General features: G+C 69.0%; 41 protein-coding genes and 1 pseudogene (1 of these 42 running past the window's edge). 16 read left to right on the top strand and 26 right to left on the bottom strand.

Translation table 11 applies throughout. The annotated features are described in order from the left end of the window. On the top strand, positions 1-808 hold the end of the coding sequence (locus G6O54_RS17915) for a Piwi domain-containing protein (RefSeq protein WP_165227031.1). The gene continues 1,103 nt to the left of window position 1, outside the view; the window shows 808 of its 1,911 coding nt (coding positions 1,104-1,911); the start codon falls outside the window, past its left edge; it ends in the stop codon at positions 806-808. After that, positions 796-2,037, top strand: coding sequence for an SIR2 family protein (locus G6O54_RS17910; RefSeq protein ID WP_165227030.1), 1,242 nt, complete (start codon positions 796-798; stop codon positions 2,035-2,037). The genes G6O54_RS17915 and G6O54_RS17910 overlap by 13 nt, the downstream gene beginning before the upstream one ends. 92 nt (positions 2,038-2,129) lie before the next feature. On the opposite strand, the gene G6O54_RS37960 is transcribed toward G6O54_RS17910, so the two are convergent. The 4 genes and pseudogenes from G6O54_RS37960 to G6O54_RS17890 form a co-directional block, all read right to left on the bottom strand. Then, complete coding sequence (locus G6O54_RS37960; protein ID WP_304511160.1) at positions 2,130-2,483, bottom strand: helix-turn-helix domain-containing protein; 354 nt, start codon at positions 2,481-2,483, stop codon at positions 2,130-2,132. Beyond that, positions 2,470-2,838 (bottom strand): annotated as a pseudogene (locus tag G6O54_RS38650) (type II toxin-antitoxin system RelE/ParE family toxin); the annotation flags it as partial. The gene G6O54_RS37960 and the pseudogene G6O54_RS38650, both read right to left, overlap by 14 nt. Positions 2,839-2,885: 47 nt before the next feature. After that, complete coding sequence (locus tag G6O54_RS17895) at positions 2,886-3,158, bottom strand: CRISPR-associated protein Cas4 (protein WP_256368990.1); 273 nt, start codon at positions 3,156-3,158, stop codon at positions 2,886-2,888. Between the two features lie 48 nt (positions 3,159-3,206). Next, a complete protein-coding gene (locus tag G6O54_RS17890; protein ID WP_165227028.1) occupies positions 3,207-3,344 on the bottom strand; it encodes a hypothetical protein in 138 nt (45 codons plus the stop codon). 347 nt (positions 3,345-3,691) lie between these two features. Here G6O54_RS17890 and G6O54_RS17885 point away from each other — a divergent pair, with 347 nt between their 5' ends. The 5 genes from G6O54_RS17885 (at position 3,692) to G6O54_RS17865 (ending at position 11,848) form a co-directional block, all read left to right on the top strand. After that, the gene (locus G6O54_RS17885; protein ID WP_250846951.1) at positions 3,692-5,230 is read left to right on the top strand and encodes an OprO/OprP family phosphate-selective porin; all 1,539 of its coding nucleotides are present in this window, start codon (positions 3,692-3,694) and stop codon (positions 5,228-5,230) included. 210 nt (positions 5,231-5,440) lie between these two features. After that, positions 5,441-6,646 carry a cupin domain-containing protein gene (locus G6O54_RS17880; protein ID WP_165227026.1) on the top strand — a complete coding sequence of 402 codons (1,206 nt, stop codon included), beginning with the start codon at positions 5,441-5,443 and terminating at the stop codon, positions 6,644-6,646. A gap of 436 nt (positions 6,647-7,082) precedes the next feature. Further along, positions 7,083-7,838 carry a hypothetical protein gene (locus G6O54_RS17875; RefSeq protein ID WP_165227025.1) on the top strand — a complete coding sequence of 252 codons (756 nt, stop codon included), beginning with the start codon at positions 7,083-7,085 and terminating at the stop codon, positions 7,836-7,838. Positions 7,839-8,223: 385 nt separating this feature from the next. Next, positions 8,224-10,005 (top strand): L-fucose isomerase, encoded by a 1,782-nt coding sequence (locus G6O54_RS17870; protein ID WP_205678878.1) that lies wholly within the window; start codon positions 8,224-8,226, stop codon positions 10,003-10,005. A gap of 115 nt (positions 10,006-10,120) precedes the next feature. Next, a complete protein-coding gene (locus tag G6O54_RS17865; RefSeq protein ID WP_165227023.1) occupies positions 10,121-11,848 on the top strand; it encodes an alpha-L-fucosidase in 1,728 nt (575 codons plus the stop codon). A gap of 101 nt (positions 11,849-11,949) precedes the next feature. Here G6O54_RS17865 and G6O54_RS17860 read toward each other — a convergent pair whose 3' ends face one another. The 4 genes from G6O54_RS17860 to G6O54_RS17845 all read right to left on the bottom strand — a co-directional run bounded on the left by G6O54_RS17860 (position 11,950) and on the right by G6O54_RS17845 (position 15,893). Next, positions 11,950-13,965 carry a sulfatase-like hydrolase/transferase gene (locus G6O54_RS17860; protein ID WP_165227022.1) on the bottom strand — a complete coding sequence of 672 codons (2,016 nt, stop codon included), beginning with the start codon at positions 13,963-13,965 and terminating at the stop codon, positions 11,950-11,952. A 39-nt stretch (positions 13,966-14,004) separates the two neighbouring features. Then, complete coding sequence (locus G6O54_RS17855; RefSeq protein WP_165227021.1) at positions 14,005-14,142, bottom strand: hypothetical protein; 138 nt, start codon at positions 14,140-14,142, stop codon at positions 14,005-14,007. Positions 14,143-14,291: 149 nt separating this feature from the next. After that, the gene (locus G6O54_RS17850; protein WP_165227060.1) at positions 14,292-15,470 is read right to left on the bottom strand and encodes an iron-containing alcohol dehydrogenase; all 1,179 of its coding nucleotides are present in this window, start codon (positions 15,468-15,470) and stop codon (positions 14,292-14,294) included. A gap of 45 nt (positions 15,471-15,515) precedes the next feature. Beyond that, entirely contained in the window at positions 15,516-15,893 is a 378-nt protein-coding gene (locus tag G6O54_RS17845; protein ID WP_250846949.1) for a hypothetical protein, read from the bottom strand. 401 nt (positions 15,894-16,294) lie between these two features. On the opposite strand from G6O54_RS17845, the gene G6O54_RS17840 reads away from it, so the two are divergent. Further along, positions 16,295-17,713 (top strand): S1C family serine protease, encoded by a 1,419-nt coding sequence (locus tag G6O54_RS17840; RefSeq protein WP_250846948.1) that lies wholly within the window; start codon positions 16,295-16,297, stop codon positions 17,711-17,713. 163 nt (positions 17,714-17,876) lie between these two features. Here G6O54_RS17840 and G6O54_RS17835 read toward each other — a convergent pair whose 3' ends face one another. The 8 genes from G6O54_RS17835 to G6O54_RS17800 all read right to left on the bottom strand — a co-directional run bounded on the left by G6O54_RS17835 (position 17,877) and on the right by G6O54_RS17800 (position 29,322). Then, complete coding sequence (locus G6O54_RS17835; protein WP_165227019.1) at positions 17,877-20,270, bottom strand: alpha-L-arabinofuranosidase family protein; 2,394 nt, start codon at positions 20,268-20,270, stop codon at positions 17,877-17,879. 363 nt (positions 20,271-20,633) lie between these two features. Then, entirely contained in the window at positions 20,634-20,972 is a 339-nt protein-coding gene (locus G6O54_RS37370) for a hypothetical protein (RefSeq protein WP_205678876.1), read from the bottom strand. Between the two features lie 838 nt (positions 20,973-21,810). Then, a complete protein-coding gene (locus G6O54_RS17825) occupies positions 21,811-24,225 on the bottom strand; it encodes a PPC domain-containing protein (RefSeq protein ID WP_165227018.1) in 2,415 nt (804 codons plus the stop codon). A 167-nt stretch (positions 24,226-24,392) separates the two neighbouring features. Beyond that, positions 24,393-25,787, bottom strand: a complete 1,395-nt coding sequence (locus G6O54_RS17820) for a DUF1501 domain-containing protein (RefSeq protein ID WP_165227017.1) — start codon at positions 25,785-25,787, stop codon at positions 24,393-24,395. A gap of 27 nt (positions 25,788-25,814) precedes the next feature. Next, on the bottom strand, positions 25,815-27,536 hold the full coding sequence (locus G6O54_RS17815; protein WP_165227016.1) for a DUF1553 domain-containing protein: 1,722 nt from the start codon (positions 27,534-27,536) through the stop codon (positions 25,815-25,817). A gap of 268 nt (positions 27,537-27,804) precedes the next feature. Next, a complete protein-coding gene (locus tag G6O54_RS17810; protein WP_165227015.1) occupies positions 27,805-28,218 on the bottom strand; it encodes a type II toxin-antitoxin system VapC family toxin in 414 nt (137 codons plus the stop codon). Then, a complete protein-coding gene (locus G6O54_RS17805; RefSeq protein ID WP_165227014.1) occupies positions 28,215-28,469 on the bottom strand; it encodes a FitA-like ribbon-helix-helix domain-containing protein in 255 nt (84 codons plus the stop codon). Before G6O54_RS17805 ends, G6O54_RS17810 begins: the two co-directional genes overlap by 4 nt. A 55-nt stretch (positions 28,470-28,524) precedes the next feature. After that, a complete protein-coding gene (locus tag G6O54_RS17800) occupies positions 28,525-29,322 on the bottom strand; it encodes a PEP-CTERM sorting domain-containing protein (RefSeq protein ID WP_165227013.1) in 798 nt (265 codons plus the stop codon). Between the two features lie 157 nt (positions 29,323-29,479). Here G6O54_RS17800 and G6O54_RS17795 point away from each other — a divergent pair, with 157 nt between their 5' ends. The 3 genes from G6O54_RS17795 to G6O54_RS17785 all read left to right on the top strand — a co-directional run bounded on the left by G6O54_RS17795 (position 29,480) and on the right by G6O54_RS17785 (position 33,212). After that, positions 29,480-30,103 carry a sigma-70 family RNA polymerase sigma factor gene (locus G6O54_RS17795; protein WP_165227012.1) on the top strand — a complete coding sequence of 208 codons (624 nt, stop codon included), beginning with the start codon at positions 29,480-29,482 and terminating at the stop codon, positions 30,101-30,103. Beyond that, on the top strand, positions 30,100-32,505 hold the full coding sequence (locus G6O54_RS17790; protein ID WP_165227011.1) for a serine/threonine-protein kinase: 2,406 nt from the start codon (positions 30,100-30,102) through the stop codon (positions 32,503-32,505). The genes G6O54_RS17795 and G6O54_RS17790 overlap by 4 nt, the downstream gene beginning before the upstream one ends. A gap of 347 nt (positions 32,506-32,852) precedes the next feature. Next, positions 32,853-33,212, top strand: a complete 360-nt coding sequence (locus G6O54_RS17785) for a type II toxin-antitoxin system PemK/MazF family toxin (RefSeq protein ID WP_165227010.1) — start codon at positions 32,853-32,855, stop codon at positions 33,210-33,212. Positions 33,213-33,252: 40 nt separating this feature from the next. On the opposite strand, the gene G6O54_RS17780 is transcribed toward G6O54_RS17785, so the two are convergent. The 4 genes from G6O54_RS17780 to G6O54_RS17765 are packed head-to-tail and all read right to left on the bottom strand — an operon-like array spanning position 33,253 to position 37,946. Continuing rightward, positions 33,253-34,554: an MFS transporter gene (locus tag G6O54_RS17780; RefSeq protein ID WP_165227009.1), complete on the bottom strand. Its 1,302-nt coding sequence runs from the start codon at positions 34,552-34,554 to the stop codon at positions 33,253-33,255. Positions 34,555-34,561: 7 nt separating this feature from the next. Continuing rightward, a complete protein-coding gene (locus G6O54_RS17775; RefSeq protein WP_250846947.1) occupies positions 34,562-35,806 on the bottom strand; it encodes an anion transporter in 1,245 nt (414 codons plus the stop codon). A 60-nt stretch (positions 35,807-35,866) separates the two neighbouring features. Further along, on the bottom strand, positions 35,867-37,111 hold the full coding sequence (locus G6O54_RS17770; protein ID WP_250846946.1) for an MFS transporter: 1,245 nt from the start codon (positions 37,109-37,111) through the stop codon (positions 35,867-35,869). Positions 37,112-37,148: 37 nt separating this feature from the next. Next, the gene (locus G6O54_RS17765) at positions 37,149-37,946 is read right to left on the bottom strand and encodes a hypothetical protein (protein WP_165227007.1); all 798 of its coding nucleotides are present in this window, start codon (positions 37,944-37,946) and stop codon (positions 37,149-37,151) included. A gap of 283 nt (positions 37,947-38,229) precedes the next feature. Here G6O54_RS17765 and G6O54_RS17760 point away from each other — a divergent pair, with 283 nt between their 5' ends. Both G6O54_RS17760 and G6O54_RS17755 read left to right on the top strand, forming a co-directional pair. Beyond that, positions 38,230-39,657 (top strand): two-component system sensor histidine kinase NtrB, encoded by a 1,428-nt coding sequence (locus G6O54_RS17760; RefSeq protein ID WP_165227006.1) that lies wholly within the window; start codon positions 38,230-38,232, stop codon positions 39,655-39,657. After that, positions 39,657-41,069 carry a sigma-54-dependent transcriptional regulator gene (locus G6O54_RS17755; RefSeq protein ID WP_165227005.1) on the top strand — a complete coding sequence of 471 codons (1,413 nt, stop codon included), beginning with the start codon at positions 39,657-39,659 and terminating at the stop codon, positions 41,067-41,069. The genes G6O54_RS17760 and G6O54_RS17755 overlap by 1 nt, the downstream gene beginning before the upstream one ends. A 20-nt stretch (positions 41,070-41,089) precedes the next feature. Here G6O54_RS17755 and G6O54_RS17750 read toward each other — a convergent pair whose 3' ends face one another. Beyond that, complete coding sequence (locus G6O54_RS17750) at positions 41,090-42,292, bottom strand: hypothetical protein (protein WP_165227004.1); 1,203 nt, start codon at positions 42,290-42,292, stop codon at positions 41,090-41,092. Between the two features lie 237 nt (positions 42,293-42,529). Here G6O54_RS17750 and G6O54_RS17745 point away from each other — a divergent pair, with 237 nt between their 5' ends. Next, positions 42,530-43,285: a PHD finger domain-containing protein gene (locus tag G6O54_RS17745; RefSeq protein ID WP_165227003.1), complete on the top strand. Its 756-nt coding sequence runs from the start codon at positions 42,530-42,532 to the stop codon at positions 43,283-43,285. 76 nt (positions 43,286-43,361) lie between these two features. On the opposite strand, the gene G6O54_RS17740 is transcribed toward G6O54_RS17745, so the two are convergent. After that, positions 43,362-45,896, bottom strand: a complete 2,535-nt coding sequence (locus G6O54_RS17740) for a serine/threonine-protein kinase (protein ID WP_165227002.1) — start codon at positions 45,894-45,896, stop codon at positions 43,362-43,364. Positions 45,897-45,909: 13 nt separating this feature from the next. After that, entirely contained in the window at positions 45,910-46,524 is a 615-nt protein-coding gene (locus G6O54_RS17735) for an RNA polymerase sigma factor (RefSeq protein WP_165227001.1), read from the bottom strand. 355 nt (positions 46,525-46,879) lie between these two features. On the opposite strand from G6O54_RS17735, the gene G6O54_RS17730 reads away from it, so the two are divergent. Continuing rightward, positions 46,880-50,677, top strand: a complete 3,798-nt coding sequence (locus G6O54_RS17730; protein ID WP_165227000.1) for a DUF11 domain-containing protein — start codon at positions 46,880-46,882, stop codon at positions 50,675-50,677. A gap of 107 nt (positions 50,678-50,784) precedes the next feature. On the opposite strand, the gene G6O54_RS17725 is transcribed toward G6O54_RS17730, so the two are convergent. Then, positions 50,785-51,663 (bottom strand): alpha/beta fold hydrolase, encoded by an 879-nt coding sequence (locus G6O54_RS17725; protein WP_165226999.1) that lies wholly within the window; start codon positions 51,661-51,663, stop codon positions 50,785-50,787. A gap of 621 nt (positions 51,664-52,284) precedes the next feature. On the opposite strand from G6O54_RS17725, the gene G6O54_RS17720 reads away from it, so the two are divergent. Further along, positions 52,285-55,650, top strand: a complete 3,366-nt coding sequence (locus tag G6O54_RS17720; protein WP_250846945.1) for a sigma 54-interacting transcriptional regulator — start codon at positions 52,285-52,287, stop codon at positions 55,648-55,650. A 108-nt stretch (positions 55,651-55,758) separates the two neighbouring features. Here G6O54_RS17720 and G6O54_RS17715 read toward each other — a convergent pair whose 3' ends face one another. Beyond that, positions 55,759-56,721, bottom strand: a complete 963-nt coding sequence (locus G6O54_RS17715; protein WP_165226998.1) for a DUF6263 family protein — start codon at positions 56,719-56,721, stop codon at positions 55,759-55,761. 14 nt (positions 56,722-56,735) lie between these two features. Beyond that, positions 56,736-57,506, bottom strand: coding sequence for a CPBP family intramembrane glutamic endopeptidase (locus G6O54_RS17710; protein WP_165226997.1), 771 nt, complete (start codon positions 57,504-57,506; stop codon positions 56,736-56,738). Between the last annotated feature and the right edge of the window lie 165 nt (positions 57,507-57,671).

Genomic DNA, 57,671 nt, shown 5'->3' with positions numbered 1-57,671 from the left:
CGCCCTGAAGTGGTCAGTCTCGAACATCGGGCTTGGCATCTTCTCCAAACTCGGCGGCCAGCCGTGGAAAATCCGGCCTCAAAACAATCGGTGCCTCATCATCGGCGTCGGTCAGGCCCACGAGTTCGACCGCGATCACCGGATAACTCGGCACTTCGCCTATTCGGTGCTGACCGATTCAAGCGGCCTCTATACCGACCTCAAGATCCTAAGTCGCGAACCTTCCGAGCCGACGTACCTCAAGACACTGACCCATCGGCTCATGGACATATTCGCGTCCTATTCAGCCAAGGGCTACGACAAGTTCGCCATCCACGCGACGTTCTCGCTCAGGCAACAAGAGATGGACGCCATCAGAGAATCTATTCGGGCGTACACTCATGACGCGGAGGGCGGCAAGGAATTCGTCGTCCTGAAGTTCGACGACGACAGCAAGTACTTCGGCTACGACGAATCGGCCAACAGCATGGTTCCCTACGAGGGAAGTTACATCAAATTATCCAAGACTGAGTTTCTCATGTGGTTCGAGGGCTTGCAGAAGAACCGGCCTAACGTCCGCGGCAAAATCGGCAGGCCCGTGCACGTCGAGTTCCGCTACCCGGCACGGGATGAATTGAGCGACGACCAGATGAGAGGGCACGTCCAAGACGCCGTCAATCTGTCCGGTGCCAACTGGCGAGGATTCAACGCAAAGTCTCTCCCCATTTCGATCTACTATGCGAAGCTCATCGCAGATTATTTCCGAGAATTCCACCGCCTCGGCTTGGACGAACTCAACCTCGAAAACCTCACCCCATGGTTCCTCTGATGGCCAGTCGAACGAAATTCAAGAGAGACGAAATCATCATCCTTCTCGGGGCAGGTGCCAGCGTCGAAGCTGGTATCCCCGCTTCCCAAGGGATGATTTCGAAGATTGAGGAGTTGCTCAAGAGCGAAGACCAGACCTGGAATCAACATACGCAGCTATATAACTATATCAAGAGTTCTATATACTTTTCTGACGGCATCAAAGGCAAGTTCGATAACGGCAGCAGCTATAACGTCGAGACGCTCGTCAACACGCTCTACGAGCTCCGCCGCTGGGAGGACCATCCGCTCTACCCGTTCGTCGGAGCATGGAATCCGAAGCTCCTCGCCGTAGCCGGCTCCGACCTGAGCAAGATTAACGCGTTCAGACGCAACATCGTCTTCAAGCTTCGTGACGAGTGGGTGCCGCTCCTTTACGACAAGAAGGCGAGCTACTACGAAGGCCTCACGAAGTTTCAGGAGACCTACCAGCACCCGCTCCGAATCTTCACGCTGAACTACGATCTTTGCGTGGAGAAGGGCTGTTCGGCGTGTTCGGTCGAGCGAGGGTTCAACGAGGACCATCAATGGGATTGGAGGCGCTTCTCGAGCAGCGATGGCGAGTTCGACCAGAAACAGATTTACCTCTACAAGATGCATGGCTCTATCGATTGGACCCGCGACAAGAACGGCTTCCTCATCTACTTTGATTCCCCCTCCATGATCGACCCCGACGAGATCGCAATCATCTTCGGGGTCACGTACAAGCTCCAATACCTCGACCCGTTCCTGTTCTTCGCCTACGAGCTCCGGCGATGGACGCTTGACCAGGCACGCCTCATCGTCTCGGTCGGTTACGGCTTTGCCGACGAGCACATCAACGGGATTCTCAAGCAGTCGCTCAACAACAACCCTCAGAGGAAGCTCCTCATCGTCTCGCCCCGCTGGAAGACGAAGGGCGACGAGGAGGACAGGGCTCAGCTCGAGCACTACGTCAACGCCCTGGGCATCAAGGAGCATACGCAGGTCGAATGGCGGCCCTTCAGAGCAGGTGAGTTCTTCCACGATTATTTGAACATGGAGTTTCTCGGTAGTCTTTTTCCGCCGGAGAGCGAAGAACTTTTCAGCGAGATTCCGCCGCCCCCATCCAAGAACGGAGATTCCACAGGATCGCCGTCGGGACTCGACAAGGAGGCCGCTCTCGACGAGCTTGGGGCGGACTTCCCTCAGCCGCCTTCCAACGGGCGTTGATTCTCTCTTGATGCTCTTAAGCGTCCAAGCACGCGGTACGGGGTTAAGCCTACCGACATCCCCGCCCCGCCTCCAAGCTCGAAATGAATTCCTTACGCGGAGACGACCCGCGTGTCGGCCTCCCTGTCCTCCCGTGCGGGGCGGATCACGATTTCCACATCGCTCCCCAGGGCGTTCAAGAACCGGAAGAGCCGGTCGGTCGAGAAGCCCTCGAGCTTGCCCTTGAGCAGGGCCGACACCTTGGGCTGGTCGATCCCCAGGAGCTTCGCCGCCCGGATCTGCGTGAGCTTACGCTCCGCGATGATGTCGGCGATGCGTTGCACGAGATGGGCCTTCGCCAGGAGTTCCTCGGGGTTCTTGAGCCCCAGGTCGGCGAACACGTTCCCGCTCGACTCCCTCATGCTCTCGGGAGCGTCGTCTCTCTTCTTCCGCTCTTCTTTCCTCATGATGTTTCTCCGCCGTCTTCAACCTCCGCCGAATCAGGTCCATCTCGGCCCGCGGCGTCTTGATGCCCTGCTTCGATTTCTTCTGGAAGGCATGGAGCACGTAGATGGCACCGGCGAACTTGACCGTGTAGACCGCCCGGTACGTGGCCCCGTCGTGGTCCTCGACCACCTCGAGCACTCCGGCCCCGCCGAAGCCCTTCAGGACCTTCGCGTCCCGGTGCTTCCTCCCGACCTGGGCCTGCCAGAGGGCGAAGCCCATCATGTCGCAGACCTCGCCGGGGAAATCCCGCAGGTCCTCCAGGCTGGATCCCATCCAGAAGACGGGTTTTGATTCCTCGATCGGTCCGCGACTCATAATATGCCAATTCTGGCATGGACGACGATTGGGGGCAAGTCTTTTCTTTACCCGCGGGCCTGCCCGCAATTCGGCCTCTGGCCGCATGCTCGGCACTTGGCCGCCGGTTGCCGGACCGGGATTTCGCGGCCGATTTCCCGCCGGTGTTCCCTGATCTGGTCGGCGATCGCCAGGACCGTCGAGCGGAGCTTGGCGGTGTTCTCGACCCGGACCCGCGACCCGTCGCCGAGCACGACGAAGCCGTGCGGGGGCCGCACGCCGTATTCCTCCTCGATGAGCAGGACGTGGGCCCCGAGCTGGGCCCGGTGCCCGTCGCTTATCCGCCGCTTGGTGAGGCCTCGTCCCAGGCGCGAGGCTCGGCATCGAGATCAGCCGGCGATCCGCCTTCGACCCCATGGGGCCGGATCGAGGAATGACGAGATCCCGGATGCGTCCGCCGCGTCCAGCAGGGCGAACAGGACGACCTCCAGGGCGCGGCCGGGCTGCGGGACCGACAAAACCGTCAAGGTTGACCCGCTCGTCTTCCGATAACCCATGGGATGCTGCGCGCGATTTCGGCTCGGCGCCCGGACATCCGGGAGCGAGGAAGTGGGAGGATCTTGATGACGAGGAGCGATTGCATCGTCGCTCCCGAGTGGACGACTGCCCGAAGGATCGGATGGGAGACGGGATGTACGGCGTTCGGCAAGGAGGCCATCGCTCCCATCGTGTGTTGATCGGGCTCTGGATTGCGCTCGTCGGCACCGGGCTTGCCTCCGCCCAGGGGCCGCTGGTCCCTCCTCCGGCCGGCCCGGCGTCCCCTCCTCGCGTCACGAACGGGGAAGGAGACTCGCTCTCGGAGCGACTCCGCAGGATGGAGGAGACGAACGCACTTCTCCTCAAGAAATTCGACGACCTGGCGCGTCAGAATGCGGACCTCGCCGGCCAGAACGCGGGGCTCGCTCGCCGCAACGCCGAGCTTTCGAGCCGGCTGGACCGACTGGTCGGCGCCGAGGAGCTATCGGCGACCGACCGCGAGTCGCCGGGAGGGGCCGAGGGCGGCGGGGCCGGAAGCCCGCCGACGGCGGGCGGGGGATCGAAGACCGGCGGCGGCGATCCCACCGCAACCGGAAAGGCCCAGGAGATCGGGAATCGCCATCTCGGCAAGCGGCCGATCACCGGCGTCTATGACTTCGATAACGATGGCTTCCGCTGGTCGACGCACGACGACGAGGCCACGTTGGGCATCCGCGCGATGTCCCAGGTCGAGGCTCGTCTCTACCAGCAGCAGGGCCAGCATCCGGTCAGCAGCGGCATCTACAATCCACGGACCCGTGTCTACTTCGAAGGGCACTTCACCAGGCCGGTCCAGTATGAATTCTCGTTTCAGAACACCTTCGACAGCGTCAACCTGCTCGACGCCTACCTCAACTTCAATTACGACCCACGCTTCCAGGTCCGCATCGGGCGTTACAAGACCCCGTTCACCTACGAGTTCTATCGCATCCACGTCTGGCACCTGCTCGCGCCGGAACGGTCCCTCTTCGCCAACAACTACGAGGGCAATCGCCGATTCGGCGTGATGGGTTGGGGCACGCTCTTCGAGAACCGGATCGAATACGCCGTGGGGACGTTCAACACCCAGAGGAACTCGTTCCGTCCCTTCAACGATCGCCAGGACGTCATGGCGTTCGTCAACTTCAAGCCCTTCTACAACCGCGAGGAAGGACATCCGCTCCGGGACCTCCATTTCGGCGGCTCTGTGGACGGCGGGCTCCAGGACCAGCCCGCCGTGCCGGCCGTCCTGAGGACCAACTCGGCCCCTTCGGCCCAGGGCGTCGACGACGCCGGGGCCGTCAACGCGGCCACGGTCCCGTTCCTGGCCTTCAATCCGGGGGTCATGGAGCGAGGCGGCAGGGTCCTGTGGGAAGGGCACGTCGCGTACTACCACGGCGGGCTGTCGCTCCTGGGGGCGTGGCAAGGGGGCTACGAGAGTTACGCGCCGAGCGCCGCCGGGCCCACAACCCGGATCCCGATCGGCGGCTGGTTCGTGCAGGCCGGCTACCTCGTCACCGGCGAGACGATCCGCGACCGGACCCTCGTCGAGCCGCTCCGCCCGTTCGACCTGAGGCCCGGCCGATTCGGCCTGGGGACCTTCGAACTCTCGGCCCGATACAGCCTGCTCGACCTCGATCCCCGGGTGCTCGACGCGGGGCTCGCCGACCGGACGCTCTGGACCGATCGCGCCGGCATGACCGACCTGGGATTCAACTGGTACATAAACAAGTTCGTCAAGGTCTACTTCGACTGGGAACGCTCCATCTTCGGCCAGCCGGTGCTGGTCAACGACCTCACCGGCGCCCGCCGTTCGACGAATGACCTGTTCTGGCTGCGATTCCAGGTCTACTCCTGAATCGACCGATGCGACCAATCGGGGTATGGTCTGGCGATGGTTCCATGGTGTCCGGGGATCGGCCGTCATCGCCGCACCGGGCGGCGGGGGCGATCCCTGTCCAGTGCCCACGCCCAGTTTGGAAGGGCCGCCCGCGATCGATCGATTTCGGCCGACGCGCGGCGCGGCCCGGCTTGCCGCGGAAATCCAGGATCAGCAGGAGATTCCCCCATGAGCGGCGTACACCGACGAAATTTCCTGACGGCGGCCACGGCCGGGTCGCTGGCCGTCCCCCTGGCGGGCTCGAGGTCGGCCGAGGCCGGCGACGAGAGCTTCTCGAACAACGTGCCCGACCCGCTGCTCGCGGGCAAGGAGTTGCCGACCTTCAAGTTCGAGCTGGAGAAGTCCGAGGGCAAGGTCATCGGCGGCAGCTACGGCAAGGAGGCGACCGTCGAGCAGTTGCCGATCTCGAAGGGGATCGCCGGGGTCTCGATGCGGCTGGAGCCCGGGGCGATGCGCGAGCTCCACTGGCACGCCACCGCCGCCGAGTGGGCTTTCATCGTCGAAGGGCGCGTCCGGACCACGGTCATCGACCCGGACGGCGCGGCCGAGACGAACGACTTCAATCCCGGCGACGTCTGGTACTTCCCCCGCGGCCATGGCCACATGCTGGAATGCCTGGGGGACCGGCCGTGCCATTTCATCCTGATCTTCGACAACGGCTACTTCTCCGAGTTCGGCACGTTCAGCATCAGCGACTGGATCGGCCACGTCCCCAGGCCGCTCCTCGCCAAGAACTTCGGCCTCCCCGAATCGGCCTTCGAGGGCTTCCCGACCGAGGAGGTCTACTTCGCCCGGGGGAAGCTCCCGCCGGCCGAACCGGCCCGGCCGCTCCAGGGGTGGAAGCCGCCGGCGTTGACCCACAAGTACGAGCTGCTCAAGCGGCCGCCGAACGGGGTCTTCAAGGGGGGCCGCGAATGGCGCGTCGACTCCACCACGTTCCCGATCTCGCGGACGATCACCGGCGTCGTCTTCGACCTGGAACCGGGTGGCCTCCGCGAGCTCCACTGGCATCCGACCGCCGACGAGTGGCAGTACGTCATCGAGGGGGAGCTCAGCGTCACCCTGTTCGGCTCGCACGGGCGATACCGGGCCGAGCGGCTCTCGAAGGGTGATGTCGGCTACATCCCCCAGGGGTACGGGCATTCGCTCGAGAACGTGGGGACCAAACCCTGCCGGGTCCTGATCGGGCTCAACGCGGGCGTCTACGCGAAGATCGACCTCTCGGAATGGATCGCGGGGAATCCGCTCGACGTGCTCGCCACCAACTTCGGCAAGCCCGCATCGCTCTTCGAGAGGTTCCCCAGGCGCGACGTGTTCATCGCCCCGAACGACGATGCCGCTCCGGCCAGGCCGGTCGGATCTCCGGATCGATGAACCGATCGCCCGCCCCGGTCGAGCATCCCGATTCGTCGGGGCGAGGCTGGCGCGATGAAAAGTTGGCCTGGACGCCCCGGGCGTTCTGTTCAGGAATTGGTGCGCGGGAACGAGGCCTGTCGGCAAGCCTCGGCCTGCGCCTGGCTCGGCAGGAGCCTCGCCCTCCCGAGTCCGGAGCGGCTCTCGTCCGAATGGGAGGGCGAGGCTCCTGCCGAGCCTGGCACGGGCTGCCGATCGCGCCGGGGCCTGGTTCCCAACCGCATCGCGGGCCGCGTCAGGCGCGACAGAAACCGTCACGTCCAGATCCCGGCCGTGGGGCAGTCCATACTTAACTTTCATCGCGTCGGGGCGAGGCCGCCGCTCGTCGCGGCCGCCCTCGGCGCACGGACCGATCGACCGGCTCACGGGCCGACAGCCCAGCGAGATGGCAACCGCAATGGAAGTCGAAGACCTTGCATACCTCGGGTCGAGACCAGGCGAGAGGCCGAGGCATCGGCTCGACTCGGAGAAGCTGATCGAGACGGCGAGGCATCTCTCGGACGACATCAACGAGCGATTGCCGAGCAGCAGCCTGTCCGAGCTGGCCCGGGAGCTGGTCAAGGTCGCGGTCGCCACCGTCGAGCGAGGCCGGTCCGCCCGCCGGCCGATCCTCGCCGTGAGGGCGTTCTCGGCCGCGGCCGTCTTCTCGGCGCTGATCCTCTTCGGGCTGCTCGCCTCGCACATCCGGGCGCGATGGTCCGTCCAGACCGTCGGCGACCTGTTCGTCGCCTTCAGCGCCGGGACCAATCTCGTGATCCTCTCGGCGGGCGCCCTCTGGTCCTGCGTCACCCTCGAGCTCCGCCTCAAGCGACGACAGGCCCTCGGCTTCATCGAGGAGCTGCGAGAGTTCATCCACGTCATCGACCTGACTCAGCTCTACTACACGCCGGACCTCTACCGGACCCGGCTCGGCGCCGGCCATGCGCGGTTGGCGATCGACGAGACCTACCTCCTCTACTGCACCCAGATGCTCGCCGTCATCGGCAACCTGGTGCCGCTCTACGCGCGGGGCGTGACCGGCGACTCGATCCTGCGGGCGGCTTCGGAGGTCGAGATGCTCGCGATCGCGGTCTCGACCAAGCACATGACCAAGGCCGGGGCCGTCAGCCTGATGAGCAAGGACTTCGGGCGGCCGAACAGGGCGGGCGATTGAACCCGGGCGGGGCTAGTGTTCTGTCACGGCCAAAATGTCGGATTGGCTACGGGACAGGCAGGAATGCCTGTCCTCCGAAATGACCGACTCGCCCGGCTTTAAACCCGGGGGACAGACATTCCTGTCTGTCCTGCAACCCGAATTCCTGGTGTCGACAAAGCACTGGTCCGCCGCTCCTCGGAGGGGCCGGATCCCGCGGGGAAAGTCCATCTCGCCCGAGGTCGAGCCCGGGCTCCCCCGGCCGGTGCTCGCTGGCCTTCGACCCCCGCGCCGGGTAAGACGGAAGGGAGAGCGGATCGGGCGCGGACGTGCGAGGGAGTCCGGCCCGGCGATCGGCCGCGGCCCTCGCGTGGATCGAGCCAGCTTGTAGAGGATGAGGACGACGATGACGACACCCTGGATCGGGACCCTGCCGCGGATCGGCATCCGCCCCGTGATCGACGGCCGCGAGCGAGGCGTCCGCGAGTCGCTCGAAGAGCAGGTCATGGGCATGGCGAGGAACGCGGCCGCGTTCCTCTCCGAGAACCTGAAGTATCCGGACGGCACGCCGGTCCAGTGCGTGGTGGCCGACTCCAACATCGGCGGCGTCGCCGAGGCCGCCGCCTGCGCCGAGAAGTTCGCCCGCGAGCGCGTCGGCGTCTCCCTGACGGTCACCCCCTGCTGGTGCTACGGCAGCGAGACCATGGACATGGACCCGCTCCTGCCCAAGGCCGTCTGGGGCTTCAACGGCACCGAGCGGCCGGGGGCTGTCTACCTCGCGGCGGTGCTCGCGGCCCACAACCAGAAGGGCCTGCCCGCCTTCGGCATCTACGGCCGCGAGGTCCAGGATGCGGGCGACACCCGGATCCCCGACGACGTCCAGGAGAAGCTCCTCCGGTTCGCCAAGGCCGGGCTGGCCGTCGCCACCATGAGAGGGAAGTCCTACCTCTCGCTGGGCGGCGTCTCCATGGGGATCGCCGGGTCGATCGTCGATCAGCCGTTCTTCGAGCAGTACCTCGGCATGCGGGTCGAGTGCGTCGACATGTCGGAGGTCACCCGCCGGATCGAGGAAGAAATCTACGACAAGGACGAGTACGCCCGCGCTCTTGCCTGGACGAAGGAGCACTGCAAGGAGGGGAAGGACTACAACCCGGCGGGGAAGCAAAAGTCGGCCGCGGCCAAGGCGAAGGACTGGGAGACGGTCGTCAAGATGACGCTGATCATCCGCGACCTGATGATCGGCAATCCGAAGCTGGCGAAGCAAGGTTACGGCGAGGAGGCGCTGGGCCACAACGCCATCGCCGGCGGCTTCCAGGGCCAGCGGGCCTGGACCGACCACGCACCCAACGGCGACTTCCCCGAGGCCATCCTCACGTCCTCGTTCGACTGGAACGGCATCCGGATGCCCTACGTGGTGGCCACGGAGAACGACTGCCTCAACGGCGTCGGCATGCTGTTCAACTACCTGCTGACGAACACGGCCCAGATCTTCGCCGACGTCCGGACCTTCTGGAGCCCGGAGGCCGTCAAGCGGGTCACCGGCCATACCCTGGAAGACGCCGCGGCCGGCGGGATCATCCACCTGATCAACTCCGGCGCCGCGACCCTGGACGGCACCGGCGAGCAGTCCCGCGACGGCAAGCCCGCGATGAAGCCGTTCTGGGAGATCACCGAGGCCGAGGCCAAGAAGTGCCTGGCCGCCACGAGCTGGCCGACGGCGATGCTCGAGTACTTCCGCGGCGGCGGCTACTCGTCGTGCTACCTGTCCCGCGGCGGCATGCCGCTGACCATGATGCGGCTCAGCCTGGTGAAGGGCCTGGGACCCGTGATCCAGATCGCCGAGGGCTACTCCGTGGACCTGCCGCCGAAGGTCCACGAGGTCCTCAACGAGCGGACCAACCCGACCTGGCCGACCACCTGGTTCGCCCCCATCGTCACCGGCTCCGGCCCGTTCCGGGACGTCTACACGGTGATGAACCACTGGAGCGCCAACCACGGCGCCATCAGCTACGGCCACATCGGCGCCGACCTCATCGCGCTGGCGTCGCTGCTGCGGATCCCGGTGGCCATGCACAACGTCCCGGAGGAGAAGATCTTCCGCCCCAGCACCTGGGGCCTCTTCGGGGCGCTCGAGCCCCAGGCCGCGGACTACCGGGCCTGCGCCAACTTCGGCCCGCTCTACGGCTGACGCGGAACTTCGCGGCCGGCCCCCTCGGCACCGTCGAAGGGGGCCCGGCCGCTCGCCTCGATCCCGCCCGCGAGATCGCTCCCTCCCTCCCTCCCTCCTTCCTTGAGATCCTACCATGAAACGCGCCTCGCTCTCCCTCCTGCTCGCGCTGGCCGTCGCCGCCCCGGCGGCCGGCCAATCCCCGCTCATCGACGAGACCCCCGCCCAGCATGACGCCCGGATGGCCTGGTTCCGCGACGCCCGCTTCGGCATGTTCATCCACTGGGGCGTCTATGCCGTCCCGGCCGGCGTCTTCAAGGACCAGACCGGGTTCGCCGAGTGGTATCTCGAGGAATCGAAGATGCCCGTCTCGGAATACGAGAAGTTCGCCGGCCAGTTCAACCCGGTGAAGTTCGACGCCCATGCATGGGCCGCCCTGGCGAAGCGGGCCGGGATGAAGTACCTGGTCATCACCTCGAAGCACCACGACGGCTTCGCGATCTATCCCTCCGCCCTGACCGACTGGTCCATCAAGAGCACCCCGTTCGGCAAGTCCGGGCGCGACCCGCTCGCGGAGCTGGCCGCGGCCTGCAAGGACGAGGGGGTCCGCTTCTGCACGTATCACTCGATCATGGACTGGCACCATCCCGACTGGGGGCTCCGCCGCGCCTGGAATGATCGGGCCACCGGCACGCCGGACATGGACCGCTTCAACGACTACCTCACCGGCCAGGTGACCGAGGTCGTCAAGAACTACCACCCCGGCATCATGTGGTTCGACGGCCAGTGGGAGAAGCCGTGGACCGAGGCCCGCGGCAAGGCGATGTACGCCTACCTGAGGAAGCTCGACCCGCAGCTCATCATCAACAACCGGGTCGGCGGCGGCACCGGCGACTACGGCACCCCGGAGCAGACCATCCCGGCCACCGGGTTCGGCCCCGGCGTGGATTGGGAGTCGTGCATGACGCTCAACGACCACTGGGGCTTCAACAAGAATGACCACAACTGGAAGTCGGTGACGACGATCATCCACAACCTGGTCGACTGCGCCAGCAAGGGGGGCAACTACCTCCTCAACGTCGGCCCGACGGCCGAGGGCGTGATCCCGGCGGAGAGCGTCGAGCGGCTGACGAAGGTGGGCGACTGGATGAGGGTGAACGGCGAGTCGATCTACGGGACCTCGGCGAGCCCGTTCCGGTCCACGCCGTGGGGCCGTTGCACCCGCCGTGGCCAGACGCTCTACCTGCACGTCTTCGCCCGGCCGGTCGGCGGCGTGCTGGTCGTGCCGATGTCCAACGAGGTCCGCTCCGCCCGCTTCCTGGCCGAGCCCGCCACCACGCTGAGCGCGGAATCCACCGCCGACGGCCTGAGGATCGCCCTGCCGGCCTCGCTGCCGGACGCGGACGACTCGGTCATCGCCCTCGACGTGCTGGACGGGATCCGGCCGATCGTCGTCCGGTTCCCCCAGGCGGCCGACGGCTCGCTGACCCTGAAGGCGGCCGACGCCGACCTCGTCGGCGGGGTCCAGGTCCAGAACGAACCGCCCGACGTCGGCTACTGGACGGCCGCCGAGGGGACCGTCTCATGGCCGGTCGACATCTCCCGGGCAGGGACCTTCACGGTCAGCCTCGACTACGCGCTGCCGCCGGGCGGCTCGCCGAGCGACTACATCGTGACGGTCGGCGACCAGTGCATCGCCGGCACGCTGGCCCCGACGAAGGGGTGGGGCGACTTCACGCGCGTCCAGGCCGGGACCCTGACGCTGCCCCAGGCGGGTCATGCCGTCGTCGCGGTCAAGCCCGCGAAGGCCGTCCCAAGCGGCCTCATGAACCTCCGCTCGGTGACCCTGACGCCTCGCCCGTGAGCTGGGGCGTGACGCCTCGTCTCTTCCACCACGCCAGCCCGGGGCTCTCCGGCGTCCCGCCTTGGGAACGGGCCGGGGAGTCCCCTATCGGAAGCCGGCCCTCACCGCGCGGCGCCTGAGTCGCCGTCCTCAGCGGCGGGCGGCGGATCGCCCACGGGCCTGGTCCCCTGGACGAGGTTGGCGAGCTCGTCGCGATAGGCGGCCATGTAAGCGTCCTCGACCTCGGTGGAGGCCGGGCTGCCCTTGAGGGCCTCGAGGAGCATCGACCGATGCTGGCTCAGCATCGAGACCTTGTCGGGGAACCCGGCGAGGTTGAACGTGGCCTGGGGGTCTCGCCAGAGATTGAAGATCATCTCCGTCCCGTCGCCGTTGCGGACGTACTGGACCCCGAACGAGGAGACGAGTGAGAACTGCAATCCCTCGCCTCCCGGGCCCTCGCCGTGCGGCGACGGGAAGGCGGTCTGATCGGCCTTCTCCGAGAGGGCGGGACTCGTCGGGCGTGGAGGGGCCTGCCCGGCCGGGGCGTTCCAGTAGGCCGCCAGCGATCGGCCCGGGAACGGCGAGTCCTCGCCGAATCCCAGCAGATCGGTCAGCGTCACGGCGAGGTCGCGCAGGCCCACGGCGGTCAGCTCCCTGCGGCCCCGGGGCAGCCCCGGGGCGATCACCATCAGCGGGACGCCCACCTCCTGGATCTCCACCGAGTACGCGTGCCCGCAGACGCCATGCTCGCCGAACCCCTCCCCGTGGTCCGAGGTCAGGACCACGATCGTGTTCTCGAGCACCCCGCGCTTCTCCAGGTCGTCCATCATCCGCCCGAACTGCTCGTCCAGGTAGGCGATGCAATTCTCGTACGAGTCCCGGACCAGGTCCAAATCCTGGGGCGTCAACCGCCCCTTGTCCACCCCGACGTAATCGATCAGGGCCTGATAGTCCTTCACCCCCTTGGGGGCGACGCCGAAACGGCCGGCGAACTGGTCCGGGGGGATGTACGGCTCGTGGGCGTCGAAGAAGTTGAGGAAGGCGAAGAACGGCCGATCGGTCCGCCGGCCGTCCAGCCATTTCAGGAACGAGGCGTTGATCCCCTCGGCCCCTCGTGCCTGGAGGCCGGCCCACTTCCGCTCGAACGGGTCGACCCGGAGCAGCAGTTGCTCCAGCATCCACTTCCCGGGGACCGTGCGGGTCAGCAGCGATCGGGGCGTCAGCGCGTAATCGTCGTAGTGGATGAAGCCCCGATCCAGCGCCGTCTCGTAGTTGCAGGAGTTGGTGTTCCCCACGAAGCCCGCCGTCTGGTAGCCGCGAGACTTCAGGAACTCCGCGATGGTGGGCCTGGGCGTGTCGAGCGAGAATTTCCACTGGGCGTTGATCTCGAACGGCCAGCTCCCCGTGAAATAGCTGGCGTGCGACGGATAGGTCCAGGGGGAAGGCGAGAGCGCCATGTCGAACACGACCCCGCGTTCCGCCCACCGCTTGAGGTTGGGGGTCGTCTCGCGCCGATACCCATACAGGCTGAGGCTGGAGTTGCGGACCGTGTCCCAGACCAGGAACACCACATTGGGCGCGGAGGCCGGCCGCGGGGGTAGTGCGGCAACCGCCCTCGCCTCGCCGATCATCCGTCGTCCCGTGCTCGCCGCGAAGCAGACGATCAGCAGGCAGGCGAACCCGGCCAGGCTCTTTCGCACCCAGCCCACCCGGAGGCCGAAGCCTCGGTCCGCCACCAGGTCGGCGATCAGCTTCCCGATCCCGAAGGCCAGCACGAGCGAGGCCCCGGGATGGAGCGAGAGGCGCAGCAAGGCCCCCCAGAGCGCGACCGTCGCCATCAGCCAGGCCCAGCCCCGGAGCGTCGGCCGCCTCGGCCGGATCCACGCCAGGACGGCCACCACCACCCCGAGGGCCAGCATCAGCGCGACATGGCCCAGCGGGACCGTCCAGGGGAAGTCGCGGGCCGTCCGGAACGAGCCTTCCTTGTTGATCGCCAGCTTCTTGAAAATGATCAGCGCCAGGTCGAGATACCCGGCGAGGAAACCCAGCCAGATCGCCAGCACGAGCGCGACCGACAGCGTCAGCCGGGGCGTGGCCGGCCGGCCATCCGCCGCCTTCGAAGGCGCATCATCATCCATCAGGATCGACCCCAAGTAACCCGGTACGGCCCGGCCCGGTCAGCTCGCCCGCCCTTTCAGCCGGCGACTCATCCACGAAAGGACAGGGCGACCGCCGGCCAGCACGAAACCGATCACGGTGGCGAAGACCGAGGCCACCGGCATGGCGACTTCCGGGGCGAAGTAAGCGAGGAGCATGACGATCTACCCTGTGCTGGGAGGCTGGTCCGCGATCAGATGGCGGTGGAGGAGATAGACCCAGTCTCTCCTAACAAACTAATAGCGTCATCCATGGTCGGCCCGTCCCCATTTTTCTCGACAAAGCCTCGACTCAAGCCGCCGGGGCTTCACCAGGCTCGGTCGAGGAGGTCTTCCATGTCCGCCTGGGTGCAGGCGCGGGGATTGGTGCGATGGCAATGGTCGAGCATCGCCAGGCGGGCATAGTGCGGGATCCGCCCGCGATCCAGCCCGGCGGATTCGAGCTCGGAGAGGCGCCGGGGGAGCGGCAGCCGCGCCAGGACGATCTGCATGAGCGTGACCAGGTGCCCGGCGCCGTCCCCGCCGCGGCCGAGTCCGACCCGGGAGGCCAGCTCCGCGATCCTGGGCTCCGCCGCCTCGCGGTTGAACCGCAGCGCGTGCGGCAGCAGGATCGCGTTGAGCGTGCCGTGGTGGACGCGTCCCTCGCCCCCCAGGGCGTGCGAGAGCGAGTGGACCACGCCGAGCCCCTTGTGGAAGCTGATCCCCCCGAGCAGCGCCCCCATCATCATCGCCGAGCGAGCCTCGAGCCGGGAGCCATCCCGGACCGCCTCTTCCAGCCCCCGGAAGATGGACTTCAGGCCCTCGATGGCGATGCCGTCGCAGATCGGGTGGAAGGTCGGGGAGAGGTAGCTCTCCACGCAGTGCGTCAGGGCATCCATGCCGGTGCCCGCGGTCAGCTCCGGGGTCAGGCCGAGTGTCAGCTCGGGGTCGCAGATCGCGACGCTCGGGAGGAGGTGGATCGACAGCGCGATCGTCTTCCGGCCGGTCTGGGGGAGCTGGATCAGCGTCCCGCGGCCCGCCTCCGAGCCCGTGCCCGCGGTCGTCGGCACCGCCGCCATCGGGGGCATCTCCGCCGTGATCCGGTCCCCGCCCCCGGCCGTGAGGTCGTAATCGGCCAGTCGGCCCGGATGCGTCGCCAGCAGCCGCACGGCCTTGGCCGCGTCGATCGCGGATCCGCCGCCCAGGCCAACCAGCCCGTCGCAGCCGGCTTCGCGATAGCGATCCACCGCGCGGAGGACGTTTTCCTCCGTCGGATTGGCCTGCACGTCGGTGAAGACCTGAGGAGAATCGAGCAGGTCCGCCACCCGACCGGCCAGGCCGCAGGCGACCAGCCCCGGGTCGGTCACCACGAGCGGCCGGGCGACCCCCAGCCGCGCCAGCTCCGCCGCGAGCGAACGCCTGGCCCCCGCGCCGAAGAGCACGCGGTTGGGGAAGGTGAACAGGGCCGGTGCCGACGTCTCGGCGCCGGGGCCGGGCCCGGCGGCGATGTCGGTGGACTCCGAGGACTCAGGCACGAACAGGCCTCCGGCGACTTACTCCAGGGTATCCAGCAAGCCCTGCATCTCCGCCGCGGCGTGCATGTCGCCGCGAGTCCTGGCCTTCGAGATGCCCGTCCGCAGGACCGACACGGCGTCCTCCACCTCGCCCGCCTCCGCATGGGACTGGCCGAGCTGCTGATAGGCCGGGATCTGATCGTCGGGACGATCCGCGATCAACGCCCGGAGACGGTCGCGGCCCTCTTCCACGTCCCCCTCGCGGAGGCACTGCATCGCCACCCCGTAACGCAGGAAGGGATCGCCCGGATCCTCCGCCAGGCTCGCCTCGAGCTTCAGCCGCCGCGCCGATTTCTCCGCCATCACCCCCACCTTTCCCGAGGCCGGGCCCTTCGCCACCACCCAACGACGCCCCACCTACCTTTGTGGACTCCCCGGCCGCCATCCGTCAACCCGGCCTCCGACACGGAATCTTCCCCGCAAACCTCCCGCCGTGACACCGATCGCGAGAAGATCGGAAACCTCTCCCCGTTGGCGCGATTTCGAAGCCTCGTCGGCTCCCGGAAAACAGGGGATCTGCGGAGTCTGACTGGGTCGTATGGATAATTACGAAACAAGGGCAAGCTAGGGGTTTTCGATATGACAAGGTTCAAGCTGGAAAGAGGGGTAACCGATCCAAGTCCAAGCCGGACGGAGCCGCGGAAACGAGGGTAACGTGGGCAACCACGGGGCCTCGAGGTCAAGACGACCAGGAAGCCGCCGGGTTTCCAGAGCGAATGGGGACGAACGCCGTGCCAATGCCCTTGTCGCGATACGGAGTGCGAGTTCCCTCGTGGATCACCCTGGGGCTGAGCCTGGCGGCGATCGCGTGGGGGACGACCCCGAGGCCGGCGGCCGCGGGTCAGGGACCGGGATCGGCATCGAGCCCGGTCGCGACCAACCGCAGGACGGTGATCGTCGAGGCGGTCGAGAAGGCGCTCCCCTGCATGGTGAACATCTCGAGCGAGAAGAAGGCGGCGTCGACGAGCCGCTGGCCCTTCTCGGCGGAGGAGAACCAGCGGCCTCGGATCAACGGGATGGGGAGCGGCGTGATCGTGGATCCGCGCGGCTACATCCTCACCAACCACCATGTCGTGGACAAGGTCCAGGGGGTGGAGGTCCAGCTCGCCGACGGCACGACCTACCCCGGCCGGGTCCTCCAGTATGATCCGGTGATGGACCTGGCCCTGTTGAAGGTGGACCCGGCCCGGCCGCTCCGGGCGATCGTCATCGGGACGTCCACCGACCTCATGGTCGGCGAGACGGTGATCACGATCGGCAACGCCTTCGGCTACGAGAACACGGTCTCGGTCGGGATCGTCAGCGCCCTGCATCGGGACGTGACGCTCTCCGACGAGCAGGTCTACCGCAACCTGATTCAGACCGACGCCAGCATCAACCCGGGGAACTCGGGGGGCCCGCTGGTGAACGTGGACGGCGAGCTGATCGGCATCAACGTCGCCACCCGCGCCGGGGCCCAGGGGATCGGCTTCGCCCTGCCCATCGACGAGGTGAAGCGGGTGGCCGCCGAGATGCTCAGCACCCGCCGGATCGCCGCCACCTGGCACGGCCTGGTGGTCGAGGACCTGGTCCGGGGCTCGCAGCGGTCGGTCGTGCTCACGAGCGTCCAGCCGGGGAGCCCCGGCGAGTCGGCCGGCTTCAAGCCCGGCGACGAACTCGTCCGGGTGGGCGACCTCCAGGTCGGCAACATGGTCGACCTCGAGCGGGGCCTCCTCGACGCCCGGCCCGGCCGGCCGACCCGGCTGACGGTCCGCCGCGGCGGCGTCGAGCAGCCGCTCCCCCTGGACGTCCAGCCCCTGCCCAAGGGGATGAACGTCGCCGCCGCCGAGCCCTCCGACCAGGTCTGGGAGCGGCTGGGAGTGAAGACCATGCCGGTCTCTCCCGAGTGGGTCGCCACCGTCTCCCGCAAGCTCCGGGGTGGGCTCTACATCGAGGCCGTCCTCCCCGGCAGCCCGGCCGCCGCCGCCGCCGTCCAGAAGGGGGACATCCTCGTCGGCATGAACGTCGGCACCCGGAACTGGGAGACCATCCGCCCGGACAACATCCTCTACGTCCTCCGCCAGCCGGAGGCCCTCCAGACCGGCGGCGCCGTGCTGCTCCTGATCCGCAAGAATGAGCTCCAGCCCTGCAAGGTCACCCTGGCCGAGCCCCGCACCCGCAAGGTCTCCACCCGCTGACAGGGCGAATCAGGGCCTTACGGGCAATCCGACGGCTCCCCCGGGGCTCGGCAGGAGCCTCGCCCTCCCGACGAACGCCGATCCCGGCCCGTGGGAGGGCGAGGCTCCTGCCGAGCCCGGCGCAGGCTGGTGACCACGCCGGGGCCCTGTTCCCATCGGCTACCTATGGCCTGATCCGCGCGACGGTCACCGAGTTGCCCGGGAAGGCGTGGCGGATCGTCGTCCCTTCCGCCGCCAGCGACGTCGCCCTCGGGGCGACCTTCTCCGGCGAGGCCAGCGAGTTCTCGTCGGTGGGATGCTCCGAGGCGAGGACCTGGGCGGGGATCGACGACGCCAGCCGGCCGACGCCCGCGACCTCCACGGTCGTCTCGATCGGCTCGGCCCCGGCGTTCACCACCTTGAGGATCAGCTCTCCCGACGATCGGACGCGAGTCACCGAGGCGTGGATCGGCCGCAGCGACGGCATCCTCACGTCATGGACGAGCTGGCCGTCGAGATAGCACCGGATCCGCGGACCGGTCACCTCCACCTTGACGTCATACCAGCGGTTGTCCTCGATCCGACCGGGCACGCTCCGGCCGATCTCGCCGCCGATCTCGATCGCGTGCCGCGTGTTCCCCCAGCCGCCGATGTTCCACCACGACTTCTGATTCTCGTCCCCCACCCGGAAGAGGATCAGGAAGCCCTCGGCGCCGCCGAGCTTCCGGGCCTTCAGGCTGAAGGTGTAGTCGGTCCAGCCCTTCTCGCCGGCGAGGGCCCGGACGTTCTCGGTCGGGGCGGTCTGGCGGAGCGCACCGTCGACGACGTCCCACGTCCCGTTCAGCGGCCGGAAGCCCGCCAGCTTCGCGGCCGGGTCCGACGACCAGAGGACCTCGCCTCCCCTCGTCACCTTCATGTCCTTGAACTCGGCCCGCGTCAGCCAGGTCCCCACCCCGACGGCTCCCCCCGGGGGCGTGGGCTCGACCGAAGGCGCCTGCACGTCCACCGGCACCGTGACGTCGCCGAGGTTCTCGGCGAACAGCTTCTGGACGTGATACGAGGGGATGCCGTACGACCGCGTGCCGTCGAAGTTGATCAGGTCCGGGTTCCAGCCGCGGTGGTTGACGTTGACGAAGAGGGGGGCGTATGACGACATCGCCACGACGTCCGAGTTCCGCTCCATGCCCAGCATGAACGCCGCCTCGCCGACCGCCCCGCGGAGGTTCCCCTGGCCCGCACCCATCGTCACGGCGTACTCGCCGACGTAGATCCGCGGCCCCTTGCGGTCGTAGTCGTCGTACCGGTTCGCCTGCTGGATGAAGAACTCCGGCGTGTTGTAGTAGTGCTCGTCGACGATGTCCGCCGGGCGCCTCTCCGTGGGGACGTTGGCGATCAGCGTGATGTCGGGATGGGCCTTCTTGATGGCGTCGTGGAAGAGGGCGAAGCGCTCCTGGTAGGGCGGGCCGCCGTTCTCGTTGCCGATCTCCATGTACTTCAGCGCGAAGGGGGCGGGGTGCCCGTTGCGGGCGCGGACCGCTCCCCACCGGCTGTCGGCCGGGCCGTTGCAATACTCGATGGCGTCGAGCGCGTCCTGGACGAACTCCGGCATTTTGTCCATCGGGATGACCTCCTTGTGGGACATCCCGCAGTTGATGACGAAGAGGGGTTCCGCCTTCAGGTCCTCGCAGAGTTGGAGGTATTCGTGGAAGCCCAGGCCGTGGGTCGCGTGGTAGTTCCAGATGTTGAACTGCGTCCGCCGCTCCGAGGGATCGCCGATCGTCTCCTTCCAGCGATAGGCGAACTTCATGGTGTCCCCCTCGACCCAGCAGCCGCCGGGGAATCGGACGAAGGCCGGGTGCAGGTCGGCCAGCCGCCCCGCCAGGTCCGGCCTCAATCCGAACGGGCGATCCTTCCAGGTCTTCTCCGGGAAGAGGGAGACCATGTCGAGCCAGATCGAGCCGTTGCCGACGACCTTGATCTCGAGCCGGGCCTTCGGGTCGGTCGCGGACGACTTGAGCGTGGCGGTGAACGGTGCCCAGTCCTCCGTCGGGCTCGGGAATCTCTCGGACGCATAGACGCGGCCGTCGGCCCCGACGAGCGAGACGATCGGCGAGTCCTGGAACCGGCCCTCGGCGCGGGCGAGGAACGAGAGGCGATAGCTCGCCCCTTGCGTCACGGGGATCCCCCAGAAGCCCTCGTTGGTGATCGTCGCGAGGGCCAGCGTCGGGCTCTCGAGCGTGACCCGGAGCGACCGCGGGTTCTTCGGGCTGGCCGGATCCGCGTCGTCGATCTCGGCCCGGACCTTCAGGCCGTCGCCGGAGACCTTCCAGTGCTCCGGCCGGTCGGAGTCCTCGAACGACCGATTGCGGACGAGCTCCGCGTAGAGGCCGCCGTCGGCCGAGCAGTTGATGTCCTCGAAGAAGATCCCGTAGAGCGTGGGGCTGACCGGGTGGCCTGCCTTGTCGGCGTGGACGCGGATCGTCGCCCTCGCGGGTTCGGCGGCCGTGATGGCGAAGGTCGAGGACAGGAATGATGCGGTCGCAATGCAGGATAGGGCGAGCGATCGGAGGAGGCTCATGGTCGGGTTCCAGGGAGGGCATCATTGCTAGGATTCCAGCCCGATCATAGCGCAGGGGTGGGCCGCGTGCCATTGAGGTCTGGTGGCCGCGATGTGCGATCAGCGCCCTGCTGGAAGGACCAGTAAGGATCGAAGGCCCGCCGGCCGTGGGGTCGCTGCGCTCCTCCACAGCCACCCGATTGCTCGCTCGCGGCCGGGGGAGAGCCTGACGATCGAAGGCCCGCTGGCCGTGGGGTCGCTGCGCTCCTCCACAGCCACCCGATTGCTCGCTCGCGGCCGGGGGAGAGCCTGACGATCGAAGGCCCGCCGGCCGTGGGGTCGCTGCGCTCCTCCACAGCCACCCATCGCTCGCTCATGCTTGATTTATGATGGAGTTGTCCACTCCGGGGGGATCAGGTCGGGGATCAGGTCACAGGTCGGTTCGTCGGCAAACCAGCCTGCACTCGACCAGGTCCACTCCGTGGCCCGATCAACAAGTTCCCGGCGAACTGGATTCTCATGGACATACCCGATCATGGTCATCAGGACTTTGGGATCCCAGACGTTGCGATCGTAGCCGCCTCCTGATTGCCAGAACAGGCGTTCGGTCCGGTCACCTCTTTGGCGCGTCACACGAGAGATCCAGGTCGGAGCGAATTCCTCGATGTAGGCGAGGCCCCGCCGTCCCACCGGCCCCTTGATGGCCCTGATGATCTCCGCCATTTGGTAAACAGGCCTCCGAGGGCAAACGATGAGATGCGCGTGCTCTGGCATGAAAACGAAGGCTCAGAGCGCGAAGTCGAGAGCCGCCCTGGCCTCCTGGACCGACTCGCTGAGCCATCGACACACCCTGTCCGCGCTCAGAAAACGATGGCGTCGATAGCACGTAAACGTGAGTTCATGAGCCTCTCCCGGCTCATTGCAGGCGTGACGACGAGAATAGCGCTTTCTGTGATCCATGAGAGTGAAAGTAGGTCACAAGCCTGGGATGTACAAGCCGTGTGCATAGGGGTCGGCACGCCTCTGATCTCCACAGGCTTCTCCCCCCGGCCGCGAGCGAGCAATGGGGTGGCTGTGGAGGATCGCAGCGACCCCCCGGCCGGCGGGCCTTGGATCGTCAGGCTTCTCCCCCCGGCCGCGAGCGAGCAATGGGGTGGCTGTGGAGGAGCGCAGCGACCCCACGGCCGGCGGGCCTTCGATCGTCAGGCTCTCCCCCGGCCGCGAGCGAGCAATGGGGTGGCTGTGGAGGAGCGCAGCGACCCCACGGCCGGCGGGCCTTCGATCGTCGTCGGCGTGAGGTTCGCTTCAGGCGCACGGACCTCAGAGCGAGGGCCAGAGCGTTTCTTTCGACCCAGGGCACCGGGTCCAGGTCCATTCCGGGCGGACGGCATACGAACAGAACGCCGCCGAGAATCCGCTCCCAGTGCCCACCCCGCGCCGTCAATTCGGCGAGCATGGCCTGGGCCTTGTCGCCGCCAAGCTTGTAAGCCGGCAGGATGTAGCAGAAGGTCCGCCATCCTCCAGGCGTCCTCGCCTCCGTGCCTCCGAGGTTGGTCCCTTCCTACTTCGGCCCGGAGACCTGACACTCGGCGACCTGCTTGCGGTAGAAGTCCTCGGTGAGCAGCTCTTCCTCATAGAGGACCTTCAGCTCGCGGAGCCGGCCGGCGACCTGCTTCGCGGTGAACTTCTTGGCGGGCCTGGCCGGGGCCGGAGCCGCGGCGGTTCCGGTTCCGTCGGCCGCCTTCGCCTTGGTCATCGCCTTCTCCGCGGCCGGTTTGGCGGCGGGCTTGGCGGGGGAGGCCTCGTCGTCGTCATCGTCGGCGAGGTTCAGGACGATGGTGGGGACCTTGCGCCTCGGCTCGGGCTCGGCCTTGGGGTCGAAGACGAGGACCGGGAAATCCTCGGTCGGGACGAGGTGGCGCCAGAGGAAGGCCTGCATGCGATCCTCGGCCCCCACGGCACGGTGGACGACCTCGCGGCCGTCGATCTGGGCGACGCCCTCCACGACCAGGTTCACCGGCGCGGGCGTCGCCGTGAGCGTCGTCTTCACCGGCATGGGGGCCTTGGCCTGGCCGGCCGCCAGCATCGCCGGCGCCGCGGTGAAGCCGGCGGTCGTGGTCGCCAGGCGGAGATCGATGTGACCGATGAACCCGTCGGTCCGGATCGCGTGGACCGTGATCGACGCCTCGCCCTTGCTCCGCATCGCCAGGCTCGACGGCACCAGCCGGAGGCTGAAGTCGGGCCGCGGCGGGCTGACCCGGAGACGATACCCGTACGCCTCGCCGCCCCCCTTCGCCGCGTCCTCGAGCAGGAGCCGGTAGGTCCCGTCCGCGGGCAGCTCCTGGAGGATGAACGAATCCGCATTGTGGGTGTTGATCCCCGCCCCGAGATCCTCGCGGTCGTCGTTCCGCGCCAGGATCTTGCCCGAGGGGTCGAACAGGGTCAGCACCGAGTCGAGCGGCGAGTCGAGCCGGCGGGCGACGACCTCGGCGACGACCTGGTCGCCGACGTGCCCCTGGAACTCGAACACGTCGCGATCCCCGGGCCGCTCGATCCGCCCGTTGACGATCACGGGCATGGTCAATTTCCGAGGGGCCTCCGACCCGGCTGGCGAGGACGACGTCGCTCCGCCCTGGGCCTCGCCCTCGAGGATCTCCGGCAGGTTGTCGATCGCGAACGGCATCGGGTTGGACGCGAACGCAGAGGTCCTGGCGGTCAGCGAGACGATGCCGGGCCCGGCCCCCTTCGGCGGCGGGTCGAGCGTGGCGCCGTCGAGGTTCCAGCCCGTCATGCTCACCTTCGCCGGATTCCCGGCGGGGCCGCCCAGGGGGAAGAGGCTGGTGACGAACGGCAGCTCGCCCGCGGTGATCCGGTAGAGGAAATCCTCCCGGCCGCGGAAGATGGCGTCGTTGATCACCAGGACGTACTCGCCGTCCTTCGGGACCTTGAAGAGGATGACCGGATCGGGCTTGAACCGGTAGTCGTCGTCGTACGCGACCTCGTGCCCCGAGGCGTCGTAGAGGGTCAGGACCGGCTGGAACCAGCCGGGCACGGCGTCGGCCAGGAACGGGATCAGCCGCCTGGCCGCCGTGGAGAAGACCAGCTTCTGGCCCTTCTTCGCGGCGAATCGATAGCGGTTGACCTCGCCCGAGGCGATCTGGCCGTTGAGCGTGCAGGGGAGCGTCACCGCCTGCTCGACCTCGTCCGCCGGCCGGTTCCGGAGCGATTGCTCCTCCTTGCCGAGCACCTGGATCTGGGCGGTGTTCATCGGCTCGCGACGGATCTCCGGCAACTCCCCGATGTCGAAGACCAGCGGGTTGGAGACCCCCTTCCACGTCACCAGGCGGATCTCGCGCGGGCCGGGCGGGGCGTCCTTCGCGACGGTCACCTCGACCTCGACGATGTTCGAGATCGCGTTGCTGGCCGGCTGCTGGACGTAGGTCTCGATCCGCCTGTTGACACGCTCGACCAGCCGCTTCATGTCCGGCGAGAGGGCCGCGAAGGCGGGGGACGCCGCCGCCGCGTCCGCGCCCATGCCCATCCCCGGCATCGCCATCGCTTCTGTTGCATTCGTGTTCGTGTTCGCATTCGCATTCGCCCCCCCCTTCCCCTTCGGCCTGAGCGGCTTCGGCTTCGCCTTCGCCCTGGCGGCGGCGGCCTGCTTCGCCTTCGGCGTGAGGGGCGGGCGGACGCCGATCGCGTCGAGCTGCCCGCGAAGGAGCTGGATCTCCTGGGGATTCAGGTGGCGATGGTATTCGAGCACCTTCGCCTCCACGCCGGTCCCCGTGACGACCACGCGGTCCACGTCGTTGAGCTGCTGGCCGCCCAGCCGGACCTTCACGGTCGTCCCCCGCTGGGCTCCCGCGGGATAGGCGTAGCCGATGTAGGGCTTCGGCTGCGCCACCGCGGCGCCCTCGAGGAGGACCAGGGTCAAGCCGGCCAGGCCCGTGATCGTGAACCGCTGCGCGATGGACATGACGAGTGCCTTGTCACGGCTCCATTGTGGGTTGGCTTCGGGACAGGCAAGAATGCCTGTCCCCCGATTTCTTGCTAAGGACCGGGCTTCAAAGCCGGGGGGCAGGCCTTCCTGCCTGCCCTTCAACCCGGGTTCTGCCTGTTGACGGGCCGCGGGGGACCTTGCGGCTACATGATCTCGGCGAGCAGGCCGGCCGACTTCACCCCCTCGGAGCTGGCGGGGAGGATGTGGGCCTCCAGGCCCTCGGGGTGGGGCAGGCTGGCGGTCGCGTCGATCCCGCCGAGCTTGTAGATGCTGCCCAGCAGGTCCACCGGGTAGACGGGCCGGTCGCGGACCTCCTCGGCCTTGCCGTCGGAGGATCCCACGATGTGGCCCCCCTTGAACCCGCCGCCGGCCACGAGCACGCTGAAGACGGCCCCGTGATGGTTCCGGCCGCCGTTCCAGGGGGGCTGCCAGTCCACCTTCGGGCCGCGGCCGAACTCGCCGGAGCACCAGACGAGCGTCGTGTCGAGCAGCCGACGGTCCTGGAGGTCCGCCAGCAGCGCGGCGATCCCCTGGTCGAGCTGCGGGCACTGCCGCCGCATGGTGGCGAAATGGTTGCTGTGGGTGTCCCAGCCGCCGGGGTAGTTGATCGCCACGTAGGGGACGCCGGATTCCACCAGCCGCCGGGCCACCAGGCATTCCTGGCCGAAGGTGTTGCGGCCGTAGCGGTCGCGCAGGTCGGCCTTCTCCTTGGTCAGGTCGAAGACCTCCTTGCCCTTGCCCAGGATCAGCTCGTCGGCGCGGGCCTTGGCCTCGCGGGCGGCCTCGAGCTCGGCGCTGCCGGCCATCGCCCGGCCCATGGTGTCAAGCCCGTCGAGCAGCTCGCGGCGTGACCGCTGGCGGTCGTCGGAGATCCCCCGCGCGATGATCCCCTCGACCTCGAACCTGGGGGCGTTGGGATCCCCGCCGGTGGCGAACGGCTTGTACTTGGGGCCGAGGAATCCCTCCTCGGAGAACCGCCCCGCCGCGCTCGTCAGGACGATGTAGGGCGGGATGATCCCCTTGTACTCGTTCCCCTTGAACATCGAGAAGACCGCGCCGACGCTCGGATAGGCCAGCCGCTCGCCCGGGGCGTGGCCGGTCTGCATCAGGTAGGCGGCGGTCTCGTGGCCGTTGTTGCCGTGGGTCATGCTCCGGATCAGCGAGAACTTGTCGGCCTGGGTCGCCAGCTTGGGGAAGAGCTGGTTGATCTGGAAGCCCGCGACGTTGGTGTCGATGACCTTGGAGAACTCGCCCATGTAGTCGTAGCCCGCCTCGGGCTTGGGGTCCCAGGTGTCGTTGTGGGACATCCCGCCCCAGAGGAAGACCTGGATCACCGACTTCGCCCGGACCGGGCCGGCGGGCTTCGCCGCCGCCGGGGTCGTGGTCGCGGTGTCGGCGTCGAAATCATCGGCCGGCGCGGCGGGCCAGGCGGAGAGCCCGTCGGCCACGGCCAGGCCGGCCGCACACTGGAGGCCCCGCCGCAGCGCCTCGCGCCGGGTCGTCCCGGTCGGGTCATCAAGGCCGTGGGGAGGGTTCATGATCGGTATCCTCGGCAGATCGGGCGATCAGTGCCTGTAAAGGAACTCGTAACTGTTGATCAGGGTCCAGGGGAGGTCGACGGCCAGCGTGCTCCGCGCCTCGGCGGTGCGGAAGTACGCCGTGATGATCTTCTTCTCCGAGGCCAAGGGCGGCCGGGAGAGGATGGTCAGGTAGAGGTCGTTGAGGATGTCCGCCGCGCGGCGGTCGCCGGCGAAGATCGCCTTGATCCTGGGGCCGTCTTCCAGCTTCCGCTGGATGTGCGACGAGTTCAGGGTCTCGAGCCACTGGGCGGGCATGGTCCGGTTGTTCCGCTCGTTCTCCATGCCGGTGGCCCGCGCCGAGCGGCCGAAGAGCGTCAGGAACGGGCTGCTGATGCTGCCGTCGGCGATCGCGATCGCCGGCATGTCCCCGGGGATATACGTGAACGGCTCGGGGATGGGACTGGTGTAGAGTTCGGTCGTCCCGGTGATCTTGTTGATGGCGTCGATCAGGACCTCGGCGTCGAGCCGCCGGACCGGATAGCTCGCGAAGTTCGCCGCGGCGGCCGGATCCTCCGATCGGACGATCGACGTGAGCTGATAGGTCTGGCTGTTGAGCACGGTCCGATAGTACTGCTTCAGGTCGTACTTCGCCTCGATCATCGCCCGCTCGAGGCAGGCGAGGAGCTCCGGGTTGCACGGGGGATTGTCGTCGCGGAAGTCGTCCGGCTCGTGGACGACGCCCCGGCCCAGCAGCCAGGACCAGATCCGATTGGCGATCGTCCGGGTGAACCACGGGTTCTCGGGCCGGATCAGCCAGTCGGCGAAGACCTCGCGGGGGTCGCGGTCGGGCTGGATCGTGATCGAGGTCCCGTCGGGGAAGACGGCGAGCAACGGTTTGGGGGCGACGGGCGCCGGGTCGTCGTCGAAGCCCTTGGGCATCTGGGTCGCGTTCTCATCCCGCTGGGTCACGGTGCGGAAGGGGTCCCAGACCACGCACTGTTCCTTCCACTCCCGGGTCGGCTTGTAGCTGATCTGGGAGAAGAACGCGGCCATCCCCTTGAGCCGCTCCGGGGGCCAGTTGCCGGCGCGGGTGCCCATCAGGGTCAGTGCGGTCGCGGTGGCGATCCCCTCGGGCGTCCGGTTCTGCACGGCCCGGTAGAAGTTCACCGGGCCGACCCGGAAGTTGCTGCCGCTGGACGTGAGCAACTCGCGGGCGAACTGGTCATACGGCTTGTTGGCGGCGATCGAGTCCCGGACCCAGCGATGATACGCCTGGGCGGCGTTCGGCCAGAGGTTCACCGGGAACTCGGCCTTGATCCGGAGCACGTCCCCCCAGCGCATCGCCTGGTAGGTGGCGAACTCATCCCGCTCGAGCAGGCGGTCGACCAGGGCGCCCCGGCGTTTGGAGCTGTCGGACTCGTTGAAGAAATGGCGGGCCTCGGCCGCCGTGGGCAGGGTGCCGATCACGTCGAGATAGGCGCGGCGGAGGAAGACCGCGTCCGAGCAGAGCACCGGCTCGACGCCGAGCTCCGCCAGCTTCGCGAAGACCGCGCGGTCGATCGGGCCGGTCGCCTCCGGCTTCTTGCTCGACTCATAGAGCGGGTCGATGGGCTTCTTGCGGGCCGGCGCCGACGTGGATGTTGACGGCTTCGGCTTCGACTGCGTGGGGGTGGGGGTGGGCGTGGGCGTGGTCTGGGCCGCCACCTGGCCGATCGAGACAACCAGGAGGATTACCGTCAGGCCCAGGCGAGACAGCGTCGTCGCCATGATCGAACCTGCTCATTCCGAGTGCATGCCGCAAGGACCATGCGGGGCCGCCAGTCGCGGCGGGGAGGGGACGATCGCGTGATCGCCCTGAGCATGAAACACCGCTCGCCGTCCGGTGTATCGCGGTCGGCGGGTGTCGTGTTCGCGAGCTCGCTGCCTTCCCGTGGAGAAGACCCTCGCGGAGCCTCACCTTGACTTTAGCACACCCCGGTTGAAGGGGCCAGGGTGGATGGAGCCGAACCAGGGCCCTGCACCGCCTCCGAAGCCGCTACGTCCACGGGTTCATAACGGCGACGCCCGCGGCCTCGAAGGCGCTCGTGTCGCGCGTTGCCACGATGGAGCCGCGGGCGACGGCGATCGCGGCGATGTAGCCGTCAGGCATCGGGAAGCCCTTGCCCGCACGGCGGGCCGCGACGGCCAGATCGCCATAGCAGCGGGCAGCCTCCGTGTCGAAGGGGAGGATGCGGCCGTCGAACAGGTCGAGGAGCCCATCCAGGGCCATGCTCAGCTTCTTCTTCCGTTGCCCTTCGGGGAGTGCGCCGATGCCGAACAGCAACTCGGCGATCGTGACGCTCGACAGATAGAGCGTCTCCGCAATCTGTTCGTCCAGCCAGTCGCGGACTGCGGGAGCCGGATCCGGCTTCATCGCTTCCGAGATGACATTCGTGTCGAGGATAATCATTCGAAGCTCAACGGATCGGCAGGGCTCCTGTCCCGAGCCTGTTCGAGCGCCTCCAAATCGGCGTCGGACAACCCCGCATCGCGACCCAGCGCGGACAGCGCCGAGCCGATGCGAACGCGATTCGCCGGACGAACCGCGTCCTCCAGGATCGCGCGCATTTCGGCCTCGGCACTGCGGCCATGAAGAGCCGCTCGCAGTTTCAGCGCGCGGTGGACTTCCTCGGAGAGATTGCGAATGGTGACGGCGGGCATCTGATGGCGACTCCGAAGGATCGACAGCACTGCTATCAGTATGCAGGAAATGCTATCATCCCGCAAGCGGCCCACCGCCTCGGCGCCGCGCGAAACCCGCCGCCGCGGCCAGGCCGATCGCCAGCAGGACGACGCTCGACGGCTCGGGGACGACCGAGCCCGCCACGGCGAACGTGGGGCTGAAGTTGTTGAACGCCAGGCCGATGCCGTCGGATTTGTCGCCGATGAATGTCAGCCGGATCGCCACCACGCCGTCGGCGAGATCCTTGAAGCCGAACAGCCACGGCAGGCTGTCCAGGCTGTCCGGATTGTTGACCCCGACCCCTTTTGGGGACCTGAGCGTGGCCAGGACGTCATTCGACGCGTTCAGCACGTCCACCCGCCACTGCTCGCCCGCGTCGATGTCCCAGATCTCGCCCGAGAACTCGCGGATCGTCTGGGTCGTGTCATAGGCGATGATGAATGGGCCCGGCAGGGTGCCGATCCCATCCGGCTGCCGGAGGAAGAAATGCCCGAGCTCGTCGCCGTAGCCTCGCCGCGCCCGGTCGTGGACGCCATCGCCCACGGAGCGGGCCACGAACCCGTCGTTGCCGTCGGTGCCGACCTCCTCGAACCGGGGCAGGCGGTCCACGCCGGCGTCGAATACGTTGTTATCGTTCGTGTCGAAGAAGAACCGGACCGTCCCCCCTCCGGAGATCGCGTACGGATCGATGAGCCGAGCGTTGTCGATGGGCGTGCTCCCGTCGGGCGTGGTCTCGAAGGTGATCAGGTCGCCGGCGCGAACGGAGGCCGAGCCGGCGACACCGAGGAGGACGGTGAGCGTGAGGATCCGGCGGGCGATCGAGCGAGGCATGAGGCACTCCTTGTTGCGGCCTGCGGGGCAAAAATACGACACGCAATGGCCCGGCGAATCGGCCATCGAGTAGTCTGAACGGGGTCCAACAATCATGACGAAGTGGATTAACTCGATCCCGAGGGATCGACATCGCCCGGGCGCGGGGAGGTGATCGATGCGGACCGAGCCGGGAGAGACCACGGACGGGGCCCTCCTCGAACGGCTGGGCGACTGGGCCGACCACGACGCCTGGGCCGAGTTCATCCGCCGCTACGACCGGGCGATCCGTCGGGGCGTCGCGGCCGGCCGGTTCCAGCCGGCCGCGGCGGAGGACCTCTGCCAGCGGATCTGGATCGAGCTGGCGGGGCGGATGCGGGGCTATCGCTACGACCCGTCGCGGCGGTTCCGCGGCTGGCTCGGCCGGCTTTGCCGGTCGCGAATGATCGACGAGTGGCGGCGGCAGCGGGCGAAGCCGGAGCGGGCGGCCGCCGCCGATCCGGCGGGGCTGGACGCCATCGCCGCGGAGGAGGCCCCGGACGAGGGTCCGGCGCGGCCCGCGCTGCTCTCGCAGGCGGCGGAGGCCCAGGCGGCGGTCCGGGCCCGCGTCGACGCCCGGACGTGGGACGTCTTCTGGCGGATCGCCGTCGAGGACGCGCCGGTCCGCGAGGTCGCGGAGTCGGCCGGGCTCTCCTACGCGGCGGCCTTCGCCGCGCAGAAGCGAGTCCGCCGGATGCTTCGGGAGGAAGCGACGAAGCTGTCGGCTCCGGCGTTCGCCTCCGCCGGGGAGACGTCGCGATGACGTCGTGCCCCTCCGCGGAGCGGCTCGGTCGGCTGGGGTCCGACTCGCTGGCCAGCGACGAGTTTCGCGCCCTGGAGGCTCACCTCGTCGCGTGCACCGAGTGTCGCGATCGGCTCGACGGGCTGGCCCGGCTCGACACGCCGGAGCGACCTGCAAGGGCCCTCGCCGCCGCGAAGCCGCCGGAGATCCCCGGCTGCGTCCTGGGCCGGAAGCTCGGCCGTGGCGGCTCCGGGGTGGTCTACGAGGCGTTCCAGCCGACGCTCGAGCGGCGGGTCGCGGTCAAGATCCTGACGGCCGGGGCCGCGGCCGACGAGGCCGCCCGCCGCCGCTGGCTGCGCGAGGCCCGCGCAATCGCCCGGGTGCGGCATCCCAACATCGTCCACCTGCATGACGCGGGCGAGCACGAGGGCCGGCTCTTCCTGGTCCTCGACCTGGTCGAAGGCGGAAGCCTCCGCGACCGGCTGGCGGGCCGGCCAATACCGCCCGGTGACGCGGCCAGGATCGTCGAGGCCACGGCCCGCGCCGTCGAGGAGAGCCACAAGGCCGGGATCGTCCACCTGGATGTGAAACCCTCGAACATCCTGATGGACGGCCCCGGCCAGGCGGACTGGGGCGACCTGACGCCGATGCTCTCCGACTTCGGCATCGCCCGCCCCGCGGGGGAGCGGACGCGCGAGGCCATGATCTCCGGCGCGCTCGGCGTGGGGGGGACGCCGGCCTTCATGGCCCCGGAGCAGGTCGCCGGCCGACCGGAAGAGATCGGCCCGGCCGCCGACGTCCACGCGCTGGGCGCCACGCTCTACGCGCTGCTGACGGGCCGCCCCCCGTTCCTGGGCGCCTCCCCGGTCGAGACCATCGACCTGCTCCGGACCGCCGAGCCGCCGCCGCCCCGGGCCCTGGCGCCGGGCGTCCCCCGCGACCTGGAGACGATCTGCCTCAAGGCGCTCGAGAAGGCGCCGGCCCGGCGTTACGCCTCGGCCGTCGCACTGGCCGACGACCTGGCACGGTTCCGCGAGGGTCGGCCGATCCTGGCGCGGCCGATCTCGGCGGCGGGCCGGCTGACGCGCTGGGCCCGCCGCCGGCCGACCTCCGCCGCCCTCGGCGCCTCGCTGATCGCGACGATCCTGGCGGCGCTCCTCGCCCTGACGATCCTCTGGAGGCGCTCCGAGGCCGCCCTGGCGCGGGCCGTGGAGGGCGAGTCGGCCGCCGAGGCGGCGGTGACCGACCTGCTCGGCCTGCTCCGCCGCTCCATCGACCCCCTGGGCGGATTCGTCGACGAGCGCACCGAGAAGGCGACCGACGCCGTGCTCGCCCTCACGGCCCGCCTCCGGAGCACGCCCGGCCTGTCCGCGGGCCAGGTGCTCGTCGTCGCCGACCTGGAGGTCGATCTCAGCAAGCTGCTCTCCCGCAAGGGCTATCTCCCGTCGAACCTCCGCCCCCTGGAAGACGCCGAGTCCTTGCTGGCCGTCGCGACGGACCCTGCCGGTTCCGGCGACGACCGTTCTCGCCTGGAGATCCGCCGGGCCGAGATCCTCCTGATCCGCGCGGGAGGGCTCGTATGCTGCGGCCTCACCGCGGAGGCCGCCGCCCTGGTCCCGCGAATCGACCTGCTCCTGGAGCCCCACCGGGCCGAACCCCGAGTCCTCGATGCTCTGGCGACCCTGCGCGATCTTCGGGGACGGCTCGCGCGGATGATCCCGTCCTTCCCCGCCCCCGATTCGCCGGGCGACGACCTGCGGCTGCGGCTCGTCGATGCCTGCCTGAGATATGAAGCGGACTGGCCCGATTGGCCGTCGGACGACGTTTGGGAGGTGTACCGACGGCTGCCGGCCGATCTCGCCCTGCCGCCCAACCTCGCGTCTCGCGTCCATACCCTGGCGGCGCTCGACCTCTGCCGATCCGCCATCGCCGAGGCCCGGACCTCCTCGACGTTCGACCCGCAATCCCTCACCCGCAGGCTCCTCGTCGAGCTCGACGCCATGACGGCTCGACTCCGGCCCGCCGAGCGGGATTTCGACGGGATCGTCGAGCAGCTCAGCCAGTCGACCTCCTCCCAGTGTATCTACGCCCGGCGGGCCGGTCGCATCGACGAGGTCCACCGTCACATCGCCTGGATGATCGCCGTGGGCCGGGAACTGGCCCGTCGCAACCCTCGCGCCGCCGCCCCCCATCTCATGATCGGCAGGGCATACGAGCAGGGGGCCAAGCTCGCCTGGGGCCCGCCGGCCAACCTCGCCGCCGTCGAACGCTCGCTCCGCGCGGCGCTCGACGAGGCATCCCTCGCCCAGACACTCGAGCCCGACCGCGAGGAGGTGCGTCGGGCCTTCGGCGGCATCCGCGACAAGTATCTCCGGTGCATCATCCGCGAGCCGGAGAGCCCCGGCCCGGCGGCGTCGCGGTGATGCGGTCCCGCGGCCGCACATTCGCTCGCCTCGTGGATTGGACAGCTTCAAGGATTGGGGTGGCAAAGGCGGATTCGGTATACTTGCTCGCAAGGAGGGTATCGAGTCGATGCCCTCGAGATGTCAGGATGAGCACCCGACGCTGGACGTACCCAGCACGTACGGAGGCCGCGGCATGAGCACGAAGACCACCCCCGCGCCAGCTCGACGATGGACGGCCGCGGAATTGCGCAGGTGGTCTCCGCCAGAGCGGGCGCAGATTCTCGAGGCGGCGGCTCTCGCCGAGTCAGACTACCGGAATGATCCCCACCTGACGGCTTTCGAAGCCTTCGGCAAGGATGACCTTCATGGCCGCAGCACATCGACCGAGTCGCGGTGAAATCCGGCTGGTCGACTTCGATCCCGCCGTCGGTGCCGAGATTCGGAAAATCAGGCCGGCACTTGTCATCAGCATGGATACGATCGGTCGCCTCCCCCTGCGGCTGATCGTCCCCATCACGGACTGGAAGCCCCAGTACATGAATTACCCGTGGTTCGTTGAGATCCCAGCCACCTCTGAAAACGGCTTGATCAAGGACTCAGGGGCCGACGCCTTTCAGACCAAGTCGGTTTCGGGGTCGCGGTTCGTACGCCGGCTTGGTTGGGTTAACGAGGATCAACTGGAAGAAGCGGCGGCGGCGATCGCAATCTGTGTGGGTCCTCCTTGACCAGTTCTTCCGCCCTGGAAGCTTGTCGTCGGCTCCGGTCTTACCGGCAACCTCCACCCACTTCCCTGCGTCGCGTCTCCGGCATCGCGACGTAGAAGAACACCGCGGCGGCGGCGGCGACGGCGGCCAGGAAGAGGAATCCGGCGTCGAAGCCGGACGCCTTGACGAGGAAGCCGGCCAGCACGTTGCTCAGCCCCGCGCCGATGCCCGTCGCGGTGGCGATGGCCCCCTGGGCCAGGTTGAATCGGCCCGTCCCCTTCGTCAGGTCGGCGATCACGAGGACGGACACCACGCCGAAGATCCCCGCGCCGATGCCGTCGAGGAGCTGGACGCCGACGAGATACGCCGGGTTCACGCTCAGGCAGTAGAGCAGGCCCCGGACCGGGAGCACGGCGAAGCCGACCAGGAAGACGGGCTTCCGCCCCCACGAGGCGGCCAGGCGGCTGGCGACGATCGCCACCGGGATCATCACCACCTGGGCGGCGATGATGCAGGCCGACATCAGGACCGCCGCCCCCTCCTTCATCCCGTCGGCCGCCTTCTGGCCCACGAGCGGCAGCATCGCCGCGTTGGCGAAGTGGAAGAGGACCACCGAGGCCGCGAAGATCAGGATGCGGCGGTCCTTCAGCAACACCGAAACACCCGCGGCCGGATGAACGCGAGCCGGATCCGTGGATTCGTCCGCTTCCGGATCCTCATCGGCCCCCCGGGCCAGCTCGTGGTCGATGTCTTGCTCGCGGATCCGCATCACGGCGACGGCTGAGCCGGCGGCCATCGCCGAGACCAGGGCGAACATCGCGCCGTAGCCGAAGAGGTAGGCGAGCCCCCCCGCGAGCGCCGCGGCGACGACGTTGCCGGCGTGGTTCAGGGCCTCGTTCCGGCCGGTCCGCCGGGCCATCGCGGCGCGGCCGACGATGCCGAGCGTGAGCGCCGCCACCGCCGGCGGGAAGACCGCGGCCATGGCGCCGATGAGCATCTGGGCCGCGACCACCACCGGCATGACCGGGACCAGGTAGAGCAGCAGGCAGCCGACCGCCACGGCCACCGCGGCGATCGCCACCGCCAGCCGCTTCCACCGGACCCGGTCGACGAGCGCGCCGGCCGGCGTCTGGGCGAGCACCGTGCCGATCTGGGAGACGGCCATCGCGATGCCGACCTGCCCGGTGTCCCACTTGTGGGCGTCCCGCAGGAAGGTCCCCAGGAACGGCCCCATGCCGTCGCGGACGTCCGCCAGGAAGAAGTTCACGGCGTCGAGCGCCCGCAGGCTCGTCGAGGAGGGATTGCGACCGTCGCCCTGGGGCTCTGCGGACCGGGCCCGGGTCGGCGTCTCGAGTGTGGTCATGAGAGCCTCAGTAGGTGACAAATTTGAGCCAGGCGACCCCGGCAAGGGTCGTGAGGATGGTCAACGGCACGCCGACCTTGAGGTATTCCCGGAAGGTCAGCTCGATGCCGGCACGGCGGGCGTTCTCGACGACGATCAGGTTGGCCACCGAGCCCAGGACCGTGAGGTTCCCGGCCAGGGTGCTGGACATGGCCAGGGCCAGCCAGCCGAGCTCCTTCTCCGGCATCGCGTCCATGAGCGGCCGGAAGAGGAGCACCGCCGGGACGTTCGAGACCAGGTTGGACAGCAGCACGGACAGGCCGCTCACCATCACGACCGGCGATTCGAGCAGGGCGTGCCAGCGCTCGATGCCCCAGGTCCGGACGACGTTCACCTCGAACGCGTGCACCACGATGAACAGGCCGCAGAACATCACCAGCAGGGGCCAGTCCACCGACCGATAGACCTTCTCCGGCCGGACCCGATCGAGCATCATCACCGCCGCGCCCCCCAGCGCCACCAGGGCGATCGGCGCCCCGGAGAAGAAGAGGGCGACGACGCCGAGCGTCACGGTCACGCTCTTGATCAGCAGGCCCCGGTGCACCCGCGGATCCGCCCCGGCCTCGTCGGGCGGGCTCGTGTCCCGCGACTGCTCGAGCGCCCGCCGATAGACGAGCGCCACGACGGCGAAGGTCAGCACCAGGCCGATGCCCGCCACCGGGGCGAGCCGGGCCGCGAACCTCAGGTAGGAGATGTGCGAGAGCGAGCCGATGATGATGTTCTGCGGGTTCCCCGTGATCGTCGCCACCGACCCCACGTTCGCCGCCGTGGCCAGCCCGACCAGGTAGGGGATCGGCGGCCGGCCCAGCCGCTCGCAGAGATGCAGCACCAGGGGCGTGAGCGCGACGCAGACGACGTCGTTGACGAGGAACGCGGAGAGCACCCCGGAGATCCCGATCACGGTCGCCAGCAGGGTGTACGGCCCGGAGAGCTTGCCGGCGATCTGGTCCGTCGCCAGGGCGAAGAAGCCGGCCAGGCGGAGGTAGGCGACGACGACCATCATCCCGAAGAGGAGGACGATCGTGTCGACGTCGACGGCCTTCGCCGCCTCGTCCAGCGAGAGGACGCCCGCGGCCATCATGGCCGTCGCGCCGACCAGCGCGATGCCGGCGCGGTCGATCCGCAGGCCCGGGATCTTGCCGACGGCCAACCCCAGGTAGGTCAGGCCGAAGAGTGTGGAGACGAGCGGGATGGAGGCCGTTGGCGACGTCACGGGAATCGAGCTCTCCGGGCGAGGGTTTGAGGGACTGTTTCCGATGGAAGCGACCGGGAATCAGGGGACGGTGGACAGGTCGGACGTCGTCCCCATCGGCTCGACGGTATGGTCGCCGTGAACCTCGTCGTGGTTGCGGAGCGTTTCGGGCACCAGGAAGACGACGATCGCCGTGGCGAGGCCGCCGAGCCCGGCCAGGGTGGCGAAGAGGCCGCGATAACCGAGCGGATCGACGAGGAACCCGGCCGCGGCCGGGCCGATGGCCGAGCCGAGGACCAGGCAGGAGCCCACGAGCACCTGGGCCTCGCCGGCCCGCCTGGGATCCGCCAGCCGGTCCGTGACCCAGGCCGCGGCGAGCACCGCGAAGAGGCCGTTGCCCAGGCCGTCGAGCGCCTGGTTGGCCACCGCCAGCCACGGGGCGTGGATCACCGCGACCAGCCCCAGGCGGACGGCCATGATCGCCCAGCCGGCGACCAGCAACGGCTTGCGGCCCCAGCGGTCGGCGAGCCGGCCGGCGGGCCAGACGACGAGCATCCAGGCGACCATGCTGACCGCGAACGCATAGGCGAGCATCCGCTCCGGGGCGTGGAGGTCACGCTTGAGGAACAGCCCGAGGTAGACGCCGCCGGGGGCGTTCGCCGCGTGGTAGAGGACCATCGCCGCGACGAATGCCCAGAGCGCCGGGTCCTTCGGCCGCCGGCCGCCGGCGGGGCCGGCGGGGCTATTCGCAGGCCCGTCGGGTTTCCTCTCGTGCCCCTCCGCCTCGCGGATGAGGAGGGCGAAGGCGACGGCGAGCCCCTGCGCGACGGCCAGCGGCATGAGGATGGAGTCGACGCCGTACCGCTCCGACATCCAGCTCCCCAGCAGCGCCACCAGGACGATGCCGATCGGCTTCCAGAACCGGAGCGCACCGAGGGCCGCGCCGACGCCCCCCTCCGGGGCGAGCGCCGCGGCCTCGGCCCCGGAGAGGCTCTCGACGACGGCCCGGCCGATGCCGTTCTCGGCGAAGAGGATCACGAGGAACCCCAGCCAGGCCACCCCCTCCGCCTTCCGGATCAGGACCGTCGCGAGGGCCGTGACCACCAGGGCCGCGATCAGGAACGGCTTCCGCCGGCCGATCCGGTCGGACCAGAGCCCGACCGGGAACTGCGCCAGCCCCGAGATGGCCGCGAGCGTGGAGACGATCCCGATCGCCCGATCGGAGAGCCCCTTCTCGCCGAGGAAGAGCGGCAGGTAGGGGAGCGTGAACCCGATCGCCGCCATCCCGAAGAAGTAGGAGCCGTACAGTCCGATTCGATTCCGCATGTCCATGATTAGGCTCGGAGGGGGGGCGGGGTAGGTTTCAGTCCAGCGGCGGGGGGAGTTCACGGCCCGGGGCGGCGGGCCGCTCCGCTTTCGGGTCCGGCGGGTCGAAGAGCCCCCCCGGCCCTGCCTTCTTGCGGGCGTCCGCCTCCTTCCGCTTCGGCGGCTCATCCTTCGCGGGCGGGCCGTCCGGATCGCCGGCATGGGCCAGGTGCTCGGGGACGTGGGTCATGGCCTCGGCGGCGCGGGCGAGCTCGCCGCCTCGTTCGATCCGGCCGGCCTCGACGTCGCGACGAGCGGCATTGTAGAGGTCGCGAGCACCACGCAAGTAGAATGCCGAATCGACGACGGATCCGTAGGAATCGGCCTCGCGGATCCTCTCATAGGCGCGGCGGAGATCGCGATGGGTCCGCTCGGCCAGGTCCTCCGGCCCGTCGTCCTCCGGGGGCGGTGGGAGGTCCGGGTCGGTTCGGTCGAGCTGGGCGGCGTTCCGGGCATGATCGGCGGCCCGGGCCAGGTCGTGCGAGGCGACGGCCAGCTCGCGGGCCTGACGTCGCTCGCCCTGCTCGTGGGCGCGGAGGGCCTTGCGGTAGAGGTCCGTCGCCCGGACGGTCCAGTCCTTGATACGCTCCTCCGTCCGGCCCCCCTCGGATCCGGAGCGGACCCGGCGGAGGATGTCATAGGTCTTGCGAAGCTCGTCGCCGGGCTCCCCCTTCCTCTTCGCCTTCGCTTTTGGCTCTGGGGGCGGCGGGCCGTCCGGCGGCTGTGAGCCGCCGAGGAGTCCCGCCAGGCCGATCCCCAGGAGGCTCGAGAGCCCCATGGCGGTGAGTTTCATCATGGCGTCCTGACCTTCCTTTCTGATGGGTCTCTGGTCGATTCGTCGGGGATCGTTCCCCGCTGCGGTCGGCCCTCAATCGCAGGTCTGGTGCCAGGTCGAAAAACGCACGAATCCCAGCAATTGCCTGCAAAAATGCCCCGACGTTGGGCGGAAACCGCCCGCCCATGGCGGGGGGATTCCGCCCGGCCGAAGTACGGAACGGCCCCCGCGGCGTGTGCCGATCGAATGGCCCGCCGCTTGCATCCCGCGACGATGGGGTACAATCCACGCGGAGGTCGCCTGGATGCACCGAATGAGATGGGACTGGCCGCTGGCGCTCCAGGTTGGCGTTGTGGTCGCGCTCTTCGGCGCGGCGATCGGGACGCTCTGGTACACGAGCTCGCGCGTGGTCGAACGCGAGGACCGGCGGACCCGCGCGAATTCGCGGCTGAAGGAGGCCACCGACGAGCTCGAGGCCCGGGGGAAGGACGCCCTGGCGGGAGTGCGGCAGTTCCCGGACTTCATGGATTCGGAGGACTGGGCCGCCCTCGATCGACGGCTCTCGGAGGCGGCGACCAGGATCGATGAAGGGAGGCCGGGGGTCGAAGGTGGCTACTACGTCCCTTCGCGGCCGGAGCGGCCGTTCCTGCCGGCGCTCCCCCAGGAGCCGATCGGCGGTCCCCCCCACGCGGGACCGGACCCATCCCCGGCCGGCCCGCCGAGGAGCCTCTACGACTACGTGGACACCCAGGTGGACGCCGCCTACCGGAAGCAGACCGAGCTGTCCGTCGTCGAGGACGTCAGCCCCTACACGATCGCCATCCGGACCGCCCCCGTTCGCGTGAATGGCCGGGTCGTCGCCGCCACCTGGACGATGACCCGGCTGGTGGACCCGATCTACGTCGACCAGGCGGCGCGCGGCTATCGATGGTTCGCCGGCCTCAGCCTGGCGGGCCTGGCGCTCTCGCTGGTGCTCACGTTCCGGCTGGCCGGGACGGTGCGGAAGCAGGTGGCGGAGCGGGAGCGGCTGCGGATCGACCTGAGGCGGAGCGAACGGCTGGCGGCGCTCGGCAAGCTGCTGGCCGGGGTGGCGCACGAGGTCCGCAACCCGCTGGCCGGGATCCGCGGGATCACCCAGCTCTGGCAGAAGGGGCTGGGCCTCAATGACGAGGGGTTCGGCCACCTGATCGACGAGGTCGATCGGCTGGAGGGGATCGTCTCGCGGCTCCTCCAGTTCTCCCGGGCGGACGCCCAGGACCTGGCCCCCGGCGACCTGAACGGCGTGGCCGCGGAGGCCGCCCGCCTGGTCGAGGGGAAGGCCCAGGATCAGCGGGTCCGGGTCGTTTTGGACCTCGAGCCCGACCTGCCGCCGGTCCGGATGGCCAGGCCCGCGCTCGTGCAGGTCTTCCGCAACCTGACGACCAACGCGCTCCAGGTCATGGCGTCCGGCGGCGTGCTCCGGATCGCGACCCGGCGCGACCCGGCCGGCGGGGCGGTCACGGCCACCGTGTCCGACGACGGCCCCGGGCTCTCGGCGGAGGTCCAGGCCCATCTCTTCGAACCGTTCTTCACCACCAAGGCGGAGGGGACCGGCCTGGGCCTGGCCATCGCCCGCGAGATCGCCCTGGCCCACCGCGGCGAGCTCCGCGCGGCCAACCTCTCCGGCGGCGGTGCCGAGTTCACGCTGTCGCTTCCCGTCCTCGACGCGGCCGACGCGAAGGGAGCCCACTGATGCCCACCGAGACGACGACCGCCGCGACGATCCTGGTCGCCGAGGACGACCGGGCCATCCGGTTCAGCCTGGCCTGCTCGCTCCAGGCCGAGGGCTACCGGGTCCTCGAGGCCGGCGACGGCGCGGAGGCCCTGGCGCGGATCGAGGCCGACCGCCCCGACGCCGTCCTCCTGGACCTGAAGATGCCCGGCAAGGACGGCTTCGCCGTGCTCGAGGCCCTCGGCCCGGCGCTCGCGGAGCTCCCCGTGATCGTGATCACCGCCTACGGCGGCTCCTCGGTCGCGATCGAGGCGATGCGCCAGGGGGCGTACGACTACCTGACCAAGCCGTTCGACCTCGACGAGGTGCAGATCACCCTCCGGCGGGCACTCCGCCAGCGCGAGCTCGCCTCCGAGGTGAAGGCGCTGCGGGCGAGGTCCGCCGAGGCATCGGACGACGCGGACGAGGCGAGGGCGGAGCCGGAGATCGTCGGCAAGAGCCCGGCCATGCGCGCGGTCTTCAAGTCGATCGGCCTGGCCGCCGCCACCGACGCCGCCGTGCTGATCCTGGGCGAGAGCGGCACCGGCAAGGAGCTGGTGGCCTCGGCCCTGCACCGGCATTCGAACCGCGGCGCCAAGCCGTTCATCCGCGTCAACTGCGGGGCGCTGCCGGAGGGCCTGGTCGAGAGCGAGCTGTTCGGCCACGAGCGCGGCGCGTTCACCGGGGCGGACCGCCAGAAGCCGGGCCGATTCGAGCGGGCCGATGGGGGGACGATCTTCCTGGATGAGGTCGCGGAGCTGCCCCAGTCGGCCCAGGCCAAGCTCCTCCGCGTCCTCCAGCAGCGGGAGTTCGAACGCGTCGGCGGGACCGAGACGCTTCGCACCGACGCCCGCGTGATCGCGGCGACGCATCGCGACCTGCCGGCGGAGGTCGCCGCGGGCCGGTTCCGCGAGGACCTCTTCTACCGCCTGGACGTCGTCCGGATCGTCATCCCGCCGCTACGAGAGCGGCGCGAGGACATCGTCCCCCTGATCCGGCACATCCTCCGCCGGGTCCAGAGTCGCCACGGCTGGGGCGAGCTCTCGCTCTCCCCCGAGGCCCTGGCGACGATCCGGGAACGAGACTGGCCGGGGAACGTCCGGCAGCTCGAGAACGCGCTGGCGAGGGCCGCGATCGCCGCCCGCGGCCGGCCGATCCTGCCCGAGCACCTCGACGCGGGCGGCCGATCCGAGCCGGCCGTCACCCCGGACGTGGACCTCGGCGACGAGTCCGAGCCGATGCCGCTTCGCGCCCTCCTTGCCGAGGTCGAACGCGCCGCCATCGAGCGGGCCCTCCGCGCCTGCAACGGCAACCGGACCAGGACCGCCGAGCGCCTGGGCATCAGCCGCCGCCAGCTCTTCGAGAAGATCCGGGAGTACGATCTGAACCCATGAGGCTCACCACCCCGAACGCATCAGGGGTCAACGGGCACGCCCGTGGCGCGCTGACTGAGGCGCTCGTAATCCGCCTGGATCAGGGCGTTGCCGCTCGCCACGACGAGGGCCGCCAGGATCCAGCACAGTCCCAGGACCCGAGCACATCGATCGGGCCAGCCTCGGGCGGCATGCCACCGCCGGCCGACCAGCAAGGTCGTCCATGAGACAAGGACCGCGAAGCCGCCGGACATCGCCAGGCGCGTCTGCATCTCCTTGCCGAGGAGCCATTCCGGGAAGGCAGAGATCTCCTCCCAGAACTGGCCATCGTCCGAGAAGGCGAAGTTCGTCAGGAGTATGACGATCAACTCGAGGCCGATCAGGGCCATCGACAGCCCCGAGGCACAACCTGCCAGCATCCCCGGTTGGCGTGCAAGCCGGCGGAAGCGTGGCCCGACGCAGACCAGTCGGATCGCGAGCAAGGCCGTGGTCACCACCGCAACTACCGGCATCAAGGTCGCGTTGACCTGGAGAATTCCTCGACCGACGCCCTCAACGACCGAGGGAGAGTCGACCACGGGCCTCGCGTAACAGCGCGTCGCCGTCATCTCGACGAATAGGAGGACCGGCCACACCGCGGATGCCGCCACGATCCAGGAAAGCCCCAGCGCCCTCCCGAGTCGATCGATCCAACTCGCCTCGGCACTCCAGGCCCCGCCGAGAAGCAGGGTCAGCCACGACACCAGGACCGCCAACCCTCCATACATCGTTACGGACAAGACTTTCTCTTCCCGGGTGAGCAATCTGCAGAGAGCCTCCCCGTCACACCCCGCAGCCATCGCCCCGATCGTGACCGGCAGCACAACGAAGGCCACCGCCAGGGCCGAAGCGCATGAGGTCGTTAGGCCCGGCTGGCGAGCGAGCCGGTGGAACCGAGGCCGGGCTCCGAACAGCCGGATCGGGAGCAGGGCGAGCGTCACCGCCGCAATCATCGGCATCGCGAGCAGGGCCAGTTCGAGGATCTTCCCGACGACGCCCCTCACGTCGAACCAGGAATCCGGTCTGACGAAATTCGCGAACAGGTCGTACGGGGACTGTCTCCCCGCACGGGCGATCGTCAGCGTCACGCCCCAGCCGATGGCCGTGGCGGCCACCAGGATCATCGCATCGGCGAGCAGAAATCGCCGTCGAGGTGAAGCGGGCGTCGGTCCCGAGTCGGGCGTCACGGTCTCGTGGCGGCACACCGTGGGGCCTCCTCTCCCGGTCGGTCTATCGAAACCGCTGGTTCCGGAGACGATCGCCAGGCTATCACCACGAGGCCGGACCGTCCATTCGGAGTTGGGAGACCAAGGGGGGAGCCGTCCCCGGATCGTCCGCTCGCCCATGGATTTTGTCACGGCGAGATGACTATAAGATCCAGCATCGTGAATCCACTTCGACGGGCAGGATCTCGACCGCGGCACCGATGACGGGGGCTTGAGATGGCGATCAATTTCACCTGCTCGCACTGCGGCCAGGCGTTCTCGCTGGACGAATCGCTGGCGGGGAAGCACGGGCACTGCAAGCATTGCGGTAAGGAGATGCTCGTTCCCTCCGCGGCGGCGACGGCCGCGGCGACGAAGGCGGAGCGGCGGAGCTACTCCGGGGACGACGAGGACGACGGCACGCCCTACGAGCTCGACGCCGATTTCGAGCCGCCGCCGTCCGCGGTGAGCCCCCCTTCCCCGCCCATTGCGGTGATGGAGGCCCGGGCCGGCTGGCGGCACACGGTCCGGGTGATCCGGGGCAAGCTCGCGAAGTTCGAGGACGCGATCTACATGGTCCTCATGCTCTTCTGGCTGATCGGGGCGGTCGCGTTCCTCTTCGAGCTCAAGCCGCTGGCGTGGACCATGCTCGGCCTGCTCGTGATCCTGAGCGTCCTCCTGCTGATCCTGGGCGGCTTCGACCTGTTCGTCCAGCCGTTCCAGGAGAGCCTCCGGCACGGCCTGGCCTTCGTCCTGATCCCGCCGTATGCGATCTACTACGTAGCGACGCGCTGGGAGGCCATGAAGAAGCCGTTCCGGAAGGCACTCGGGGCCTTCGGCCCGCTCCTCGTGCTGCTCGCCCTGGCCTTCTTGAGCCGGCCGATCCGCGACTGGTATCTCCATCCCAAGCCGAAGGACGAGTTCGGCGCCCCGGCCACGAGCTGGCATCAAGGGCCGGGCACGCCCGACGCGTTCGGCCTCCTCGAGACCTGAGAGGCTCTTGCTTGTCGAAGGGTGACCGCTGGCGACGGCGCCGAGGCCTTTCGACAGGCGGGGCGTGCGGCTCCCCTCAGGGCGATTCCTTCTCCGGCTTGCCGCCGCCGCCGGCCTTGCCGGCGCGGGCGTGGGCATCGGCCCGGGCGCGTTGCAGGGCCGGGTAGTGGACGGAGAGGGGCCCTTCGAAGGTCGGGCTGAGGCCCTGGTTGAGCGCGAGCACCCGGTCGAGATCGGCGAGGGCGCGGGACGGCTCCCCCTTGGCGAGCAGCGCCAGGCCACGGTTCAGGAGCGCCTCGGCGTGGTCGGGGGCGCCGCGGAGCACGGCGTCGCAGTCGGCGATGGCGCGATCGTAATCGCCGCGAGCGTGATGGAGGTAGCGTGCGCGACGCACTCGCCCCGTCGGCGAGTCCCCGTCTATTCGCATCGCCTCGTCGAAGTCGGCCTCGGCCTCCCTGTAATGGCCGCCGAGCGCCTGGGCCGAGGCCCGGTCGATGAGCCACGTCGCCTCGCGGGGGCGGTCTCGGAGGGCTCGGGAGAAATCGGCGACGGCGTGGTCGTGGTCGCGGCGGAGCGAGTGGGCCCAGCCGCGGTCGTGGTAGTAGGCGGGCTCATTCGGATTGATCCGGATCGCCTCGTCCAGGTCGATCAGGGCGCGGGCCGGATCGAGCTTCCAGCCGTGGATGAGGCCCCGGCGGGCGCGGTATGCGGCGTTGCGAGGTTCCATCTCGGTCGCCGTGGCGGCATCGGCGAGGGCGCTGTCGAAGTCCTGCTTGCCGAGGTAGGAGCCGGCGCGAAGATGATAGCTGATGGCGTGGTTCGGCACACGCCGGATCGTCTCGCCGAAGCTGGTGATCGCGTCGTCCCATTGCCCAAGGGCGTGGTAGGCGCGGCCGCGGTGGAAGTAGGGATAGGGCCGTTCGGGCTCGAGCCGCACCGCCTCGCTGGCGTCGGCAATCGCCTCGGCGAACCGGCCGGCATCCGCCCGGGCCTTGCTCCGGACGTCGTATCCGCCGGCGAAGCCGGGCGCGAGTCGGATCGCCTCGTCGCAGTCGGCGAGCGATCGCTTCAGGTCGCCCCATTCGTCGTAGACGTTGGCTCGGCCGAGCAGGGCCATGACACACCTCGGGTCGAGTCGGAGCGCCTCGGAGAATCGATCGAACGCAAGGGGAAGCTGGCGCTGCGCGACCAGCCCCCAGCCCTGGGCCTGCAGCCGGTCGGCGGCCTGCCGGTCCGCGGCGGGATCCGGCCCGGCGGGGGTGGGCAGGGCCGGAGCCGAACCGGGGGCCGGCGCGACGGGCGGCGGGCCGGCGAGTCCCGGCGCGGGCCCGGGAACGGCCTCGGGCCTGCGGAGATGGAGGGCCGCCGGGATGGCGATCGCAGCCAGGCCGACGAGGATTCCCGCTGCCAGCACGCCCGCGCGTGGCCTGCGGTCCCGTCGCGGATGGTCCCCGGCCGTCGCCGCCGGGACGAGGCCCTGGACCTCGGCCAGCCGACGGCCGAGGAGATCCGCGACCTCCGCGGCCGACTTCGGCCTCGCGGCCGGGTCCTTGGCCATCAGCCGGGCGATCAGCGCGGCGAGCCATTTCGGGACCTCGGGATTGAGCTCGCGGACCGGGCGAGGTGCCTCGTCGCAGACGCGGCGGAGCACGGCCATGGTGGACTCTCCGGGGAACGGAGTCTGCCCCGTGACCGCGGCATAGAGGACGCCACCAAGGCTGAACAGGTCGGAACGATGATCGACGACCTCGCCGCGCGCCTGCTCGGGGGCCATGTAGTCGGGCGTTCCCAGGATCGTCCCCGACCTGGTGAGCCGGGCGTCGTCCACGGCCAGGGCCAGGCCGAAGTCGGTGATCCGGGCCCGCTCCACCCCGTTCTCCAGCAGGATGTTGGCCGGCTTGATGTCGCGATGAACGAGCCCCTGCTGGTGCGCGGCGGCGAGCCCGGCGGCGGTCTGCATGCCGATCCGGAGGGTCTCCTTCAGCCCCAGGGGGGCCTCGCGGTCGATCTTCTCCTGGAGCGACTTGCCGGCGATGTACTGCATCACGAGGTAGGGATGCCCGGCCGCCTCGTCGACCGCGTGGATCGTCACGACGTGCTCGTGGCAGACGGCGGCGGCGGCCCTCGCCTCGCGGAGGAACCGCCTCCGCGCCGCCGGGCTGGTGGCCAGCGCTGGGGCCAGCACCTTGATCGCCACGACGCGATCGAGCGAGGGGTCGACGGCCTTCAGGACGATCCCCATCCCGCCGTGGCCCACCCGGGCGATGACCTCGTAAGGGCCGATCCGGCCCAACCCCCCGGGCCGATCCGTGGGCTCGAGGAACGTGAGCGGCGGCTCTCCCTCCTCGGCCGCGGCCGCGGCCGCGGCCGGGCCGGGCCGGAGGCGGTCCATGACGAGCCTGAGCGTCGTCGGCGGGGGCGTCATCGGCTCCGTCCTCGGGATCAGGCCTCCCAGCCCACTCGGCTCCGCGGCCCAGCCGTCGAGCAGGCTCCGGCAGCGGGCGCAGCGATCGAGGTGGGCCGTGATCGCCGGGTCCTCGACCTCCGACGGGCTGCCGTCGAAGAACGCCCTCAGCCGCGATGGATCGGGGCAGGCTTCCGCCGGTTCCATGGGGCCGCAATCCTCAGGGGTGATCGTCATCGTCCCGCAACTGCCGGACCCGCTCGCGAAGCCGCGCCAGCACGCGGCACCTGGCCGCGTAGACGGCGCCGATGGTCATCCCCAGGCGGCTCGCCACCTCCTGGGGGGCGGCGTGCTCCACGAACGTCTGCCAGAAGGCCTGCCAGGTGGGCTCGCGGAACTCGCCGCGGATCTGCTCGGCGGCCAGGTCGACGAGCCGCTGCTCGCAGGCGAGGCGCCACTCGGCCTCCTCGGCCTCGCCGTCCCTCGGGCCGGCGAGCTCGCCGAGCTGCTCCATGACGGAGCTCCGCCCGGACCCTCGCGGATGCCTCGCCAGTCGCGCGGCCAGGTCCAGTCGCTTGGTCCGCGCCACGGTGAACAGCCAGCTCCGGAACGAGCCCCGGGCGGGGTCGTACTCGAATCGCCCCGCGGCGCCGGCGACGGCCTGGAGCACCTCCTGGGCGAGGTCGGCCGCGTCGGCGTCCTGGAATCCCCCGCGGCGACCGTAGTCGTAGATCAAGGGCCCGTACATCTCCACGAATTGGGACCAGGCTTCGGCATCGCGACCGTCCCGGATGCGCACCAGCAGGCTGGCCCGAGTGTCCGGCGAAGCTCGCATCGAGTTCGTGTCCACGAGAGGAGTACTGGGCAGGTGGCGGGATCTTACGCGGATTTGCATCCCGGGCACCGAGATTGATCCTACCAGAGGACTTCGGAACGAGCACCGACCCGCTTTGCCGGATTCGCGACATTTTCCCGTAAGAAGTCCGCGGCCCGCCGGTACTCCTCCCAATGGCGGCGTCCGCGGCGCCAGGTTTTCCCGTCGTCCCCGTCGGCCCGAGCGGCCACTCCGTCATCAGAGAGAGACCAACGCCATGCGTCCCCCTCGCCCTCGCTCCCTGTCCCGAGTGCCCCGGGCCCGGCGAACCCACTCGCATCATCCCTCCCTCGAACCGGTCGAGGATCGCCTGCTGATGACCCGGATCACGGTGACCGGGACCGGTGATGCCATCGACGCGAACGACGGCCAGGTGACGCTCCGCGAGGCGATCACGGCGGCGAACACGAATCGTCCCTCGGGGGACGCGGCGGCCGGCAGCCCCGGGCTGGACACGATCGCGTTCGACATCCCCGGCTTGGGCGTCCGGACCATCCGGCCGACCTCCGCCCTCCCCGTCATCACCGAGCCGGTCATCATCGACGGCTACACCCAGCCCGGCTCCGCCCCCAATACCAACCCGGTCGGCCAGGGGCTGAACGGCACGCTGCTCGTCGAGATCGACGGCGAGGATGCCGGGGACGTCCGGTTCGGGATGATCCAGATCCAGGCCAGCGACAGCACGGTGCGCGGGCTGGTCATCAACCGGACCAGGGGGGTCAAGATCGGCATCCTGTCCGGCAGCACCGCCGGCAATAACCGGATCGAGGGGAACTACATCGGGACCGACGCCACCGGCACCGCGGGCTTCGCCGCCGACGCCAACCCCAACTTCTTCGACCGCCACGGGATCTCCGTCCGGACGGTCGGCAACACGATCGGCGGGACGACGCCGGCCGCCCGCAACCTGATCTCGGGCAATGTCGACAGGCCCGGCATCAGCACCGCATTCGGCGTCCTCGTCAACGCCAGCTTCCCCGCCGGCATCAGCACCATCATCCAGGGAAACCTGATCGGCACCGACGTCACCGGCACCAGGGCCCTCGGGAACGACAGCGGAGGCGTCTGGGGCCTGGTGGCCGCCGAGACGGCGGGCCCGGTCATCGTGGGGGGCGCGGGGCCCGGCGAGGGGAACCTGATCTCCGGCAATGGCGGCATCGGGGTCGGGAGCCGGAACGGCGTGGTCGAGGGCAACTTCATCGGCACCGACGTCACCGGCACCCTGCCCCTGGGGAACAGGACCGGGGTGCAGGCCTCGGGGAACGTCCGGATCGCGGGCAACGCGATCGCGTTCAACACCGTCGCGGGGGTGGACAACTCCGGCGACGGCAATCTCATCACGCGGAACGCGATCTTCTCGAACGCCGGCCCCGGGATCGGGCGGACGTTCTACCTCGATGACGCCGTGCCCGACGCCGACGGCACCCAGAATTATCCGGTCCTCGACGCGGTGACCGCCGCCGCGGCCGGCACGCACATCACGGGGACGCTCGCCAGCAAGCCGAGCTCGTCGTTCCGCCTGGAGTTCTTCGCCAACGCCGTCCGCGAGGACGCCTTCGACGACCCGGTGAATTCGGGCGTGTTCGGCCAGGGCCGGAGCTTCGTCGGCACGATCGACGTGACCACCGACGCGGCCGGCCTGGCGACCTTCACGGCCGACCTTCCCACCCTGCCGGCCGGGCAGCCGTTCGTGACCGCCACCGCGACCGACGTCACCGACGACGGCTCCGGCCCGCGCAACGACACCTCCCCGTTCTCTCCCGTGGCGGTCCCTGGAGGTCCCAGCTTCGTCGTCACCAGCACGGGCGACACCGGACTGGGGACCCTGCGCGAGGCGATCTACAACGCCAACTTCGCGGCGGGCGCCCAGACGATCACCTTCGCCATCCCGGCCGCCGACCCGCGCCATTTCTACTATCGCGACGACGGCATCGCGGGCGAGGTGACGCCGGCCGCCATCGCCGCGACCACGGCGGCCGACGACGCGGGCATCGCCGACATCGACCCCGACTGGCCCCACAGTTGGTACTCGATCCGGCCCGATCACGACCTGCCCCGGATCGTCGACACGGTCACGATCGACGGCTACTCCCAGCCCGGCAGCCGGCGGAACACGCTGCCGGCGCTCCAGGCCCTGGACACCGTGCTCAGGATCGAGCTGGTCGGGACCGCTGCCTCGGGCAACGGGCTGGAGCTGAAGTACCTGAACGGGACCATCGACGCCGCCAGCAGCCGGATCGATGGGCTGGCGATCAACGGATTCGGCGGCAGCGGGATCCGCGTCAGCACGCTCGGCGGCGGCACCGTCATCGCCGGCAACTTCATCGGGACGGACGTCTCGGGGACCGTCGACCTGGGCAATCGCGGGGACGGCATCTATCTCTTCTTCGAAAACGGTGCCACGATCGGCGGGGCCGAGGCCGGGGACCGCAACCTCATCTCGGCGAACGACGACAACGGCATCCGGCTGTATCTGCCCACCGGCGTCTCGGTCCTGGGCAACCTCATCGGGCTGGACCGCATCGCCGAATTCGGCCTGCCGAACCAGAACGCCGGGATCCTGATCACCGACGACGAGGTGACCTCCCTCGCCGCGGTCCGCTCGCTCTCCCTGTCCTCCACCGCCGAGGCGGCGCCGGGGACCTCCGGGGCCGCGATCAGGGCGGAGGCCCAGGCGGCCGACTCTTCCGACGAGACGAACGAAATCGACCTCAACCGGTTCCCCGGCTACGAGGAAGGCCAGGCCTTGGGGGTGTCGATGTCCATGGGCGGGGAACCCGGCAAGCCGTTGACCCAGACCCGTGTCAGGCAATTCGCCAGGATTCTCCATCGGTCACGCCGATCCTCCAACAACCTGAAGTCGATGGAAGCTCCGAGCGTGTCCTCGCGCTCGCTCTCGCTCTCGAGCGCCGCCGCGACCGCGACCTCGGGCCCTGCCTTCCTGGGCATCGACCTGGGCCAGGATGGGATCACGCCCAACGACCCGGGAGACCGGGACGACGGCCCGAATGACCTGCAGAACTTCCCGGTCCTGACGTCGGCGTCGACCCATGGCGGGGCGACGGTGGTCCAGGGGACGCTCAACAGCCTGGCCTCCTGCCGGTTCCAGATCGACCTCTATTCCAGCTCCGGCGATACCACGGTTATCCGGGCCGGGGAGCAGTTCCTGGGCTCGGTCGAGGTGACGACCGACGCCGCCGGCAACGCCTCGTTCGCATTCGCCTCGCCGATTGTGGTGCCGGTCGGCCAGTCGGTCATCTCGACGGCCACGCTCCTCGACGGCGGGGGGACCTCGGAATTCTCCGACGGGATCGTGGTCGACGGCTCGAGCGTGCCGACGACCGCCGACCTCTCCGTCTCCCTGTCCCCCGCGCCGGGCCGGCCCGTCGTCGGGGGCGACCTGACTTACACGTTGACCGTCTCCAACGCCGGCCCGGGGACCGCTACCGGCGTCCGATTGGTGGTCACGCCGCCGGCCGGCGCGACGTTCGTCTCGGCCACCGGCGGGAACGCTCCGGTCGGCGGCGTCCTGACGTTCGACCTGGGCGTCCTGGTCGCCGGATCGACGGGCTCTGTCGTGGTCGTCGTCCGGCCCTCGGCCGCGGGAGCCTTGACCAGCACCGCGAGCGTGTCGGCTTCTCAGGTGGACCCGACGCCCGCGAACAACTCGGGCACGAACACCATCTCGGCGACCGGCGCCAACCCGGGTGGAGATCCCGGCACGGGGACGGGCACGACGGATACGATCCGCCCGACCGTCGTCGGCGTGGCCCGACTCGGCACGGTTCGCCGTCCCCGCGGGATCGTGGTGACCTACAGCGAGGACCTGGATCCGACGCGTGCCGCGGCCCTCGCCAGTTACCGCCTGATCCTCCGCGGGCGAGACGGGCGATTCGGCACCGCGGACGATGTCCGGCGAAGCCTCAAGGCGGTGAGTTATGACGTCTCGACGCGGTCGGTGACCCTGCTGCCGCGGAAGGGTGCCGTCCTCTCGCGGCGGCCGAGGCTGGTCATCGATGGATCGACATCCGGCGGCGTGGCCGACCGCGCCGGCAACCTGCTCGACGGGAACTACGTCGGCCTGGTGCGCCCCGCTCGTCTCCCCCGCCCATGAAAAAGGAGCTCCCCTCCGCACGGGCCGAATCGTGCGAAGGGGAGACATCCTGAGGATGATTCGTGGCGGAGGCGTGTCCACCCCTCCGCTGGGGGAAGGTCGGACGGTCAGACCGCCGCCTTGACCTGGCGGAGGTGCCGGACGACCTGGCGGGCGATCTCGCGGCGATGGGTCAGGAAGGCGATATGACCGGCGCCGTCGATCGCCTCGAAGCGGGCGCCGGAGATGCCGTCGGCGAGCTGCTTCTGGCGGACGGCCGGGACGATGGCGTCCTTCTTGCCGGCCAGGACCAGGGTCGGGGCCTCCACCTTCCAGAGCTGCTCGGAGACGTCGAACGATTCGAGCTGGGCCAGGCGGCGGGCCATCACGCTCTGGTCCGTCTCCCAGATTCGCTCCACCACGAAATCCACGAGCGGACCCGGCTCCGGCTTCGCGCCGTGGAGGAGGTTGAAGAACTGATTGACGAACCGATTGTCGGTCGGCAGCGGGAACCGCTCGAGGACGCGGCGGGCGATCGTCGAGCCGATGGTCGCGTGGAACCGCGCCTCGGCCCCCTGGACGACCAGGGCCCCGACCGACCGGGGATGATCGACGGCCGCCTGGAGCGCCACCGCGGCGCCGAAGGAGACGCCGAAGATCGTGGGGGACTCGAGCCCGAGCTGCTCGACCAGCGAGGCGAGATCATCGGCGTGCCCGCCGATGTCCCAGATCCCGCACCGAGGACCGCCGATCCCGAAGCCGGGCACGCCCTCATCACGGAATGCGTAGGTGATCACCTCGTAGCGTCGGGACAGACGGCGAGCCAGGGGCAGGAGCAGCTTCCAGCTCCCCGCCAGGCCCGGGACCAGGACGAGGGGCTCGCCTCGCCCCATCCGTACCACATCAACGAGCTCCCCGCCCAGGCGAACCTGCGTCCGCCGCCTCTCCTCGCCTCGGATCGAAATCGACGTCGACAGGGCGTCTTGCCACCTGGCCGCTAACTTCATGCTGTCTCCTCGCGCCGAAGCCGTCGATCAATGGGGAAGATCTCGGTTGCGATGCTTCGCGGTTACCCATCCCGAACACCACAAGGGTCGAGGGTCGGGACGAGATGAAAGAGGGACAATCGCATCTCGTGTGCCGAGTCCAGAGAACGATCCCGCAACGACTACCTCGCCTTCCTCCCTCCTTCGACGGCCCGCTCTGATCACGGGCTTTCGGCGCTCCGCTCATGACCAATCGGCGCCGAAAAGCGGATACCAGGGCGACATACCTCGGAAAAGCCCATCAAACTCAACGCAAATATCCCATATTCTCATTTCAGGCGGCTCCAATGGGGCGGAATACCCAGAATGGGCAACAAGACAGAGGTGGTGATCCCTGGGAACATCCTCGGACCTCATCTCCGACCCAATCCGTGATCTGCCGCGCTGGTGACGAAGTTTCGACACCACGGCGCTTGTATTTCGGCGCCGAACCACTAAGCTGGATGGGATTGAAGCGTGAAGATAGTGGTCATGGGCTGGTGAGAGAAGAAGCCCGTGAAACGACCTCGCGGGCGGTTGGCGGGTCTCCCCGTACCGCGCCCTTGGGTCCTTCCTTCTGATTCCCCACCTGGTGTTTGCAACATGGATAGATGGCCTGGGAACGGCATCCTGCCGGATCCGACTCCGTCGGATCGGTGGAGCTGGGCGGATGGGGCAAGGTCCCTCCGGGGCCTGGAGTCCGCGGTTGGGTCGCGGCATGCGACCCTCGGGTCTTCCTGGAGCAGCACGGGGCTCCGGACGCTCTGCGCGATCGGATCGGTCGTGGTCCTTTGCTACTCGCTCATGGTGTTGATGCACGTCGCCTGGATGGGGACCATCGGGCTCCGCTGCCTGTTCGGGACGGACGTGAAGGAGGAAATCCCGGCGGACTTCGTCTGGAAGGCCGTCGGCGATCCCGGCGCCGGGGTGGGCGAAGCGCCCGACCAGGGGGGGCGTCCGCGAGTCGGGGATCAGATCCTCTCGATCGGGGGCACGAGTCTACGCCCGGGGAACTACGGCGACTACATCCAGGCGATGCGTTCGCTCCACGACCGGGTCGGGCAGTTCGTCGAAGTGGCCTGGCGACACGGGCGGACGGGGGAGCCGATCACGGCCGAGGCGATGGTCCGCTATCCGCCGACGTGGTCGTACGTCTGGTCGTGCATCTGGTTCTTCCAGGAGGTCCTGATCTTCGCGGTCGGGGCCCGGGTCTTCTGGAAACGGCCGGGCGACCGATCGGCCCGGCTCTTCTTCGTGCTCTGCCTGGTGACGGTGGGGGCCTACATGGGGGGCTACCACTGGACCGAGATCGTGCTCCGGCCGACGCTCATCTATCCGTTCGTCTTCTTCGCCCTGCTCGTGCCGGTGGTGAACCTCCATTTCTTCCTGGTCTTCCCCCGGGAGAATCCGCTCCTGAAGCGCCGACGGAGGCTGGTGCTGGGCCTCCTCTACGGCGTCCCCGGCGTCTCGCTGGCCGCGATCTGGGGGACCATGTTCGTGTCGCACTGGCTCCGGATCCACGGCGATCCGCTCCGCGCGGCGGTCGGCGAGCGGGTGATCCGCGCGCTCGCGCTCGGCTACATCGGGGTCGCGGCGATGATCTTCGCCCTCTGCATCCCGTGCCTGGTCTACAGCTACCGGCACGCGGCGACCAGGGGGGAGAAGAATCAGGTCAAGTGGATCCTGCTGGCCTCGCTGATCGCCTCGGTGCTGATCGTCTACCTGCTCTTCCAGGCCTGGATGGACACGTCCACCCTGGGCCGGGACTCCGGGGCCTGGCCGATGTTCGGGGTCTCCGTGCTCTACACGCTGGCCTACGCGTTCAGCATCACCCGGTACAAGCTGATGCAGGTCGAGGAGATCATCAACCGGAGCGTGGTCTACTTCGCCCTCAGCGTCACCGCCGGCCTGGTCTACTCGGGGCTCCTGCTCGTCTTCGGCTGGCTGATCCGCGACCAGATGCGGACCTCGCCGACGTCCGGCGGGGCGATGGTCGCGGCGTTCTCCGTGGTGCTGGTCCTGATCCTCTCGGAGGTGGCGCGGGGTCGCTTCCAGCGGGTCATCGATCGCCGCTTCTTCCGCGAGAAGTACAAGTTCGACCAGGCGATGCAGAAGATGCGGGTCGCGGTCGGCAGCCTGGTGGACCGCGGGACGCTCGGCCGGCGGCTGCTCGAGGGGGCCGCGGAGGTCCTCCGCGTGGAGTGGGGCGCGATCTACCTGGCGGGGCCCTCGGACCGGGAGTTCCAGCTCGCCGCCTGCCACGGGCCGAGCCCGGACGAGGCCGTCCTGACCGCGGACAATCCGCTGGTCGCCCGGCTCCGGCAGGCCCCCACGGTGAGGCTCTCTCACGCCACGTCGCCGTCGGCCGGGTCGGATTCCGCCACCGACGCCATGATCGCGCTGGGGGGCGAGGCGGCCACGGCCCTCGGGCAGGGGCAGTTGGGGGACAGCCAGCTCGGCGGCCTCCTCGTCCTGGGGCCCAAGCGGAGCGGCATGCCGTTCGAGGACGAGGAGATGGCCTTCCTGGGCGCGCTCAGCTCGGTAGCGACCCTGGCCCTCCACTCGGCCGACATCCAGGAGACCCTGGAGTCGCTCAACCACGAGCTCCGCGACAAGGTCGACAAGATCGCCGAACAGCAGCGGCGGATCCTGATCCTCCAGGAGCAGCTCCGCGGCCGGGCCGAGAGGGAAACCGACCGCGACCGCGATCGCGATCGAGAGCGGGACGCGGCGGCCGGCGGGGATGAGCCGCGCGGCGAGGCGGACTCGAAGCGGGGCGTCGCGGCCCGATCGCCGGCCGAGGAGTCCTCTTCGGCGGTCTTCGGGGAGCTCCGCGGGTCCAGCCAGGCCGTCCGGCGGATGATCGTCACGGCCCGGAAGGTCGCCGCCAGCCCCTCCGCCGTCCTGATCCGGGGGGAGAGCGGCACGGGCAAGGAGCTCCTGGCCGCGGCGATCCACGCCGCGAGCCCTCGCGCCGCACGGCCGTTCGTCAAGGTCCACTGCGCGGCCCTCTCGCAGAGCCTGCTGGAGAGCGAGCTCTTCGGCCACGTCCGCGGCGCCTTCACCGGCGCGGACCGCGATCGCAAGGGGCGGTTCGAGCAGGCCAACGGCGGCACCCTCTTCCTCGACGAGATCGGCGACATCAACCTCGAGGTCCAGACGAAGCTCCTCCGCGTCCTCCAGGAGATGTCGTTCGAGCGGGTGGGGAGCTCGCAGCCGGTGGCCGTGGACGTGCGGATCATCGCGGCCACTCACCAGGACCTGGAGGCGTTGATCCGCGAGGGGCTCTTCCGCGAGGACCTCTTCTACCGGCTCAACGTGATCCCGCTGCGGACCCCCGCCCTCCGCCAGCGGAAGGAGGACATCCTCGAGCTCGCGGGGGCCTTCCTGGCCCGCTACTCCGAGCGGACGGGCAAATCGCTGACCCACCTCGAGCCGGAAGCCGTGGAGCTGCTCATGGCCCACGACTGGCCGGGGAACGTCCGCGAGCTCGAGAACGTGATCGAGCGGGCCGTGGTGCTGGCCGACGGCCCGGCCATCACCGTGGAGGACCTGCCGCAGGAGGTCCGCGAGCCGGGCCGGCGGCGATTCCGGGGCCGGCACCCGGCGCCGGCCGGCCTGAACGTCGTCGGCAACGGCAAGGAGCAGGGCGGCGGCGGCGGCGAGCCGGCGGGGGCGACACGCGGCGGCCGGGCAGCCGCCGCCCGGTCGATCGCCGCGGGCACCGACACGGCCCCCCCCCGAGCCCGCCCCGGGGAAGGCTCCCGACGCTCGCGCACCACCGACCGCGACGACGGCCGCGAGCCGGCCGGCGGCGAGGAATGGAACGCCGAGTTCCTGGCCTACGAGCGCCAGCGGCTCACCGACGCCATGGCCGAGGCCGAGGGGAACAAGAGCATCGCCGCCAGGCTCCTGGGCATGCCCAGGAGCACCTTCTTCAGCAAGCTCCGCAAGCACGGCCTGGCCTGAAGGGGGAAAGGGCGAAGGGCGTGCGAGAGGAAGGGGAGCGTGCGGGATTGCTAACGTGGGACCACCCGCAACTCCCCCCGCCTGCTCCTCCTCGCTCCTCGTCCCTGCTCACTTGTCCGCCAGGTTCATGGTGTTGACGGTCCGGGTCACCTGTTGGAATTGCCGGGCCTGGCCGGTCTGGGGGTCCTTCATCGAGAAGGTCGCCTCGAGCGTCTCCGAGACCTGGGAGCTCACGATCCGGCCGGCCTGGGTGTCGAACGAGAACTCCCCCTTGCCCACGTAGGAGTTGATCTTGAGCGAGCCGGCGGCGTCGGCGATGGGCTCCACCTTGAAATCGCTGGCCAGCGTGAAGGTCACGATCCGGGGGTCCTTGGCGGACGGTCCCTGGAACGTGTAGTGCTTGTCCATGACGCTGGTGCCGACGCCCGGCTGCGTCACGCGAGACTGGTTGTCCCAGGTGGCCCCCTTCTCGATCGGCCCCTTGGGGAAGGCGAGTCGGGACTGGGCGACCAGGTTCTTCAGCCCCTCCTCGGAGAACATCCCGGCCGCGGCCGCGCCCGGGTTGGCCTCCTGGATCGAATCGAGCAACGACTTTGGCACCCGGATGTCGCTCAACTCGCCGCGTTCGTCCATCTTGAAGGTGAACTCCGCGCCGGCGAGGGCCTTGATCAGCGGCACGAACTGGGCGGCGGCCTGCGTGTCCGGGGGCCTCGCGTCGGCCGAATCGAGATTCAGCGTGTCGCCGGGGCCCGTCAGCTTCCATCGCATCCGGTCGATCTTCTGGGAGATGTCGGCCACGCCCGCGGCGTCCACGCCCCTGACGGTCCAGTGCATGTCGACCGTCTGGAAGGCCGAGTTCGACATCTCGGCGCCGGCGAGCCTGGTCTGCTGCTTCTGATCCTGCACCAGCGTATAGCGGAGGACGTCGCCGGGCTTGAACTTGTAGCGGAGGGGCTCCGCGGCCGTTGCGGAGCTTGGCAGGAGCGGGGCCCCGAGCACCGCCAGGATGATGAACCGTGCAACCCGAGCTCGCGCGGCCGGCGTCCTCTCCTTCGCGATCGATCCGGTCATCGTCGTATCCTTCCTCAATGGTCGATGTCCTCGTCCGGGTCGACCGGGGGGATGGAGACCCGGTCGGTCCCCCTGTACTGCCATCGCAGGAGAAAGGCCATCAGCATGAAATCATAGAACGCATGGGTGAGCATCGGGGTGAGGAGATTGCCCGTGACGAGGTAGAGGATGCCGAGGCAGGCGCCCAGCCAGATGGTCAGGACGATGTAGGGGATGGAGATGGGGTGCAGGAGGCCGAACAGGATGCTCGAGACGGCCAGCCCCCCCACATCTCCGAGCCAGCCCGAGAGCACCCCCTGGAGGACGCCGCGAAAGAGCATCTCCTCCCCCACCCCCGCCGAGATCGAGATCAGGAGGATGTCGGACCAGGAACTCCCCGCGAGCAGGGGGACGAACTCGTCCTCGCAGAACGACTTGATGCGACGCAACGGGCCGATCGGTCGGCGGATGATGAGCAGGAAGACGCCCACCAGGGGGATCGCGACCAGCAGGCCCCAGATCGCATCGTCGATCGCCCAGGCGAAATGCGCCAGCGGGCTTTGCCCCAGCCACCAGCCGACGAAGAGCGAGAGGAAGGCGAGGCCGCTTTCGAAGAAGGCGGCGAAGATCACGATCACATCCGGACCGGGAAGATCGTCCGGCGCCTCGGACTCCAGGGGGCGGCTCCGATCCTCGGCATCGTCCGGCGCCTCGGAGTCCAGGGGGCTGTTCCGATCCTCGGCATCGTCCGGCGCCTCGGAGTCCAGGGGGCTGTTCCGATCCTCGGCGGGGTGGGGCAACTCCAAGTGACGGTCCTGACCGTTCCTGGTGGTATCACGGGCTCGGGAGCTGGCCGACCGCTCGAGAGTCCAACAGCATTCAAGCTAGCGAGTAAGATCCCGGTTGTCGATCCTTCACCCCGGCCCGGTGAACAATTCATTACCTCGGCAAGGAAGAAGATCACCGTGATA

Source organism: Aquisphaera insulae (assembly GCF_011064615.1).
GTDB classification, from domain to species: domain Bacteria; phylum Planctomycetota; class Planctomycetia; order Isosphaerales; family Isosphaeraceae; genus Aquisphaera; species Aquisphaera insulae.
The sequence above is the reverse complement of the archived record's forward strand: the minus strand, read 5'-3'. Positions and strand labels throughout refer to the sequence as shown.

Excerpts from the sequence above, each read along its gene's own strand:
- G6O54_RS17910 (WP_165227030.1), top strand. The coding sequence starts at position 796 with ATGGTTCCTCTGATGGCCAGTCGAACGAAATTCAAGAGAGACGAAATC.
- G6O54_RS37960 (WP_304511160.1), bottom strand. The coding sequence starts at position 2,483 with ATGAGGAAAGAAGAGCGGAAGAAGAGAGACGACGCTCCCGAGAGCATG.
- G6O54_RS17885 (WP_250846951.1), top strand. The coding sequence starts at position 3,692 with ATGGAGGAGACGAACGCACTTCTCCTCAAGAAATTCGACGACCTGGCG.
- G6O54_RS17880 (WP_165227026.1), top strand. The coding sequence starts at position 5,441 with ATGAGCGGCGTACACCGACGAAATTTCCTGACGGCGGCCACGGCCGGG.
- G6O54_RS17875 (WP_165227025.1), top strand. The coding sequence starts at position 7,083 with ATGGAAGTCGAAGACCTTGCATACCTCGGGTCGAGACCAGGCGAGAGG.
- G6O54_RS17870 (WP_205678878.1), top strand. The coding sequence starts at position 8,224 with ATGACGACACCCTGGATCGGGACCCTGCCGCGGATCGGCATCCGCCCC.
- G6O54_RS17865 (WP_165227023.1), top strand. The coding sequence starts at position 10,121 with ATGAAACGCGCCTCGCTCTCCCTCCTGCTCGCGCTGGCCGTCGCCGCC.
- G6O54_RS17860 (WP_165227022.1), bottom strand. The coding sequence starts at position 13,965 with ATGGATGATGATGCGCCTTCGAAGGCGGCGGATGGCCGGCCGGCCACG.
- G6O54_RS17855 (WP_165227021.1), bottom strand. The coding sequence starts at position 14,142 with ATGCTCCTCGCTTACTTCGCCCCGGAAGTCGCCATGCCGGTGGCCTCG.
- G6O54_RS17835 (WP_165227019.1), bottom strand. The coding sequence starts at position 20,270 with ATGAGCCTCCTCCGATCGCTCGCCCTATCCTGCATTGCGACCGCATCA.
- G6O54_RS37370 (WP_205678876.1), bottom strand. The coding sequence starts at position 20,972 with ATGGCGGAGATCATCAGGGCCATCAAGGGGCCGGTGGGACGGCGGGGC.
- G6O54_RS17825 (WP_165227018.1), bottom strand. The coding sequence starts at position 24,225 with ATGTCCATCGCGCAGCGGTTCACGATCACGGGCCTGGCCGGCTTGACC.
- G6O54_RS17820 (WP_165227017.1), bottom strand. The coding sequence starts at position 25,787 with ATGAACCCTCCCCACGGCCTTGATGACCCGACCGGGACGACCCGGCGC.
- G6O54_RS17815 (WP_165227016.1), bottom strand. The coding sequence starts at position 27,536 with ATGGCGACGACGCTGTCTCGCCTGGGCCTGACGGTAATCCTCCTGGTT.
- G6O54_RS17810 (WP_165227015.1), bottom strand. The coding sequence starts at position 28,218 with ATGATTATCCTCGACACGAATGTCATCTCGGAAGCGATGAAGCCGGAT.
- G6O54_RS17805 (WP_165227014.1), bottom strand. The coding sequence starts at position 28,469 with ATGCCCGCCGTCACCATTCGCAATCTCTCCGAGGAAGTCCACCGCGCG.
- G6O54_RS17800 (WP_165227013.1), bottom strand. The coding sequence starts at position 29,322 with ATGCCTCGCTCGATCGCCCGCCGGATCCTCACGCTCACCGTCCTCCTC.
- G6O54_RS17795 (WP_165227012.1), top strand. The coding sequence starts at position 29,480 with ATGCGGACCGAGCCGGGAGAGACCACGGACGGGGCCCTCCTCGAACGG.
- G6O54_RS17790 (WP_165227011.1), top strand. The coding sequence starts at position 30,100 with ATGACGTCGTGCCCCTCCGCGGAGCGGCTCGGTCGGCTGGGGTCCGAC.
- G6O54_RS17785 (WP_165227010.1), top strand. The coding sequence starts at position 32,853 with ATGGCCGCAGCACATCGACCGAGTCGCGGTGAAATCCGGCTGGTCGAC.
- G6O54_RS17780 (WP_165227009.1), bottom strand. The coding sequence starts at position 34,554 with ATGACCACACTCGAGACGCCGACCCGGGCCCGGTCCGCAGAGCCCCAG.
- G6O54_RS17770 (WP_250846946.1), bottom strand. The coding sequence starts at position 37,111 with ATGCGGAATCGAATCGGACTGTACGGCTCCTACTTCTTCGGGATGGCG.
- G6O54_RS17765 (WP_165227007.1), bottom strand. The coding sequence starts at position 37,946 with ATGATGAAACTCACCGCCATGGGGCTCTCGAGCCTCCTGGGGATCGGC.
- G6O54_RS17760 (WP_165227006.1), top strand. The coding sequence starts at position 38,230 with ATGCACCGAATGAGATGGGACTGGCCGCTGGCGCTCCAGGTTGGCGTT.
- G6O54_RS17755 (WP_165227005.1), top strand. The coding sequence starts at position 39,657 with ATGCCCACCGAGACGACGACCGCCGCGACGATCCTGGTCGCCGAGGAC.
- G6O54_RS17745 (WP_165227003.1), top strand. The coding sequence starts at position 42,530 with ATGGCGATCAATTTCACCTGCTCGCACTGCGGCCAGGCGTTCTCGCTG.
- G6O54_RS17740 (WP_165227002.1), bottom strand. The coding sequence starts at position 45,896 with ATGGAACCGGCGGAAGCCTGCCCCGATCCATCGCGGCTGAGGGCGTTC.
- G6O54_RS17735 (WP_165227001.1), bottom strand. The coding sequence starts at position 46,524 with ATGCGAGCTTCGCCGGACACTCGGGCCAGCCTGCTGGTGCGCATCCGG.
- G6O54_RS17730 (WP_165227000.1), top strand. The coding sequence starts at position 46,880 with ATGACCCGGATCACGGTGACCGGGACCGGTGATGCCATCGACGCGAAC.
- G6O54_RS17725 (WP_165226999.1), bottom strand. The coding sequence starts at position 51,663 with ATGAAGTTAGCGGCCAGGTGGCAAGACGCCCTGTCGACGTCGATTTCG.
- G6O54_RS17720 (WP_250846945.1), top strand. The coding sequence starts at position 52,285 with ATGGATAGATGGCCTGGGAACGGCATCCTGCCGGATCCGACTCCGTCG.
- G6O54_RS17715 (WP_165226998.1), bottom strand. The coding sequence starts at position 56,721 with ATGACCGGATCGATCGCGAAGGAGAGGACGCCGGCCGCGCGAGCTCGG.